At 64.8% G+C, this 52,532-nt stretch carries 46 protein-coding genes; 23 read left to right on the top strand and 23 right to left on the bottom strand.

Annotation, left to right across the window (positions count from 1 at the left end; all coding sequences use genetic code 11):
• The 4 genes from Q0687_RS02340 to Q0687_RS02325 all read left to right on the top strand — a co-directional run.
• Window positions 1-1,258 (top strand): NADH-quinone oxidoreductase subunit F (locus tag Q0687_RS02340; RefSeq protein WP_298871710.1); only part of this gene is annotated, 1,258 nt, incomplete at its 5' end.
• Between the two features lie 10 nt (window positions 1,259-1,268).
• The gene (fdhF, locus tag Q0687_RS02335) at window positions 1,269-4,142 is read left to right on the top strand and encodes a formate dehydrogenase subunit alpha (protein WP_298871707.1); all 2,874 of its coding nucleotides are present in this window, start codon (window positions 1,269-1,271) and stop codon (window positions 4,140-4,142) included.
• Between the two features lie 4 nt (window positions 4,143-4,146).
• On the top strand, window positions 4,147-4,980 hold the full coding sequence (fdhD, locus tag Q0687_RS02330) for a formate dehydrogenase accessory sulfurtransferase FdhD (protein WP_298871705.1): 834 nt from the start codon (window positions 4,147-4,149) through the stop codon (window positions 4,978-4,980).
• Window positions 4,964-5,203, top strand: a complete 240-nt coding sequence (locus Q0687_RS02325) for a formate dehydrogenase subunit delta (RefSeq protein WP_298871703.1) — start codon at window positions 4,964-4,966, stop codon at window positions 5,201-5,203. Before fdhD ends, Q0687_RS02325 begins: the two co-directional genes overlap by 17 nt.
• On the opposite strand, the gene Q0687_RS02320 is transcribed toward Q0687_RS02325, so the two are convergent.
• The 14 genes from Q0687_RS02320 to Q0687_RS02255 all read right to left on the bottom strand — a co-directional run bounded on the left by Q0687_RS02320 (window position 5,169) and on the right by Q0687_RS02255 (window position 22,498).
• Window positions 5,169-8,147, bottom strand: a complete 2,979-nt coding sequence (locus tag Q0687_RS02320) for a bifunctional [glutamine synthetase] adenylyltransferase/[glutamine synthetase]-adenylyl-L-tyrosine phosphorylase (protein ID WP_298871701.1) — start codon at window positions 8,145-8,147, stop codon at window positions 5,169-5,171. The two genes, Q0687_RS02325 and Q0687_RS02320, sit on opposite strands and share 35 nt — an antisense overlap.
• The gene (locus Q0687_RS02315) at window positions 8,144-9,604 is read right to left on the bottom strand and encodes an ATP-binding protein (protein ID WP_298871700.1); all 1,461 of its coding nucleotides are present in this window, start codon (window positions 9,602-9,604) and stop codon (window positions 8,144-8,146) included. Before Q0687_RS02315 ends, Q0687_RS02320 begins: the two co-directional genes overlap by 4 nt.
• Window positions 9,588-10,268, bottom strand: a complete 681-nt coding sequence (locus Q0687_RS02310) for a response regulator transcription factor (protein WP_298871699.1) — start codon at window positions 10,266-10,268, stop codon at window positions 9,588-9,590. The genes Q0687_RS02315 and Q0687_RS02310 overlap by 17 nt, the downstream gene beginning before the upstream one ends.
• A gap of 284 nt (window positions 10,269-10,552) precedes the next feature.
• Entirely contained in the window at window positions 10,553-12,133 is a 1,581-nt protein-coding gene (locus tag Q0687_RS02305) for a Do family serine endopeptidase (protein ID WP_298871698.1), read from the bottom strand.
• 208 nt (window positions 12,134-12,341) lie between these two features.
• A complete protein-coding gene (locus Q0687_RS02300; RefSeq protein ID WP_298871697.1) occupies window positions 12,342-13,685 on the bottom strand; it encodes a methyl-accepting chemotaxis protein in 1,344 nt (447 codons plus the stop codon).
• Window positions 13,686-13,794: 109 nt separating this feature from the next.
• Window positions 13,795-14,277, bottom strand: coding sequence for a cytochrome c-type biogenesis protein (locus tag Q0687_RS02295; RefSeq protein WP_298871696.1), 483 nt, complete (start codon window positions 14,275-14,277; stop codon window positions 13,795-13,797).
• Between the two features lie 3 nt (window positions 14,278-14,280).
• On the bottom strand, window positions 14,281-16,263 hold the full coding sequence (locus tag Q0687_RS02290) for a heme lyase CcmF/NrfE family subunit (protein WP_298871694.1): 1,983 nt from the start codon (window positions 16,261-16,263) through the stop codon (window positions 14,281-14,283).
• Window positions 16,260-16,751, bottom strand: coding sequence for a cytochrome c maturation protein CcmE (ccmE, locus tag Q0687_RS02285; RefSeq protein ID WP_298871693.1), 492 nt, complete (start codon window positions 16,749-16,751; stop codon window positions 16,260-16,262). The genes Q0687_RS02290 and ccmE overlap by 4 nt, the downstream gene beginning before the upstream one ends.
• Window positions 16,752-16,788: 37 nt before the next feature.
• Window positions 16,789-17,904 carry a c-type cytochrome biogenesis protein CcmI gene (gene ccmI, locus Q0687_RS02280; protein WP_298871691.1) on the bottom strand — a complete coding sequence of 372 codons (1,116 nt, stop codon included), beginning with the start codon at window positions 17,902-17,904 and terminating at the stop codon, window positions 16,789-16,791.
• A gap of 131 nt (window positions 17,905-18,035) precedes the next feature.
• Window positions 18,036-18,305, bottom strand: coding sequence for a hypothetical protein (locus Q0687_RS02275; protein WP_298871727.1), 270 nt, complete (start codon window positions 18,303-18,305; stop codon window positions 18,036-18,038).
• 99 nt (window positions 18,306-18,404) lie between these two features.
• Window positions 18,405-19,808, bottom strand: coding sequence for a hypothetical protein (locus tag Q0687_RS02270; RefSeq protein ID WP_298871688.1), 1,404 nt, complete (start codon window positions 19,806-19,808; stop codon window positions 18,405-18,407).
• Between the two features lie 148 nt (window positions 19,809-19,956).
• Window positions 19,957-21,333 (bottom strand): sensor histidine kinase, encoded by a 1,377-nt coding sequence (locus Q0687_RS02265; RefSeq protein WP_298871686.1) that lies wholly within the window; start codon window positions 21,331-21,333, stop codon window positions 19,957-19,959.
• A gap of 91 nt (window positions 21,334-21,424) precedes the next feature.
• Entirely contained in the window at window positions 21,425-22,099 is a 675-nt protein-coding gene (locus Q0687_RS02260) for a response regulator transcription factor (RefSeq protein ID WP_014496705.1), read from the bottom strand.
• A 243-nt stretch (window positions 22,100-22,342) separates the two neighbouring features.
• Window positions 22,343-22,498, bottom strand: a complete 156-nt coding sequence (locus Q0687_RS02255) for a hypothetical protein (protein WP_298871664.1) — start codon at window positions 22,496-22,498, stop codon at window positions 22,343-22,345.
• Window positions 22,499-22,734: 236 nt separating this feature from the next.
• Here Q0687_RS02255 and Q0687_RS02250 point away from each other — a divergent pair, with 236 nt between their 5' ends.
• The 7 genes from Q0687_RS02250 (at window position 22,735) to Q0687_RS02220 (ending at window position 28,963) form a co-directional block, all read left to right on the top strand.
• Window positions 22,735-23,736: a Ku protein gene (locus tag Q0687_RS02250; protein ID WP_298871661.1), complete on the top strand. Its 1,002-nt coding sequence runs from the start codon at window positions 22,735-22,737 to the stop codon at window positions 23,734-23,736.
• Window positions 23,737-23,794: 58 nt separating this feature from the next.
• Window positions 23,795-24,028, top strand: a complete 234-nt coding sequence (locus Q0687_RS02245) for a hypothetical protein (protein WP_298871659.1) — start codon at window positions 23,795-23,797, stop codon at window positions 24,026-24,028.
• Between the two features lie 189 nt (window positions 24,029-24,217).
• The gene (locus Q0687_RS02240; RefSeq protein ID WP_298871656.1) at window positions 24,218-24,397 is read left to right on the top strand and encodes a hypothetical protein; all 180 of its coding nucleotides are present in this window, start codon (window positions 24,218-24,220) and stop codon (window positions 24,395-24,397) included.
• Between the two features lie 184 nt (window positions 24,398-24,581).
• The gene (locus Q0687_RS02235; protein ID WP_128954967.1) at window positions 24,582-24,746 is read left to right on the top strand and encodes a Flp family type IVb pilin; all 165 of its coding nucleotides are present in this window, start codon (window positions 24,582-24,584) and stop codon (window positions 24,744-24,746) included.
• A 166-nt stretch (window positions 24,747-24,912) separates the two neighbouring features.
• Window positions 24,913-26,454 carry a thymidine phosphorylase family protein gene (locus Q0687_RS02230; RefSeq protein ID WP_298871725.1) on the top strand — a complete coding sequence of 514 codons (1,542 nt, stop codon included), beginning with the start codon at window positions 24,913-24,915 and terminating at the stop codon, window positions 26,452-26,454.
• Window positions 26,451-27,371: a ribose-phosphate pyrophosphokinase gene (locus tag Q0687_RS02225; RefSeq protein WP_298871643.1), complete on the top strand. Its 921-nt coding sequence runs from the start codon at window positions 26,451-26,453 to the stop codon at window positions 27,369-27,371. Before Q0687_RS02230 ends, Q0687_RS02225 begins: the two co-directional genes overlap by 4 nt.
• Window positions 27,368-28,963 (top strand): MBL fold metallo-hydrolase, encoded by a 1,596-nt coding sequence (locus Q0687_RS02220; RefSeq protein ID WP_298871641.1) that lies wholly within the window; start codon window positions 27,368-27,370, stop codon window positions 28,961-28,963. Before Q0687_RS02225 ends, Q0687_RS02220 begins: the two co-directional genes overlap by 4 nt.
• A gap of 86 nt (window positions 28,964-29,049) precedes the next feature.
• On the opposite strand, the gene Q0687_RS02215 is transcribed toward Q0687_RS02220, so the two are convergent.
• Window positions 29,050-31,578, bottom strand: a complete 2,529-nt coding sequence (locus tag Q0687_RS02215) for a cation-translocating P-type ATPase (protein WP_298871638.1) — start codon at window positions 31,576-31,578, stop codon at window positions 29,050-29,052.
• A 402-nt stretch (window positions 31,579-31,980) separates the two neighbouring features.
• On the opposite strand from Q0687_RS02215, the gene Q0687_RS35790 reads away from it, so the two are divergent.
• From Q0687_RS35790 to Q0687_RS02200, 3 genes are all read left to right on the top strand, one after another.
• Window positions 31,981-32,250, top strand: a complete 270-nt coding sequence (locus Q0687_RS35790) for a hypothetical protein (RefSeq protein WP_363323917.1) — start codon at window positions 31,981-31,983, stop codon at window positions 32,248-32,250.
• 69 nt (window positions 32,251-32,319) lie between these two features.
• On the top strand, window positions 32,320-34,014 hold the full coding sequence (locus tag Q0687_RS02205) for a thiamine pyrophosphate-requiring protein (RefSeq protein WP_298871718.1): 1,695 nt from the start codon (window positions 32,320-32,322) through the stop codon (window positions 34,012-34,014).
• Window positions 34,015-34,030: 16 nt separating this feature from the next.
• Window positions 34,031-35,719, top strand: a complete 1,689-nt coding sequence (locus tag Q0687_RS02200) for an alpha/beta-hydrolase family protein (RefSeq protein ID WP_298871636.1) — start codon at window positions 34,031-34,033, stop codon at window positions 35,717-35,719.
• A 6-nt stretch (window positions 35,720-35,725) separates the two neighbouring features.
• On the opposite strand, the gene Q0687_RS02195 is transcribed toward Q0687_RS02200, so the two are convergent.
• Together Q0687_RS02195 and Q0687_RS02190 are read right to left on the bottom strand one after the other, a co-directional pair.
• A complete protein-coding gene (locus Q0687_RS02195) occupies window positions 35,726-37,315 on the bottom strand; it encodes an MDR family MFS transporter (protein ID WP_298871634.1) in 1,590 nt (529 codons plus the stop codon).
• A gap of 172 nt (window positions 37,316-37,487) precedes the next feature.
• A complete protein-coding gene (locus Q0687_RS02190) occupies window positions 37,488-38,003 on the bottom strand; it encodes a YcgN family cysteine cluster protein (protein WP_298871631.1) in 516 nt (171 codons plus the stop codon).
• A 295-nt stretch (window positions 38,004-38,298) separates the two neighbouring features.
• On the opposite strand from Q0687_RS02190, the gene Q0687_RS02185 reads away from it, so the two are divergent.
• The 3 genes from Q0687_RS02185 to Q0687_RS02175 are packed head-to-tail and all read left to right on the top strand — an operon-like array spanning window position 38,299 to window position 41,762.
• Window positions 38,299-40,593, top strand: a complete 2,295-nt coding sequence (locus tag Q0687_RS02185) for a PBP1A family penicillin-binding protein (protein WP_298871628.1) — start codon at window positions 38,299-38,301, stop codon at window positions 40,591-40,593.
• A 9-nt stretch (window positions 40,594-40,602) separates the two neighbouring features.
• Complete coding sequence (locus Q0687_RS02180) at window positions 40,603-41,181, top strand: DUF1214 domain-containing protein (RefSeq protein ID WP_298871625.1); 579 nt, start codon at window positions 40,603-40,605, stop codon at window positions 41,179-41,181.
• Entirely contained in the window at window positions 41,178-41,762 is a 585-nt protein-coding gene (locus Q0687_RS02175) for a DUF1254 domain-containing protein (RefSeq protein ID WP_298871622.1), read from the top strand. Before Q0687_RS02180 ends, Q0687_RS02175 begins: the two co-directional genes overlap by 4 nt.
• A 296-nt stretch (window positions 41,763-42,058) precedes the next feature.
• On the opposite strand, the gene Q0687_RS02170 is transcribed toward Q0687_RS02175, so the two are convergent.
• The 4 genes from Q0687_RS02170 to Q0687_RS02155 are packed head-to-tail and all read right to left on the bottom strand — an operon-like array spanning window position 42,059 to window position 46,212.
• Complete coding sequence (locus Q0687_RS02170; RefSeq protein WP_298871716.1) at window positions 42,059-43,252, bottom strand: MFS transporter; 1,194 nt, start codon at window positions 43,250-43,252, stop codon at window positions 42,059-42,061.
• Window positions 43,253-43,307: 55 nt separating this feature from the next.
• Complete coding sequence (locus Q0687_RS02165) at window positions 43,308-44,483, bottom strand: MFS transporter (protein ID WP_298871713.1); 1,176 nt, start codon at window positions 44,481-44,483, stop codon at window positions 43,308-43,310.
• Complete coding sequence (locus Q0687_RS02160) at window positions 44,480-45,844, bottom strand: NAD(P)-binding domain-containing protein (RefSeq protein ID WP_298871620.1); 1,365 nt, start codon at window positions 45,842-45,844, stop codon at window positions 44,480-44,482. The genes Q0687_RS02165 and Q0687_RS02160 overlap by 4 nt, the downstream gene beginning before the upstream one ends.
• Window positions 45,845-45,894: 50 nt before the next feature.
• Window positions 45,895-46,212 carry a metalloregulator ArsR/SmtB family transcription factor gene (locus tag Q0687_RS02155; protein WP_298871619.1) on the bottom strand — a complete coding sequence of 106 codons (318 nt, stop codon included), beginning with the start codon at window positions 46,210-46,212 and terminating at the stop codon, window positions 45,895-45,897.
• A 119-nt stretch (window positions 46,213-46,331) separates the two neighbouring features.
• Between Q0687_RS02155 and Q0687_RS02150 the strand changes: the two genes are divergently transcribed.
• From Q0687_RS02150 to arsC, 4 genes are read left to right on the top strand one after another with little or no spacing between them, the layout of a single operon-like run.
• Entirely contained in the window at window positions 46,332-46,694 is a 363-nt protein-coding gene (locus Q0687_RS02150; protein WP_298871616.1) for a metalloregulator ArsR/SmtB family transcription factor, read from the top strand.
• Window positions 46,687-47,214 (top strand): arsenate reductase ArsC, encoded by a 528-nt coding sequence (locus Q0687_RS02145; protein WP_298871613.1) that lies wholly within the window; start codon window positions 46,687-46,689, stop codon window positions 47,212-47,214. Before Q0687_RS02150 ends, Q0687_RS02145 begins: the two co-directional genes overlap by 8 nt.
• A complete protein-coding gene (locus Q0687_RS02140) occupies window positions 47,214-47,915 on the top strand; it encodes an MIP/aquaporin family protein (protein ID WP_298871610.1) in 702 nt (233 codons plus the stop codon). Before Q0687_RS02145 ends, Q0687_RS02140 begins: the two co-directional genes overlap by 1 nt.
• On the top strand, window positions 47,912-48,313 hold the full coding sequence (arsC, locus tag Q0687_RS02135; RefSeq protein ID WP_298871608.1) for an arsenate reductase (glutaredoxin): 402 nt from the start codon (window positions 47,912-47,914) through the stop codon (window positions 48,311-48,313). Before Q0687_RS02140 ends, arsC begins: the two co-directional genes overlap by 4 nt.
• A gap of 48 nt (window positions 48,314-48,361) precedes the next feature.
• Here the strand turns inward: arsC and Q0687_RS02130 are convergent, their stop codons facing one another.
• Complete coding sequence (locus Q0687_RS02130) at window positions 48,362-49,414, bottom strand: alpha/beta hydrolase (RefSeq protein ID WP_298871606.1); 1,053 nt, start codon at window positions 49,412-49,414, stop codon at window positions 48,362-48,364.
• A gap of 225 nt (window positions 49,415-49,639) precedes the next feature.
• Here Q0687_RS02130 and Q0687_RS02125 point away from each other — a divergent pair, with 225 nt between their 5' ends.
• Window positions 49,640-50,104, top strand: coding sequence for a GNAT family N-acetyltransferase (locus Q0687_RS02125; protein WP_298871604.1), 465 nt, complete (start codon window positions 49,640-49,642; stop codon window positions 50,102-50,104).
• A gap of 153 nt (window positions 50,105-50,257) precedes the next feature.
• On the opposite strand, the gene Q0687_RS02120 is transcribed toward Q0687_RS02125, so the two are convergent.
• The gene (locus Q0687_RS02120; protein WP_298871601.1) at window positions 50,258-51,181 is read right to left on the bottom strand and encodes a LysR substrate-binding domain-containing protein; all 924 of its coding nucleotides are present in this window, start codon (window positions 51,179-51,181) and stop codon (window positions 50,258-50,260) included.
• A gap of 329 nt (window positions 51,182-51,510) precedes the next feature.
• Between Q0687_RS02120 and Q0687_RS02115 the strand changes: the two genes are divergently transcribed.
• Complete coding sequence (locus Q0687_RS02115) at window positions 51,511-52,329, top strand: alpha/beta hydrolase (RefSeq protein WP_298871598.1); 819 nt, start codon at window positions 51,511-51,513, stop codon at window positions 52,327-52,329.
• The last annotated feature ends 203 nt before the right edge of the window (window positions 52,330-52,532 follow it).

Raw genomic sequence — 52,532 nt, 5'->3', positions numbered from 1 at the left:
CCAGACCCGCCTCACCTTCGCCCGCTGCGGCGTGATTGATCCGCGCTCGCTCGAGGATTATCGCGCTCACGGCGGATACAAGGGCTTTGAGCGCGCACTTTCGCTCGGCCGCGACGCGATCCTCAATGAAGTCACCGCCTCAGGCCTGCGCGGCCGCGGCGGCGCCGGCTTCCCGACCGGCATCAAGTGGAAGACCGTCGCCCAGGCCATGGCCGATCGCAAATTCATCGTCTGCAACGCGGACGAAGGCGACAGCGGCACCTTCGCCGACCGCATGATCATGGAAGGCGATCCCTTCCTCGTCATCGAGGGCATGACCACAGCAGGCGTCACCGTCGGCGCCACCAAGGGCTACATCTACATCCGCAGCGAGTATCCGCACGCGGTCGAGGCAATGAACGCAGCCATCGTCGCCGCCCGGCGCGGCGGTTATCTCGGCGACAAGATCGGCGGCTCGACCCACAGCTTCGACATGGAAGTGCGCGTCGGCGCCGGCGCATATGTTTGCGGCGAAGAGACTTCGCTGCTGGAGAGCCTCGAAGGCCGTCGTGGCCTCGTGCGCGCCAAGCCGCCGCTGCCGGCGCATCACGGCCTGTTCGGCAAGCCGACCGTCATCAACAACGTGCTGTCGTTCGCCGCGATCCCCTTCATCCTCGCCGAAGGCGCCAAGGCCTATGCCGATTTCGGCATGGGCCGTTCGCGCGGCACGATGCCGATCCAGCTCGCCGGCAACATTCGCCAGGGCGGGCTGTTCGAGACCGCGTTCGGCGTGACGCTCGGCGAGCTCGTCGACGACATCGGCGGCGGCACATTCACCGGACGCCCGGTGCGCGCAGTGCAAGTCGGCGGCCCGCTCGGCGCCTACTTCCCCCGCGCCCTGTTCGACACGCCGTTCGACTACGAGGCCTTTGCCGCACGCGACGGCCTGATCGGCCATGGCGGCATCGTCGTGTTCGACGACAGCGTCGACATGCGCAAGCAGGCTCGTTTCGCCATGGAGTTCTGCGCCATCGAATCCTGCGGCAAGTGCACGCCCTGCCGCATCGGCTCGACCCGCGGCGTCGAGACCATCGAGAAGATCATCAACGGCGAGCGGGTCATCGAAAACCTCGCGCTCGTCGAAGACCTCTGCAACACCATGAAATTCGGCTCGCTCTGCGCACTCGGCGGCTTCACGCCCTACCCCGTGCTCAGCGCGCTGAAGCACTTCCGGGAAGACTTTGTGCCGGCCCCGACCACGCTTCAGGCCGCGGAATAGGAGAACGACAATGTCTCTGATCGAGGAAATCGACTACGGCACGCCGCGCTCCAAATCATCAACGATGGTCACTCTGACCATCGACGGCAATGAGGTCACGGTGCCCGAGGGCACCTCGATCATGCGCGCCGCGATGGATGCAGGCCACCAGATCCCGAAGCTTTGCGCGACCGACATGGTCGACGCATTCGGCTCCTGCCGGCTCTGCGTCGTCGAGATCGAGGGCCGCGCCGGCACGCCGGCCTCCTGCACCACGCCAGTCATGAACGGCCTCGTCGTCCATACCCAGAGCGAAAAGCTGAAGAAGCTGCGCAAGGGCGTGATGGAGCTCTACATCTCCGACCATCCGCTCGATTGCCTCACCTGCGGCGCCAATGGCGATTGCGAATTGCAGGACATGGCCGGCGCTGTCGGCTTGCGCGACGTGCGTTACGGCTATGAGGGCGAGAACCACGTCTTCGCCAAGTCCCATGGCGAGATCAACGCCGCCTGGATGCCGAAGGACGAATCCAACCCTTACTTCACTTACGATCCCTCCAAGTGCATCGTCTGCTCGCGCTGCGTCCGCGCCTGCGAGGAGGTGCAAGGCACCTTCGCGCTGACCATCTCCGGCCGCGGTTTCGACAGCCGCGTCTCGCCCGGCATGAGCGAGAGCTTCCTCGGCTCGGAGTGCGTCTCCTGCGGCGCCTGCGTGCAGGCCTGCCCGACCGCGACGCTGACGGAGAAATCCGTGATCGAGATCGGCCAGCCCGAGCATTCGGTCGTCACCACCTGCGCCTATTGCGGCGTCGGCTGCGCCTTCAAGGCCGAGATGCGCGGCGAGGAAGTCGTGCGCATGGTGCCGTACAAGGACGGCAAGGCCAACCGCGGCCATTCCTGCGTCAAGGGCCGCTTCGCCTGGGGCTACACCAACCACAAGGAACGCATCCTCAATCCGATGATCCGCGAGCGGATCGACGATCCCTGGAAGGAAGTCTCCTGGGACGAGGCGTTCTCCTTCGCTGCCGCCAAGATGCGCGGCATCCAGCAGAAGTACGGCCGCAATGCCATCGGCGGCATCACTTCGTCCCGCTGCACGAATGAAGAAACCTATCTGGTGCAGAAGCTGATCCGCGCCGGCTTCGGCAACAACAACGTCGACACCTGCGCCCGCGTCTGCCACTCCCCGACCGGCTATGGCCTGTCGCAGACTTTTGGCACCTCGGCCGGCACGCAGGACTTCGACTCGGTCGAGGATACCGACGTCGCCGTGATCATCGGCGCCAATCCCGCCTCCGCCCACCCGGTGTTCGCCTCGCGCCTGAAGAAGCGGCTGCGCCAGGGCGCCAAGCTGATCGTGATCGATCCACGCCGCACCGAGATGGTGGAATCGCCGCACGTCAAGGCGCTGCATTTGCCGCTGCTGCCCGGCACCAATGTCGCGGTCGTCACCGCGCTGGCGCATGTCATCGTCACCGAGGGTCTGGTCAACGAAGCCTTCGTGCGCGAGCGCTGCGACTGGGCCGAGTTCGAGGAATGGGCGGCCTTCGTCGCGCAAGCCAAGCACAGCCCGGAAGCCACTGCGATCCTGACCGGCGTCGATCCGAAGGATCTGCGTGAAGCGGCGCGCGTCTACGCCACCGGCGGCAATGGCGCGATCTATTACGGGCTCGGCGTCACCGAGCACAGCCAGGGCTCGACCACGGTAATCGCGATCGCGAACCTCGCGATGGCGACCGGAAACATCGGCCGTCCCGGCGTCGGCGTGAACCCGCTGCGCGGCCAGAACAACGTTCAAGGCTCCTGCGACATGGGCTCGTTCCCGCACGAGCTGCCCGGCTACCGCCATATCTCGGGCGACGCCGTGCGCGACCAGTTCGAGGCGCTGTGGAACGTCAAGCTCAACCCGGAGCCGGGCTTGCGCATTCCCAACATGTTCGACGCCGCGATCGAAGGCACGTTCATGGGCATCTACGTGCAGGGTGAGGACATCCTCCAGTCCGATCCCAACACCAAGCATGTGGTGGCGGCGCTGTCGGCGATGGAGTGCGTGATCGTCCACGACCTCTTCCTGAACGAGACCGCGAACTACGCCCACGTGTTCCTGCCCGGATCGAGCTTTCTCGAGAAGGACGGTACCTTCACCAACGCCGAGCGCCGCATCCAGCGCGTGCGCAAGGTGATGTCGCCGAAGAACGGCATGGCCGACTGGGAGGTCACCATCGGCCTTGCCAAGGCAATGGGCTTCGAGATGAACTATAGCCATCCGTCCGAAATCATGGACGAGATCGCGGCGCTGACTCCGACCTTCACCGGCGTCTCCTACGCCAAGCTCGACGAGCTCGGCTCGGTGCAGTGGCCCTGCAACGAGAAGGCGCCGGAGGGCACGCCGGTGATGCATATCGGCGGCTTCGTCCGCGGCAAGGGCAAGTTCATCGTCACCGAATATGTCGCGACCGACGAGCGCACCGGTCCCCGCTTCCCGCTGCTGCTCACTACGGGCCGCATTCTCAGCCAGTACAATGTCGGCGCGCAGACACGGCGCACCGAGAACGTGGTCTGGCACGCCGAGGACCTGCTGGAGATCCATCCGCACGATGCCGAGCAACGCGGCGTGCGCGACGGCGACTGGGTACGTCTGACGAGCCGCGCCGGCGAGACCACGCTGCGCGCGGAGATCACCGACCGCGTGTCGCCGGGCGTCGTCTACACCACCTTCCACCACCCGGACACCCAGGCCAACGTGATCACGACCGACTATTCGGACTGGGCCACCAACTGTCCGGAATACAAGGTCACGGCGGTGCAGATCTCGCCCTCGAACGGGCCCTCCGACTGGCAGAAATCCTACGACGAGCAGGCGCGGCACTCCCGCCGTATCGCGCCTGCCGAGGCCGCGGAGTAACCGCATGCATGTGCCGGTCCAGGCCATCGACCGCGAGATCTGGCGCGACGATGTCGCGTCGGAAGGGACACGGCTAATCCCGGAGGAGACGCCGCTGGCGCTGACCTATAATGGCGGCACCTATGCCGTCATGATGGGGACGCCGCAGAACCTCGAAGATTTCGCCGTCGGCTTCAGCCTGGACGAAGGCATCATCAAGTCGGTCGACGACATCAAGTCGCTCGAAATCGTCCGTCTCGACGACGGCATCGAGCTGCGTATGTGGCTCGCGTCAGAGGATGCCGCGCGCATCAGCGAGCGCCGCCGCCACATCGCCGGCCCGACCGGCTGCGGCATCTGCGGCATCGATTCCATCGCCGAGGCGATACGGCCCGCGGCGATCGTGCGGCAGGGTCAGCTCTTCACGCCGCAACAGATCATGTCGGCGATGCAGGCGATCGCGCCCCTGCAATCGATCAACATGCAGACCCGCGCGGTTCACGCAGCCGCCTTCTGGACGCCGCCGAATGGCATCGTGGCGCTGCGCGAGGATGTCGGCCGCCACAATGCGCTCGACAAGCTCGCAGGCGCGCTGGCCCGCAGCCGCACGGATGCAAGCGCCGGCCTGGTGCTGCTGACCAGCCGCGTCTCGGTCGAGATGGTGCAGAAGACGGCTGCGATCGGTGGGCCAGTGATGGTCGCGGTCTCCGCGCCGACCGCGCTTGCGGTCCGCACCGCGGAGGCTGCCGGTATCACGCTGATTGCAATTGCCCGCAACGACGGGTTTGAAGTGTTCACGCACCAGGGCCGTGTCGCGGCTCATTGTGGACAGGAGATCATCGATGTCGTCGCCTGCTGACCGCCTCGTCTACATGGCCAACCAGATCGGCATGTTCTTCAAGAGCCAGGGCCACGACAAGGCCGTGCCTGGCATTGCCGACCACATCAAGAAATTCTGGGATCCCCGGATGAAGCGCGCGATCTTCGCGCATCTCGATGCCGGCGGCGCGGGCTTGGAGCCGAACGTGCTCGAAGCCCTTACCTCGCTCAAGCAGACGGCTTCCCTTCCAGAAGCGCATTGAACACGCGCCGCACCTCGCTTTGCGTTTCCTTCACGCGCGCCTCGAGCGAGGAGAAATCCGGCGCATCGCCCGCGCGCGCCATCACGCGCTGCAGGTCCGTACCGGCGGTTTCCGGCTTGAAACGCTCGCTGACGCAGAGACGGAGAATTTGCGTCAAATCGTGATAGAGCCGCGCCGCGGCACGCAGGATTTCGGTTTCAGGTTGCCCGAGCACGCCAAGCCGACATGCATTCTCCAGCACCTGCACCGTGCTGACGTCGAGAATATCGGGCTTGTCGTGGGCGTGGACGAGCTGGAGATATTGCGCGATGAAATCGATGTCGACCATGCCGCCCGAGGCGTATTTCAGGTCCCAATGATCGGTCTCGCCCTTCTCCTGCGCAATCGCGCGGCGCATGTCGGCGACGTCATTGGCGATAATGACCGGATCGCGACGGCGGGTCAGGACTTCGCGGATGATCTGTTCGATCCGCGCGGTGAATTCCGGTGACGCCGACACCACGCGCGCGCGCGTCAATGCCATGTGCTCCCAGGTCCAGGCCTCATTGGCCTGGTAGTCGGCGAAGGAGATAAGGCTCGACGCCACGGGACCTGCGCGCCCCGAGGGCCGCAGCCGCATGTCGATCTCGTAGAGCACGCCGTAATTGGTGCGGGTCGTGAAGGCGCTGATCAGGCGCTGGGTGAGGCGGGCGAAATAATGCGCGCCCTGCAGTGATTTCTGGCCGTCGGAATCAGGATTGTCGCTGTCGAAATCGTAGAGCAGGATCAGATCGAGATCCGATGACGCCGTCATCTCGCGGCTGCCGAGCCGGCCCATCGCGATGATCGCGGTCTCCTGCCCCTTGATCCGGCCGTGCTGGGCGGCAAAGCGATCGGCGACGAGGCCGTGCACGGTATGAACGATGCCCTCGGCGACGTCGGCAAAGGCCGTACTGGCTTGCTGCGCCGAAACGGTGCCGGACAGGATGCGCGTGCCGATCAGGAACAGGCTCTCCTGTCCGAACAGGCGCAGCCGATCCAGAAATTCCTCGTAGGAGCCCGCATCCTGGACCGTGGTCGCAAGCCGTGCCGACAATTCCCGCCTGTCCGGCATCGCGCCGAAGAAACGCGGATCGATCAGACCGTCCATCAATTGCGGCTGCCGCGCCAGCATCTCGCCGAGCCGGGGCGCCGCGCCAAGCACCAGCGCCACGAGCGCGACGAGATCGCGGTTCTGGCTCAGCAGCGTGATCAGTCTGCCGCCGCGCTGGAGCGCCTGGAGGAAATGGTCGAATGCCACAACGGCGCGGTCCGGCTCCTCGGCGTGCGCCAATCCGTCGATCAGGGCCGGCACGAACTCGACGAAAGCGTTTCGCGTCGCCTCGACGCGGAACACGCGATAGTCCCCGGTGAGCCAGTCGCAGACGGTCTGGGCTACCGCAGCGGGCTTCTTGAAGCCGAGCGTCGTCAGATGCGCAAGCAGGCGCGGATCATCGGGACCGGCCCGATAGTCGATTGCCGGCAGGCTTGCCGTGCCGGTTGGATCATCGCCCTCGAACAGCTTTTCGTAGTGCCCCTGGACGATCGCGAGCTGGCGCAACAGGTCGCGCGCGAAGGCCTCACGGCTGTCATAACCGAAGAACCAGGCGAAGCGTTCGACTGCCCCCTTGTCCTCCGGCAGCGCATGGGTCTGCTCGTCGGCGATCATCTGGAGACGATGCTCCACCCGGCGCAGGAATTCATAGGCCGTGGTCAGCTCGTCCCGAGCCGCGGAGGTGATCCAGTTGCGGGCGGCGAGGATGTCGAGCGCGGCCAGCGTCGGCCGCACCCGCAGCTCCGGATGGCGACCGCCCGCGATCAGCTGCTGGGTCTGGGCGAAGAACTCGATCTCGCGGATGCCGCCGCGGCCGACCTTGACGTTGTGGCCCTCGACCGCAATCTCGCTCTGGCCGCGATAGGTCTGCATCTGCCGTTTCATGTCGTGCACGTCGGCAAGCGCAGCGAAGTCGAGGTGCTTGCGCCAGACGAAGGGCGCGATTTCGGCCAGCAGCGCCTCGCCCGCTCTGGGGTCGCCGGCACACGCCCGCGCCTTGATCATCGCGGCGCGCTCCCAGGTGCGCCCTTCCCGCTCGTAATAGTTCAGCGCGGCATCGCGCGAGATCGCCACCTGGGTCGAGGATGGATCCGGGCGCAGCCGCAGATCGACGCGGAACACGTAACCCTCATAGGTCCGCTGCTGGAGGATGCGCGCCATGCCCTGCGTCACCCGAACAAAGAACGGCTGCGGCTCTATGTCGGGCACAAGCGTCGTGGCATCGGGGTCGAAGAACACAATGAGATCGATGTCGCTGGAATAGTTCAGCTCGCCTGCACCCATCTTGCCCATGGCGAGCACGATCAGGCCGCAGCCGATCTCCGGCGCCTCGAGATCTGACGGCACGAGCTTGCCGCGTGCGGCTTCCTGTCGCAGCAAATACTGCAGTGCCGCCTGCACCGAGGACACTGCGAGATCGGTCAACGCCGCCGTGACCCGCATCACCGGCCAGACCCCGCCGATGTCGCACAGCGCGATCAGCAGTGCAGCCTCCGCCTTCATGCGGCGAAGCAGCCGCATCACCTCGGCCTCGTCCGGCGCTGCCAGCACCGCGCCCCTCGCCTCCGCGATCAGCGCGGCGAGATGCGCATCGGGCTCGCATTCGAGCAATCGGATCACGCGAACCGGATCGGCGCGCACCAGATCGAACAAATAAGGCGAGAATTCCGCGATGCCGGCAAGAACAGCCCGGGCAAAGGGATGGACCAGCAGCGCGTCCAAACGAGCTGATTGTGCCGGCTCGAGCTCGGCCAGCCAGCCTTCAAAACGGCGTTCGTCTGATGTGGAAGCGGCAATATGGGGAGCCTCCGCGAAGCGCGTGGCCAGGCTCTCACCATGCTTGTCCGCGTTTCCCGGCGCGGAGTTGATCATGCCACCTTCTGTGGCACATCCTGTATTGGCGGAGCAACCCTGTCGCCGGCACCCGCGCGCGCCGGCAGCACCAGCGTGGCGACGAGACCGGGATGGGCGTCGCCCAGCCGCAATTCGCCACCATGCAATGTGGCGACGGCGGAGGCGAGGCTGAGGCCAAGGCCGGAGCCCGGCATGGTGCGGCTCGCTTCCAGCCGCACGAAGCGCTCGACGACGTGCTTGCGATCGCCTTCCGGAATGCCGGGGCCGCGATCGGTGACGCTGAGCAGCACCTGATCGCCTTCGCGCTTCGCCTCGATCGTGATCTGACGCGCGTCCATGCTGACCACGGTTCCCGAGGCCACCGCGGCCGGCTTGCCGTATTTGATCGCATTCTCGACCAGATTGGCGAGCGCCTGGCTGATCAACTCGCGATTGCCGTGGAGGAGCGCTGCTTCCGTCTTGACCTTCAAGGTCATGCCGTCGTCCTCGGCGAGCGGCTCGTAAAGCTCGTGAATGCCGCCCGCGACATCGGCGGCATCGAAATCATCCATGTTGCCGCGCGCCTGACCGGACTCGGCGCGCGCGATCATCAGCAGCGCGTTGAAGGTGCGGATCAGCCCGTCGGATTCCTCGATGGTCCGCTCCAGCGCGGCACGATAGTCAGCCTCGCAGCCGGATTTCGCCAGCGCCTCCTCCGCGCGGTTGCGAAGTCGCGTCAGTGGCGTCTTGAGGTCGTGGGCAATGTTGTCGGAGACTTCCTTCAGCCCGGCCATGAGCGCCTCGATCCGCTCCAGCATCGCGTTGAGGTTCTCGGCGAGGCGGTCGAGCTCGTCGCCGCTGCGACCAACCGGCAGGCGCTCGCTGAGATCGCCGGTCATGATGCGATGCGCGGTGCCGCTCATCGCATCGATGCGCGTCAGGACCCTGCGCGCGACGAAGATGCCCCCGCCAAGGCCAAGCACCACGACGATCAGGATCGACCATTGCGCGGCCTTGGCGACGATGCCGAACAGGCGTCGGCGCTCGGCAAGGTCGCGGCCGACCAGGAGGCGGAAGCCGTTCTCGAGCTCCGTGACGCGCACCAGCGCGCGATGGTCGCGGTCGTCAGCGTCCTCGATGCGCCGGTAGGCGGTCTCCGACCAGCCGCGCGTCGCCATCACGCCCGGCGCCAGCGAGCCGACATTGCCGGCGATCGCCTGCCCGGTCGGCGTGGTCACGAGGTAAAGATTGGCGCCCGGTCGCAGCGCCCGATACTCGATGGTGCGCACGAGGTAGTAGAGCCCACGGCGGCCGTAGATCTCGTTGATCTCCGAGGTCTCGGCATTGACCGTCTGCGTGATCTCTTCATTGATCAGCCGCCGCGTATTCCAGGCGAAATAGCCGAGCAGCGAGGCCGCGAACATCGCAAACAGGAACAGGTAGGCCAGCGTCAGCCGGAACGCCGTGGTGCGGACGAGTTTACCGAATGCCGTCACGGATCATGTACCCAGCGCCGCGGATCGTGTGCAGCAGCGGCCGCTCAAAACCCTTGTCGATCTTGGAGCGCAGCCGCGAAATGTGCACGTCGATCACGTTGGTCTGCGGATCGAAATGATAATCCCAGACGTTCTCCAGCAGCATGGTGCGCGTCACCACCTGGCCGGCATGCTTCATGAGGTATTCGAGCAGGCGGAATTCGCGCGGCTGCAGCGTCAGCTCGTCCTTGCCGCGGGCGACGCGGTGGGAGAGCCGGTCGAGCTCGAGGTCGCCGACCCGGTAAAGCGTGTCCTCGGCAGGTCCGCCGCGGCGGCGCGACAGCACCTCGACGCGGGCGAGCAGCTCGGCGAAGGAATAGGGCTTTGGCAGATAGTCGTCGCCGCCGGCGCGCAGGCCCTTGATGCGGTCGTCGACCTGACCGAGTGCGGACAGGATCAGCACCGGCGTCGTGTCGCCTTTGTCGCGCAGCGAGCCGATCAGCGACAGCCCGTCGCGCTTGGGCAGCATGCGATCGACCACCAGCACGTCGTAATCGCCGTTCTCGGCCATGGCGAGGCCCTCCTCGCCGTCACCAGCGTGGTCTGCAATGTGTCCGACCTCGCGAAACGCCTTCACGAGATAGTCGGCGGATTCGCGGTCGTCTTCGATGATGAGGAGGCGCATCGTGCGTTCGGCGGCGGTCAAGGAGGTCAACCTTCTCTAAACATGGCGCGAGCGGCAATCGCATGCAAGCCGAGTGAGCGAGACCCGGGGTAGGCAAAAAGGCGGGCGGTGAAGCTGGGGGGACCTCACCGCCCTAGACCTTCCGACGGAGGGGGGCGTAATTCCACCGGAAGGTAGGCGTGGGGAGCAGGCATTGCGCTGCTCCCCGGAAGAGTGCCGACGGCGGGGGCGACTGATGCCGGCGACACCCTTCATGTCGTAAGCCTCCTGAGGCTCAGCCCTTGTCAGCCTTTGGCGATGGGCACTGCGACGAAGCGCGACTGGCCGCCGCTCTTCACGCGCATCAGGACGCTGTTCTTGTTGTCGGTCCGCGCCGCGGTGATGGCATCGCGGACATCGCCGGCGGTGCTCACGCTCTTGCCGCCGACTTCGAGAATCACGTCGCCTTCCTTGAAGCCGCGTTCGGCCGCGGCGCTCTTCGGATCGACTTCGGTGACCACGACGCCGTCCTTGCCGGCGCCGGCCACGGAATTGGCGGGCGCAACGGTCATGCCGAGCTTCGGCACGTCCGTGCCCTTGCTGGCGCTCTTGCCGCTGTCGTTATCGGTGTCGGCCTTGGCCTCGACCGTGTTCGGCAGCTGGCCGAGGGTGAGGTTCACGACCTTGTCCTGGCCCTTGTGCAGCACGTTGAGCTTCACCGCCGCGCCGGGCGCCATGCCGCCGATGGTGCGGGCGAGCTCGCGCGCATCCTTGACGGATTCGCCGTTGACCGACGTGATCACGTCGCCGGATTCGATGCCCGCCTTCGCGGCCGGACCATCCTTCTGCGGCTCCGCCACCAGCGCGCCTTCGGCCTTCTTCATGCCGAGGCTGTCGGCGATGTCGGAGGTGACGGGCTGGATCTGCACGCCGATCCAGCCGCGGCTGACCGAGCCCTTGTCCTTGAGCTGGGCTACGACGCTCTTCACCGTCGCGGCGGGAATGGAGAACGCGATGCCGACGCTGCCGCCGGACGGCGAGTAGATCGCGGTGTTGACGCCCATCACCTCGCCATTGGTGTCGAAAGCCGGACCGCCGGAATTGCCCTTGTTCACGGGCGCGTCGATCTGGATGAAATCGTCATAGGGGCCGTTGCCGATGTCGCGGCCGCTGGCCGAGACGATGCCCGCGGTGACGGTGCCGCCGAGACCGAAGGGATTGCCGACCGCGAGCACCCAGTCGCCGATCCGCGGCTTGCTGTCCGCGAGTTTGGCGAAGGAGAAATTCGAGCCGCCCTCGACCTTGATCAGAGCAAGATCGGTCCGCTGGTCGGTGCCGATCACCTTGGCGCTGTAGGTCTTGCCGTCGTCGGTGGTGACCTCGACCTTGTCGGCGCCGTCGACCACGTGGTTGTTGGTCACCGCATAGCCGTCGGCCGAGATGAAGAAGCCGGAGCCTTGGCCCTGCACGACGCGGCCACGACCACCGCCCTTCAGGCCGGGAATGCCATCCGGACCGCCGAAGCGGCGGAAGAAGCGCTCCATCGGCGAACCCGGCTGGAACGGCGACTGCGCATCATCGCCGTCGTCGTTGCTCGCGGTCTTCTCCTTGATGTTGACCTTGACCGAGATCACCGAGGGCTTCACGCGCTCGACAATGTCGGCAAAACCGATCGGACGATCGACCTTCTTGACCTCGTTGTTGACCTGCGCATGCGCCGGGCTCGAGAACAGGTCCGCGGGCGAGGTCGACGGGCTGAAGCCGTGGACGGCGATACCGAGACCGGCGACGACCGAGGCCATCAGCGCGATCCTGCGGGCGGACAACACCGAACGGCGGCGCTGCCGGAAGGAAGGAAGGTTCGTGAGATCGGGACGATCAGTCATGCAGGTCTCCAGGGCCTAGAAATCCATGTGGTGCCTGATAATGGCACCTTGCGGACCTGAACATGGGGACTTGCGCCTTACCGCGCGCTGGCTGGCGGGTTAAACTTTTGTAATAAAGTCCGTGCCTGCCTGCGGCAGTTTAGCGCAGACCGAAAATCATGATTTGACAGGAACTTAACCCGGTTCCGGAGACGACGCCGAAGCGCCCTCAACTCGCCCTGACGCTGACGATGAATTCGTCGACTTCGCGCTTCAGGGTCGCGGCCTGCTGCGACAGGCTGGCGGCGGAATCCCGCGCCTCGGCCGCCATCCGGCCGGTCTCGGCCGAGGTCGAGGTGATCTGGACGATGTGGTTGGAGACGTCGAGCGTGCCGCGCGCGGCGTCCTGGACGCTGCGGCTGATGTCCTGCGTGGCATTGCGCTGCTGGGACGTATCCACCTCGATGCCGGACATGATCGACGAGATCTCCGATAGCGTGTTCGAGATGGCATCGATCGCCCCGCGCGTCTCCGCGGTGATGCCCTGGATGCTGGCGACGTGCGAGGTGATCTCCTCGGTCGCCTTGCTGGTCTGGTCCGCAAGGCTCTTCACTTCGGAAGCCACCACGGCAAAGCCCTTGCCGGCTTCGCCTGCCCGCGCCGCCTCGATCGTGGCGTTGAGCGCGAGCAGATTGGTCTGTGAGGCGATCGCTTGCACGAGCTGCACGACCTCGCCGATCTTGTCGGCGGCATCCGACAGCGTGTGGATGGTGTCGCGGCTCTTCTCGGCCTGCGTGGCGGCACCTTCGGCGCGCTGGGTCGCGTCGGTGACACGGCGGCTGATCGTGCCGATCGAGGTCGTCATTTCTTCAGCGGAGCCCGCAACCGTCTGCACGCTGCCACTGGCCTGGCTCGCTGCACTGGCGACCGCGTTGGCCTTGGTGCTGGTGTCGTTGGCGGTGTGCGACAACGTCTCGGCGTTGCGCATGAGGTGCACGGCCGACGACGCCACGCTATCGACGACGCTGGCGACGAGCTCGTTGAAACTTCTGATGCGACCATCGAGATATTTCGATCGCTCGGCCTGGTGCTGGGCTTCATGCAGCTGCTGCTCGGTCAGACGCCGCCGCTCGAGACCGTTGGTCTTGAACACCTCCAGCGCGCCGGCGAGCAGCCCGATCTCGTTGGTGCCGCCGAGGCCCGGAACCAGTGTCTCGAACTTCTGGTCGGCAACCTCACGCATCGCATGCACGATCGCCGCGAGCGGGTTGAGGATGCCGTTTCGTACGGCGAACCATGTGGCGAGGCAGATCGCGACGGCGATGACTGCGATCATACCGCAGGCAACAAGGAACCAGGAGAACGCGGCTTGCGCTTGGTGATAGATCTGCATCGCGTGGTCGCGCGCAGGACCGCTCAGCGCGGCAAAGTCGGACGACAGGCCGGTGATCTCGTTGTTGAGGTAGAGCACCGCGACGAAGCCGGTGCCGCCGCCGATGCCCAACAGGAACAATAATGCAGCGACGACGGCGCCGACCAGAAAGCGGATCGTCAGATTGCTGTTCGTGAACATCGCTTGAGGACTCAAGATCTGGAATGGAATCTTCCGACAAGTTTCCAGACAAAGGTCAACAGAGCATGAAACGCGCTTCCCCCGACACCCTACGTATCACTACGTAGATTCAAGAGGATTTCGCGTCTTCGGACATCAACGCGGCGAGCCGGGCTTGTTCGTCCGGCGTCAGCGGCGGCGTCGGTACATCTGCACCGTCCTGCGCGCGACGGCGGTTTTGCCGCCACAGCGCGAAGCCGCCACCGGCGAGCAGCAGCGGCGCGAGCAGCCAGAGCAGCATGGTCTGCCGTTCGAACCGCGGCTTCAGCAGCACGAACTCGCCGTAGCGCGCGACCAGGAAATCGAGCACCTGTGAATTGCTGTCGCCGGCCGCGATCCGCTCCCGCACAAGCAGCCGCAGGTCGCGCGCGAGCGGTGCATCGGAATCGTCAATCGACTGGTTCTGACAGACCATGCAACGCAGCTCGCGCGACAATTCGCGCGCGCGGGCCTCTTTCACGGGATCCGCCATGATCTCGTCGGGCTGTACGGCGTGCACCGCAGGCGCTGCCAGCAGCATCAGCGCGACGAAAGCGGCCATCATCCGGCGCATCGATCACTCCGCCGGTTGCAGGCGCTGCTTGGCGCGCGCCGGCTTCGGCGCGCCGACGCGCAGGCGCCGATCGGACAGAGACAGCATGCCGCCAAACGCCATCAGCACCGGACCCCACCAGATCATCAGCACGAACGGCTTGTGATAGATGCGGACGGCGATGGCGCCGTCGGCGGTGACGTCACCCAGCGAGATGTAGAGCTGGCTCGCCCCGCGGGTCAAAAGCGCAGCCTCCGTGGTCGAAGAGCCGCGCGTCGTGAAGCTGCGCTTCGACGGCGTCATGACGCTGAGTGCTTCACCACCGTGGCTGACGTTGAACTGCGCGATCATCTCGCGGTAGTTCGGCCCCTGGCGCTCGAGCAGGCCGTCGAGCTTGAGCTCATAGCCGGCGACCTGGGCGACGTCGTTCGGTTTCATGGTCGCGATATATTCGCTGTTCCAGGTGGTCTCGCAGACGATCCCGATCAGCGCAACGCCGAGACCGGCATGCGCAAACGCGGTGCCCCAGGCCGAGCGCGGCAGGCCGCGGGCGCGATGAAATGTTGTCGCGAATGGCAGGCGAAACAGACCGGTTCGCTCGGCGATATCGGTCACGGCGCCGGCGATGACGAAGACGCCAAGCCCGATCGCCAGCGGCGCCAATGCGCTGCCACCACGCGTCCAGCCCCAGACAATGGCGACCACGACAAGACCGGCGACGCCCGCCGCCAGCAGGCGCTGGGTGACGCCGAGCAGATCGCCGCGCTTCCACGCCAGCATCGGCCCGAACGGCACCGCGAGCAGCAACAGCGCGAACAGCGGTGCGAAGGTGAGGTTGTAGAACGGCGCGCCCACGGACATCTTGAAATCGGCGAGCACTTCCATCGCCAGCGGATAGAGCGTGCCGAACAGCACGACCGCGCAGGCGACTGTGAGTAGCAGATTGTTCAGCACCAGCGCGCCCTCGCGCGAGATCGGCGCAAACAGGCCGCCCTGCTTCAACGAGGTCGCACGCCCGGCGAACAGCGACAGGCTGCCGCCGATGAACAGGCAGAGAATCAGCAGGATGAAGACGCCGCGGGTCGGATCGTTGGCAAAGGCGTGCACGGAGGTGATGACACCCGAGCGCACCAGGAAGGTGCCGAGCAGCGAGAGCGAGAAGGTCAGGATCGACAGCAGGATCGTCCAGACCTTCAGCGCATTGCGCTTCTCCATCACCAGCGCCGAGTGCAGCAGCGCGGTGCCGGCGAGCCACGGCATCAGCGAGGCATTCTCGACCGGGTCCCAGAACCACCAGCCGCCCCAGCCGAGCTCGTAATAGGCCCAGTAGGAGCCCATCGCGATGCCGAGCGTCAGGAAGATCCAGGCGACCAGCGTCCACGGCCGCACCCAGCGCGCCCAGGCCGCGTCGATCCGCCCCTCGAGCAGCGCCGCAATGGCGAAAGAGAATGAGATCGAGAAGCCGACATAGCCGAGATAGAGCATCGGCGGATGCACGGCGAGGCCAATATCCTGGAGCACCGGATTGAGGTCGCGCCCCTCGATCGGCGGATTGGCGATGCGCAGGAACGGATTCGAGGTGATCAGGATAAAGAGATAGAAGGCGCTCGCGATCCAGGCCTGCACGGCGAGCACATGGGCGCGCAGCGACAGCGGCAGGTTATTGCCGAAGGCCGCGACCAGCCCGCCAAACAAAGCGAGGATCGACACCCAGAGCAGCATCGAGCCTTCATGATTTCCCCACACGCCGGTGATCTTGTAGATCAGCGGCTTCATTGAGTGCGAGTTCTCGTAAACGTTGGCGACGGAGAAATCCGAGTTCACGTGCAGCGTCACAAGCGCAACGAACGAGGCACCGACGAACAGCAGCTGCGCGAGCGCAGTCGAGCGCGCCACGTTCATCAGCGCAGGATCGCGCAAGCGCGCGCCGATGACGGGCACGAAGGACTGGATCAATGCCAGCGCGAGCGCCAGCACCAGCGCGTAATGTCCGGCTTCCGCGATCACCGCACCGCTCCTTGCGAATTGCCCTGTGCCGTCGTCGCCGCCGGCTTTCCGGCGTAATCGTCCTTCCAATGCCCCTGCTTCTTCAAGGCATCGGCGACGTCCTTGGGCATGTAGGTCTCGTCGTGCTTCGCGAGCACGGTGTCGGCCTTGAACACGCCGTTCGCATCGAGCGCACCTTCGGCGACGACGCCCTGCCCTTCCCGGAACAGATCCGGCAAAATGCCCTTGTAGGCCACGGGCAGCTTGGCGCCGCCATCGGCAACCTCGAACGTCACGGCGAGATTGTCGCCGCGCTGGAGCGAGCCCGGCTGGACCAGGCCGCCAAGGCGAAAGCGCCTGCCGGGCTGGACATGCTTCTCGGCCACCATGGTCGGGGTCGAGAAGAACACGATGGAGTCGCGCAACGCATTGAGCACCAGCGCGGCCGCGAGCGCGAGCACGGCGAGCGAGCCGCCGATGATGGTCATACGTCGCTGCTTGCGCGTCATGGCGTATCCGTTCTCCGCTCGTCTCGCGCTGCGACAATCATCCGTCGAGCCCGAGATTCTTGAGGCCTTCATTGAGCTGGCGCAGCCGCTCGGCATCCTTGGCGACCGCCTGGCGGGCGTCGGTCGTGGCACCGAGCGCCTTGTCGCGATCGCCCATCACAAGATAGGCGCGCACCAGGCGCAGCCAACCCTCGACGTCGTCGCCATTCTGCTTGAGACGCGTGGCAAGACGCTCGACCATGCCGCGGATCATCGCATTGCGATCGCCGTCGTTCATCTCCTTGGATGCCGCGATGGTCTCGTCGGACAGCGCCGGCATCGTCACGCCGCCACCGCCGACCCGTGCCAGCGAGGTCTGCACCAGCGGCCGCCACGGCGCATCCGCCGGTGCCTTCGCCAGCAGTGCGCGCCAGATATTGGTCGCGTCATCCTTGCGCCCGTCCTGCTCGGCGGCGAGGCCGAGGAAATAGTTGGCCTTGGGATCGTCGGCGCTCAGCGCATGCGCGCGCTCGAACTCGACCTTGGCCTCCGCTGTCACCACGCCATTGGCAGCGGCCGTGATCGCCTCACCGAGATCGGCGCGACGCTCCGGGCTCTCGCCATTGTAGGTGATCGAATTGCGATAGGCGCGCACGGCCTCGTCGAAGCGGCCGAGTCGCTCCAGCACCGGCGCCAGCACGTTCCAGCCGCGGCCGTCGGTTGGATTTTTCTCCAGATGCTGCTGAACCTGCACGACGAGGTTCTCGAGCGACTGCGCCATGCCGGGCTCGGCGCCGCGCTGCCGCTGCGCCAGCGGGAAATCACGAAGCGCAGGCGAGCCGAGCGGGACATAGATCGCGGCCGCCACCAAGGGCAGGCCGACGAGCGCCAGAACGGATGCCGCACGGCGCCATTTCAGGCTGGAATTCGGCGCGAGTGCGGGCTCGCTACTATCAGCGGCGAGCAGCCTGCGGCTGATCTCGATGCGTGCGGCCTCGGCTTCCGGCGCGGCGATCAATCCGGCGGCAAGGTCACGCTCGATCTCGGCCAGCTGGTCCTTGTAGACCGCGACCTCGCTGCCTTGATTGTCAGGACGCCCGCCACGCCCGAGCGGCCAGAGCACGGCGAATATCGCCGCGACCGTCATCAGCGCGAACACGAACCATAGCGTCATCAGGCAAGCTTCCGGTGGCGCGCGAACCGCGCCTCTATGTGGCTTTACACCACGGCCGGATGATGCGGCAATTGACAATTGTCAATTCAGCGCGAGCGTCCGCGGTCCCGAAACGGTGAAAATCCAACAGCTTAGCCGATCTCGAAGTCCGCGCTCTGAGCGGCGTCCTCGCCGTGCCCGTTGAAGGCCCTGAGGAAGTATGTTCCCGGCTCGATGGCCTCAGGCAATCTGATCCGCAGCGCTCCGACGGGAACTGGCGATGCGACCCGGGTGACCGTGTCCGACAGTTGCCGACCGCTCGCCTTTTCGACGAGCACCACCTTCGCGCCGACCATCAGCCTCTGATATTTGGCGACAATAACGCGGTTCTCGATTTCAATGGAGCTGATAATGGGTTTCATGCGCCCACAAATAGAAAGTCCAAAACTTGCACGGCGACCGTAGGGCTCGCGGCCGGCACCGTCAACCACAAATTGTAGCTACGAAAAAATACGCCTGAATCAGCTTGCGCGCGTCGATTTGCGTTCGCCGGTCGCTGCGTTTTCCGCGGCGCGGCTCATCAGCGAGGCGTAATCGTCGCCGAACAGCACCTGGCAGAAGCGGATCGCGGCCTGCACCTGCTGCTGCCGGTAGGCGCGGACCTTGTGATCTGCGCCGCGCAGCGACTGCACCGCCTGCTCGGTCGAGCGTTCGACATATTGCTGGAGGTCGGAATAGGTGCGCAGCGTCACCTCGTTGATCGCGAGTTCGCTGGCATAGTTGCGACAGGTCGCGACGAAGTCGATCAGCGCCACGGTTTCCTCGACCTCGGTGGTGTCGATGCGTGCTCCGGGCGGAATGTCCTTTTCGGGACGCTGACGCAGAATACGGCGAACCCGGCCGGGAACGCTGTCGATCTCCGACTGCAGGGCATTGGAGATGTCGGCCCGGATCGAGGTCAGCTGCTTGCCCCAGGTGGAGTCGTTGCGCAGGTCGAGCTCGGTGCGCAGGCCGCGCACGCCGTCATGCAGCGTCTTCAGATTGTCGGCGACGGTCTCGAAATGGCCGCGCTTGATGTCCATGCGCAGATTGGCGGCAACGCGGGACAAATCGTGCAGCGCCATCGTGACGGCAACTCCATACGGGGTCGCCGCGACACGGATCTCGTCGTCGGACGCGGCGATCTTGATGGCGAGGCGAATGATCTGCCACGGCGCGGTCATGCGCTGGACCACCACGGACAGCGCAAAGGGCAGCATCTGCGGCGTCTGCAGCGCGGGAATGTTGAGCGCAGCAGTCACCGAGGCGATCTGGGGATCGCCGAACGCACGCAGGAAGCGCGGCAGCTTTTCATTGAGCGTGCCCAGGGCCTCGCGGACGGAGAGCACCGCCCCGATCGAATAGAGGTCTTCGATCACGTTGGGCGGGCCGACACGGGCAAGTGCACGCGACTTGTCGCCGCCGCCCGGCCCCGTCAGCTCGAAGATGGCGTCCGCGGCCACGGCCTGAAGCTTGAGCGTCAGCGCCTCGACCTGTCCTGAACTGTCTGTCGCCGGCATGCGCGCCAGCGCCGCCTCGAATTCGCTGATCTTGTCGGGGGCACCGTCGCGGCCGAGCCATTGCCAGATCGGATGCAGGGAGGAGCGGCGGATCTGGCCGACCCTGATTGGCGCGCCGGCTTCGACCAGGAACGGTTCCACGATCTGGAACAGCAGCCGTGACAGATCATCGGTTCGCGGCGGCGTGGCTTCGTCGGCTTCGACCTTGCGCACGATCTTGCGCAGCTGCTCGAGCACGAGGGTGGCGACAGCCGTGTCCTGACCGCGCTCGAGCGCACGCTCGAACTCCCGCATCAGCAGCGCTTGCGCCTGCGGCGGGAGCTGCGCGAGATATTCCCTCAGCCGCTCGATCGATGTCTGGCTCATGCGCCCGGGTAATGCACGGTAAAGTGGCGGACGTAGGATGCGTCCGCGCCGATCATAGGTTGGCGCGCCTTAAGAAGCCGTTGAGGAAGTCGCTCCGAAACCCCAGGGTTTCCACCGGAAGTCCAAATAATCGTGCCAAATCAGAGGATTAAATTCCCGGCAGCACCAGCTCGGCCCGCAGCCCCCCGATCGGGGCGCTGCCAAGCGAGAGGCTGCCGCCATAGAGCGCGGCAAGGTCGGTTACGATCGACAGACCGAGCCCGGAGCCCGGCTTCGACTCATCGAGCCGCTGGCCGCGCCGGGAGACCTGGGCCCGCTCGGCTTCGGACAGGCCGCGGCCGTCATCATCGACGATCAGCCGCAGCCTGGGGCCGGCGCCCGCCTCGGCCGGAGCTTCGACCAGGACCTCGATGAAGACGCGCGAGGCCGCCCATTTGCAGGCGTTGTCGACCAGATTGCCGACCATCTCCTCCAGATCCTGGCGCTCGCCGCGGAATTTCGCCGCCGGATCGGCCTTGGCCTCGACCACGATGCCGCGGCCGCGATGGATCTTCTCCATGGTCCGCCGCAGCGCTTCGATGGCGGGGGCGACCTCGGTCACGGTGCCGACGATCGAGACCCTCGCCGCGATGCGGGCCCGCTCCAGATGATGCGCAAGCTGGCTGCGCATCACGTCCGCCTGCTCCATCACCTTGGCCGCGAACGGATCGGCCGCGTGCGTTCCGGCTTCGTTGACGATCACGGACAGCGGCGTCTTGATCGCATGGGCGAGATTGCCGACATGGGTGCGGGCGCGCTCGACGATCTCCCTGTTGGCATCGATCAGCGCGTTGGTCTCGCGCGCGAGCGGCGCGATCTCGACCGGGAATTCGCCCTCGAGCCGCTCCGCCCGGCCCGAACGGATGTCGGCGATAGCCTCCGAGATGCGCTTGAGCGGTGCGAGACCGAAGCGAACCTGGAATACGGTGGTCAGCAGCAGCACGATGCCGAGTGCGGTGAAAGTGCCGCCGAGATAGTAGTCGAAGCTGCGGGTCTCGTCGAAGATCTCGGTGGAATCGCCGGCGACGCTGACGAGATATTTGCCGTCGGCGCCGAGATCGACCGGACGCTCGACCATGCGTAGATTCTGGCCCTCCGGCCCGTCGACATAAGCGAGGCGAATGCCGGCGGCCGTGAGCTCGACGCCCTGATCTTCCAGCTTCGGCAGCTTCTTGTCCCACAGCGAGCGCGAGGAGCGCACCTCCGGCTTCTCGGTGTCGGTGCGCGTGATCTGCCAGTACCAGCCGGACAGCGGCAGCTCGAACAGGGGCTCGCCGAGCGACTGGAACTGGCGATCCGGCGGCTCGTCGGGGGTGGCGACCTCGGCAATGAGTGTGCGCAGATAAAGGTTGAGACGGCGGTCGAAAGCCCGCTCGGTCGCATTCTTGTAGACCGACGACAGCACCACGCCTGTGATGGCGAGGATCACCACGAGCCAGGCGGTCGCCGACAGGAACAGTCGGTTGGCAAGCGAGCTGGCGGGCATCGGAATGATCCCGGTGGCGCGAGGTGGCAGGGCGTCGGCGGTCATTTCAGGACCAAGGCCCGTGTCGGGCCGCCCGTCAAGCCCACACCCCTCAGGCGCCGGGGGCCGGCGGCGGGGTCAGGAGATAGCCGAGGCCGCGGACGGTCTGGATGATGTCGACGTCGAGCTTCTTGCGGATGCGGCCGACAAAGACCTCAATCGTGTTGGAGTCGCGGTCAAAATCCTGGTCGTAGAGGTGCTCGACCAGCTCGGTGCGCGATACTACGCGGCCGGAATGGTGCATGAGGTAGGCCAGAAGCCGATATTCGTGCGAGGTCATCTTCACGGGATTGCCCGACACGCTGACCCGGCCGGTGCGGGTGTCGAGCGTGACAGGTCCGCAAGAGAGCTCGCTCTGGGCATGGCCGGTCGAACGGCGCAGCAGCGCGCGGATCCGCGCCAGCACCTCCTCCAGATGGAACGGTTTCGGCACGTAATCATCGGCGCCGGCATCGAAGCCCTGCACCTTGTCGCTCCAGCGGTCGCGCGCGGTGAGGATCAAAACCGGCATGGTGCGGCCGTTGCGGCGCCAGGCCTCCAGCACCGAGATGCCGTCCTTCTTGGGCAGGCCGATATCGAGCACCACGGCGTCGTATGGTTCGTTGTCGCCGAGATAATGCCCCTCTTCCCCGTCGAACGCGCGGTCGACGACGTAGCCGGCGTCCGTCAGCGCCTTGGTGAGCTGGCGATTGAGATCAGGGTCGTCCTCAACAACAAGCAGGCGCACGCTTCTCTCCAGAAATAGACCGCACGATCGATCGCCAGAGATGATCAATTCCGGCGTGAACTGAATATGAACACAGGGAACTGTGAGCGTTACTTTTTGGTCATATACGATGTGTTCGCGACGAATGCGACAGCGCCCGCCATGCTGCCGGACGAGCCGGCAGCATGGCGGGCGCAATGTGCCGCTGACCGCGGCTATTCGGAAGGTCCTCCCTTCCTGATTGATTTGCCCTTCAGCTCTCCGTCAGGTCCGGAAGAACACGAACCAGATAACGGCGAGGATTAGGATCGCGAGCCCGGTCGAAATGGCGAGCAGCGCGGCCACGGAGGGCCCGGGTTCGGCCTGGCGCGCCTCGGTGGCCGTTTCAACGATCTGATCGTGCTCTCGCGTGGCTGCCATGGTGACCTCAAATCTCCGGATGTCGCCTCCGATGACCGCGACCTCCTCGCGGCCCTGCGTCCCGAGCCAACGCCCGATCCGATTTGATGTTCCGGTTTTTAGAGCTGGATCGGCCCAAACCGCTGGGGTGAGCGACTGGTTAACGCAGTTGCAAGATTCCGAGACAAGGCGTGTATGATTCGCTGTTCCCCGATGGTATCCTCATAGGTCTGTCCCTGTTGCGTTTGGAGTAGCCCATGGCCCCCCGCGCCAATTGGAAGGGTTTTCTGCGTCTCTCGCTCGTGACCTGCCCGGTCGCGCTGTATCCGGCCACGTCGGATACCGAGAAGGTCTCGTTCAACCAGATCAATCGCAAGACCGGCCATCGGATCAAATATCTGAAGGTCGATGCCGAGACCGGTGACGAGGTGACCTCCGAGGACATCGTCAAGGGCTACAAGGTCGATACCGACACCTACATCGAGGTCACCAAGGACGAGCTCGACGATATCGCACTGGACTCGACCCACACGATCGATATCGATGAATTCGTGCCGAAGGCCGACATCGACAACCGCTACCTGATCCGCCCCTATTACCTCGTGCCCGACGGCAAGGTCGGCCACGACGCCTATGCGGTGATCCGTGAGACCATTCGCAGCATGGACAAGGTCGCGATCGGCCGCGTCGTCCTGACCAACCGCGAGCACATCATTGCGCTGGAGCCGCTCGAGAGCGGGCTGATGGGCACGCTGCTGCGCTACCCCTATGAGGTGCGCAGCGAGACCGAGTATTTCGACGACATCCAGGACGTGAAGCTGACCAAGGACATGCTCGACCTCGCCAAGCACATCGTCGAGAAGAAGTCTGGCGCGTTCGAGCCCGAACTGTTCGAAGATCATTACGAGACCGCGCTGATCGATCTCATCAACAAGAAGCGCGCCGGCACGCCGATCGCGGCCAAGTCCACGCCGAAGAGCGGCGGCAACGTCATCAATCTGATGGACGCGTTGAAAAAGAGCCTCGCGAACGAGAAGGAGGCGGCGCCCGCAGCGAAGGTCGCCAAAGACACCGCCAAGGAAACGGCAAAGGAAACGGCAAAGGCCAAGAAGCCGAAGAAGCGCGTCGAGGGCCAGCGCGAGATGCTGCTGCCGATCTCCGGCAAGGGCGGCAAGGACGCAGCGGCCAAGGAAGCCGCACCGAAGAAGGCCGACAAGCCGGTGCGCGCGACCACGACACGGACCAAGAAGGCCGGCTGACCGCATCACATCGACGGCCGCGCCGTGACGTCTTCCCTTTCCGATCGAGCGGCCTGACATGCCCTGGTCGACGCCGTTCGCCGATCCGATCGGGATGCGCGGCGGACGCAGCCTGCGCACGCTGCAGGAGGCCGCCGACTTCATCATGCGGCTGCCCGAGGACGAGCAGCAGGAGCCGCGCTGGCAGACTGCAATCGAGATGCTGATCAACGCGGCGGAGACCGGCGGCGGCTGGTTGCTATTCGCCCGCATCGGCATGCTGCGCGCGCTGAATGCAGACGGCAGGCGCTGACGCGCCGCCACCGGTATGCTTGCCGACCGGTTGACGAACAGCCTCAACAATCCCTTAAGCCGCCGGGTCATTTCTCGCGCGTGGCGCCAACTCGCCGCACCGGGTATTCCTACGGGATACGAAATTAACCGCTGATTGCCTTTGCGCACACCATGGTTCGCCATCGACTGAGCCAGGGTTCGCACCTCCGTGCCGCAGCAGGACGCCAGGAAGAACTACATCGGCCTCGTGAGTGACACGGCCGAGGAAGAACGCATCGCCGATACGGTGGTGCGGGCGCGGTCGCTTGTCATCAGCGATCTGTTCGGGCGCCTCGCCGCAGCGCTCGGACGCCCGCGCAAGGATGCGCCGGGACACACCGCCAGCTGAGGCTGGCTGCTTCCGCTCATTTGAAGTGGATAATGAAACCTTCGTTTAACGGCTGTTACGTTAAGACACGGCAGGCTGGCTCGGCCGGACCTGCAATTTGATGCGCGCAATGCGCCTCATCGATCGCTTTACCAGTTTGATAACGACGCGCGCCTACATTGGACCGGATGAACAGGAGTTGGCGATGATTGTGATCAGGTCGTTTCTTGCCGATGAGAAGGGTGCCACCGCGATCGAGTATGGCCTGATCGCCGCCGGTATCGCGCTCGCCATCGTCACAGTCGTGACCAACACGGGCAGCGTCCTCCTGAGCAACAAGTTCAACTCGATCAGCGCGGCCACGAAGTAACGCCACGCCTCATCCTCAAGTATCGTCATTGCTGGCCACCCGGTCGCGCAAGGCGCGGCCCCATTGGCTCGTAATAAGTAGCCGATCTCGCGGACCATGATCTGAGTCAAGCCCGTCGAGGCGACGGCAGTTAAGCATGACGGACCCAGCTTCCCGCGGTCCGATCATGAATTCCAATCCCCCACCCTCCCAGCTCAAGACATGCCGCGTCCATCTCGATACGGGCCGCGAGAACGTCGTGGTCGTTTCCAGGCGGTCGAAGGCGCTGCGGGCCGACATCTTTCGCGGCTTCAGTCGCGTCGAGCTGCGTCTCGACGACAAGACAATGCTCGCGACGCTGCTCATCACCGATGACGATGCCTTGGCAGCCCCGGACGAGATCGGCCTTTCCGAGCCCGCGTTCCATCGCTTCGGCAAGCCGGTCGGCACCCTGGTCACGGTCGCGCCGGCCGCGCCGCCGGAAAGCCTCGAGGCGGTGCGCGCCAAGATCCGGGGTCAAACGCTCGATAAGGCGGAGATCGGCGCGATCATCAACGACCTTGCCCATTTTCGTTATTCCGACATGGAGATCGCCGCCTTCCTGATCGGCTCGGCGAGCTTCATCACCACTGACGAACTTCTCGCGCTCACGGGCGCCATGGCCCAGGCCGGCACCCAGCTGGTGTGGCCCGACCCGATCGTTGTCGACAAGCACTGCGTCGGCGGCATTCCCGGCAACCGCACCTCGATGGTCGTGGTGCCGATCGTCGCCGCTCATGGCCTGCCGATCCCGAAGACCTCCTCGCGCGCCATCACCTCGCCGGCGGGAACGGCCGACACGATGGAGGTGCTGGCGCGGGTGAATGTCGGCGTCGAGGAAATGAAGTCGATTGTCTCCTCCTGCAACGGATGTCTGATCTGGGGCGGGCACGTGAACCTGTCGCCGGCCGACGACGTGCTGATCTCGGTCGAGCGCCCGCTCAGCCTGGACACGCGCGAGCAAATGGTCGCCTCGATCATGTCCAAGAAGATCGCGGCGGGCTCGACGCATCTGTTGATCGACATTCCGGTCGGGCCGACCGCGAAGGTCACCACCGCCATCGACGCGATGCGGCTGCGAAAGCTGTTCGAATTCGTCGGTGACCGGTTCGGCCGCTCGGTCGAGGTGATCACGACCGACGGCCGCCAGCCGATCGGCAACGGCATCGGCCCGGTGCTCGAGGCCAACGATGTGATGGCCGTGCTCAGCAACGAGGCGGATGCGCCGCACGATCTGCGCGAGAAGTCGCTACGCCTCGCCGCCCATCTCCTGGAATACGATCCGAAGCTGCGTGGCGGCGCCGGCTATGCCCGCGCGCGCGAACTGCTGGAGAGCGGCGCCGCGCTGAAGCAGATGCAGAAGATCATCGACGCCCAGGGCCCCTCGAAATGCAGCACCGAGCTCGGGCCCATCAGCTTCGACGTCAAGGCGGCACATGACGGCGTGGTGTCCACGATCGACTGCCTGCGACTGAACCGCCTCGCCCGCACCGCGGGTGCGCCGCTCGACAAGGGCGCCGGCATCCGCCTGTTCAAGAAGATCGGCGATCGCGTCGAACAGGGTGAGCCGCTCTATCGTGTCTACACGTTCGACGGACCCGAGCATGATCTGGCGGCCGCGGCCGCCCGGCAGGAGACCGGGTACGTCCTCAACGGTCATGAGGCCCTCCAGGGCAGGACGCAGTCGTGAGCACGATCGCGCTTCAGGCCCTGCCCTCCAGCACCGGACCGGCAAAGCGGCTTGCGGCGCGGCTTGGGCTTGCCTGCGACGAGATCGCCCTGCACCGCTTTCCGGACGGCGAACTGCGCGTCACGGTGGCGCCGGCGGCAGACACCACCATCCTGTTTGCCTCGCTCGACCAGCCCAATGACAAGCTGATCGCACTGCTGTTCGCCGCGGAGGCGCTGCGGCGCGATGGCGCCAGGCGCCTGGTGCTGGTCGCGCCCTACCTCTGCTACATGCGGCAGGACATCGCGTTTCATCCGGGCGAAGCTATTAGCCAGGGCGCCATGGGCCGGCTGCTCGCGACGCTGGTGGATCGCGTCGTCACGGTGGACGCTCACTTGCACCGCACGCCCGACATCAGCTCCGTATTTCCGGGCATCGAGGCGGAGAACCTGTCCGCGATGCCGGCGATCGCGGATGCCCTCGCAGCCGATGGCATCGATCCCGCGACGGTTGTGATCGGTCCCGACGCCGAGTCCGAGCCCTGGGTGAACGATCTCGCGGGCCGGCTGCGGCTGCAGCACACGGTGGCGCGCAAGACACGGCACGGCGATCGCTCCGTCGACATCGATTTTGCCGATCCGACGCTGCTATCGGGACGGCCGGCGCTGATGGTCGACGACATCGTGTCCTCGGGAGCCACCTTGATGGTCGCCGCGCGGGCGCTGCGCACGATCGGCGCGACGGCCATCGATGCGGTCGTAACGCACGCGCTGTTTCCGGCCGCGATGGTCAACGCATTCACCGAGGCCGGTATCCGGTCTGTTCGTTCGACCGACAGCGTGTCGCATCCGACCAATGCGATCGCGCTCGATGAGGTTCTCGCCGCCGCCTTGCGGTCCGAACTCGGCACGACACGTTCGCGGGAGACGACGAGATGAGCATCACTATTCGCTTCTGCGGGGCTGCCCGCACCGTGACCGGCTCCAGCTATCTGTTCCAGACCGCCGCTGGCGGCTTCCTGGTCGATTGCGGTCTGTTCCAGGGACAGAAGACGCTCAAGGAGCTCAACTACGGCGCCTTCCCGTTCCGCCCGGCCGATATCCGGACAGTGCTGCTCACACACGCCCATATCGACCACAGCGGCCTGCTTCCGAAGCTCGTGCGCGAAGGCTTTGCCGGACCGATCCTGGCGACGCGTGGCACGATCGACCTTTGCTCCTACATGCTGCCAGACGCCGGCAACATCCAGGAATCCGAAGTTGCGCAGCTCAACCGGCGTAACAAGGCCCGCGGCCGCAAGGAAGTCCAGCCGATCTACACACAGGCCGACGCGATCGCATCGCTCCAGGCGTTTCGCCCGGTCGACTACGAACACTGGATCGACGTGATCCCGGGCGTCCGCGCGCGCTACTGGAACGCCGGACATTTGCTCGGCTCCGCCTCGATCGAGTTCGAAATCACCGAGCAAGGCTCGCCGCGACCGCTTCGCGTGCTGCTCTCCGGCGATGTCGGGCCGGAGGCCAAGCTGCTGCAGCCCGATCCCGAAGCGCCTGTCGACCTCGACTATGTCATCGCCGAATCCACCTATGGCGATCGCGTGCGCGCCGCCACGACGCCTGTGCTCCGCCGGCAGCACCTCGCCGACGAGGTGCGCGAGGCCGCGGCGGCCGGAGGCGCATTGCTGATCCCCGCCTTCGCGGTCGAACGCACCCAGGAGCTGATCGTCGACCTCGTCGACCTGATGGAGCACGGCAAGATTCCGACCGCGCCGATCTTCCTCGATTCCCCGCTGGCGATCCGGGCCACCGAAGTATTCCGCCGCCACGCCGCGAGCCTCGACCCGAGCGTCGACGCCGACCGCCTGCTCAACTCGCCGCATCTCAAATTTACCGAGACCGCGGACGAGAGCAAGGCGATCATGCGGCTCAGCGGATTTCACATCATCATCGCGGCGAGCGGCATGTGCGATGCAGGACGCATCCGCCATCATCTGAAACGCTGGCTCTGGAACGAGCGCGCGACCGTGCTGCTCGCCGGCTTCCAGGCCAGCGGCACGCTCGGCCGCTTTCTGCAGAACGGCGCCAAGGCCGTCCGGATCCAGGGGGAAGAGATCCGGGTGGCGGCGCGGATTCGCACGATCGATGAATATTCGGGGCACGCCGACGGTGCCGGCATGGCTGGCTGGATCGCGGCACGCCGTCCCATTTCCCGCGGGCTGTTCCTGGTCCATGGCGAGGAAAGCGCCATCGCGGGCCTGGCCGAGCGCGTCGCCGAACGCATCATTCCGGCGGCGAAGGTCTACCAGCCGATGCTGGACGACATTTTTGAACTCGCTGCGACCGAACCGCGCGTGATCGACGCAGATCATCGCCGGCGGCTCGCGCCCGAAGCCGTGACTCGTCTCGACTGGCACAACGAGATGTCGGAGCTGGTGCTCGACATCAACGACAGGGTTGGCGCCGCTGCCGACGACCGCGCCCGCGGCGTGATCATCCGGAGATTGAGACGAGCGTTGCAGGAGAACGGATAGGCAGACGCTCGACGCGGTCGGAGCCGGGAGCTCCTTCCCTTGACCCAAGTCAATCCAGTGCCGCGGCGATTGCGCTGGCCGTGCCTTCAAGCCGCCGCTGAGGCCCGCACGAGACGACGCAACGGGTATTTCGATAGTTCCAGCACCACGAGGGAGACGAGTGCGACCACGGCCGTGACGGCGAGATCATCCGCATGCAGAGGACCGAAGCGGAACAGGTCCGCCGCGGCCGGCCACATCAGGCTCAGGGCAAGCATCGCCGTCACGAACATGACGATGATGACGAGCGTGCGGTTCGGCCGGGTAAAGGCTTCGACCAGCGACGTCGAGAACGAGCGGTTGACGAAGATCAGGCTCATGATCACCAGCACCAGCGAGAAGAACGTCAGCGCACGCACCTCGGTTGCCGGCATGCCGTATCGGTTTGCCGTCACCATCACGCCACCGGTGAGGGCCAGCGCAAGGCCCCCCTGCAGCGCCGACCAGACCAGCAGCGATCTTGGCAACAGCGGCTCGTTAGGCGAACGCGGCGGCCGCTGCATGACGTCGCTCTCCTCGGTCTCGGCCTCGAAGACAAGCGAGCAGACGGGATCGATGATCATCTCGAGAAACGCGATGTGAACCGGGCCGAACAACAGCGGCATCCCTGTGACCAGGGGCAATAGAGCAAGTCCGGCGATCGGAACGTGGACCGCGAGGATGAAGCTCATCGCCTTGCGCAGATTGTCGTAGATCCGGCGGCCGAGCCGGATCGCCTTCACGATCGAGCCGAAATCGTCGTCGAGCAGAACGATCGAGGATGCTTCGCGCGCCACGTCGGTGCCGCGACCGCCCATGGCGATGCCGATATGGGCCGCCTTCAGCGAGGGGGCGTCGTTGACGCCGTCGCCCGTCATCGCGACGATCTCGCCGGCCTCCTTGAGCGCATTGACGACGCGCAATTTCTGGGCCGGCGCTATTCGCGCGAAGACGGCGCGTCCCCGCGCCACGCCGGCGAGTTCGGCATCGGCCATGGCTTCGACCTCCGTTCCTGTCACGACACGTTCGGGATCGAGGCCGGCCCGCGTCGCGATCGCCGACGCGGTTGCGGGATAATCGCCTGTTATCATGACCACACGGATGCCTGCGGAGCGGCATTCGGCAATGGCGCCCGTGACCCCGGGCCGCAACGGATCGGCAAAGCCGGTCAAGCCGCAAAAGCGAAAAGGGAAGCCGTGTTGCGTCTCGGGAAGATCGGTCTCCGTCCAGTCGGCCCGCGCCACACCAAGCACACGCAGCCCTTCCCGCGCGAGCATATCGACGCGCGCCTGCAATTCGACCAGCTCTTCCGCGCTCATTCCGCAAAGCATGCCGATCGTCTCGGGTGCGCCCTTGGCCGCGACAACGCAGCCATCGCCACTTCCGCACCACACATTCGACATGGCGAGCAGGTCGGGACGCAGGCCATAGCGCTGCACGAGCCGACGGCCCGCGCTGGCGTCAGAGGCCAGCGAATGCAACGCCTTCTCCATGGGATCGAACGGCTCTCGGACGCAGGCCAGCACGCCGGTCTCGATCAATCGATTGAATGCGGGCGCCGTGCGGGCCGCTTCGTCCGGCGTAGATTGCGTTCCGTCAGGCAGCACCAGGCGCGCAACGGTCATGCGATTTTCCGTCAGCGTGCCGGTCTTGTCGGTGCAGAGCACGGTCGCGGCGCCCAGCGATTCAATCGCCGAAGCGCGCCGCGTCAACACACGCGCCTGGGAGATACGCCAGGCGCCCATGGCGAGGAACACGGTCAGGACAACAGGGAATTCCTCCGGGAGCATCGCCATGCCGAGCGCGATGCCGGCAAGCACGCCGTCCAGCCAGCCGCCGCGATAGAGCCCATAAAGAAGAATGGTCAACCCGATCACGAAGGCGCTGGCGACGGCGAATGTCGCCACCAGCCGCGTGGTCTGTTGTTGCAGGCGGGGCGCTTCCGTCGCCAGCGAATGCAGCGATTGTCCGATCTTGCCGATCTCGCTCAGGACGCCGGTCGAGGTCACTTCGGCCATCCCGCTGCCGCGAACCACCAGCGTGCCGGAGAACACGAATGGTTGGTCGTCGCCGCCGGCATGCGGCGCTATCGATGTTTCGGCTGAGGGTGAGGCCTGCTTTCTGACCGGAACCGATTCCCCCGTCAGCAGCGATTCATCCAGCAGGAGATCGATGCATCGAAGGACCGTAGCATCAGCTGCCACGCGATCCCCCTCCGAGAGCACGATCAGGTCGCCGCGAGCGACCTCGCGCCCGGGAATACGGAGGCGTTCGCCGTCGCGGATGACGAGTGCGCGCGGGCTGGTCAGATCGCGCAACGCGTCGAGAACGCGCTCCGTGCGCGCCTCCTGCACGACCGTGATGACGATCGAGATCGACGCGAACGCAAGAAGCAGCAAGGCCTCGCCAAGATCGCCCAGAACGAAGTAGATCAGGCCGCCCGCAAGCAGCAATAGCAGCATGGGCTCGCGCAGCACCTCGATGATGAGGCGCAGGATCGTCCGCCGGCCCGCGCGGGGCAGCTCGTTGAAGCCTTCGGCCTTCAGCCGGGCCTGCGCTTCGGATGCGGTCAGCCCCTGCATCGCCGACGATCTCATGGAGGTTCCTGGAAGCGTGATGAGCACGCGTCATCTCATCACCACCGTCATCATGCCATGCTGCAACCAGCTACCGGCTTGACGTGGGTCAAACGTTCCAGGCGACATAGCGACATCCCGCCTGCTCCCATTTCCGTCAACTTTGACGGCCATGTCACTGCTGATATTCTTCCCGGCGCGGCTCGATGAGCCCGACCTGTCAATCGTTGAAGCAAGGCTGTTTGAATGATGCTGACGAGACGCGTGTTGCTCCTGGCTATCGGCCTCATCTTGGTCGGCGCCTGGTCACAGCAGAGCGCGAGAGCACAGAATTCGGCGACGCCGCCGGTTTCGTTGGCTCCGCCCAACGCTTCGCCACCGCATGCAGGGGCCAAGAACGCCAAGCCCAGGAGGGAGCCGGCGATGGTCACCAACGATGGCCGCGCGCCGGGCGGAGAGCCTCCACTGCCGGTGATCGGCAGACCCGCGGCATTGCCGAACCCGGCCGCCGATTATGATGGCTTCAGTGCCGGCACCGACGATGACGCACCGAGCCAGGTGACGCCGCCGGTCAGGTCGCGCGCCGCGAAGGGCGCCAGTCGGGATGCTGATGGCCTCGATGCGCAGTCATCGATCGATCAGGAAGACGAAGCGTTGAAGCGCAAGCTGACGATTTGCAAGAACTGCAAATAGGATGGCCGGCATCTCGCTGCATGGCTGACCTACCGCGAACATCTCTCGCCGCACTTTACCGTCTCCCCGATTCCTGATCCTCTCTCCCCAACAGCCGGAGCAACCGGCCATGCCAGGGAGAGAGACGCCATGAAGCTCGGCACCGCCATTGCGGAAATCATGCGGCGCGAGGGGATCGAGATCCTCTGCGGTTATCCCGTCAACCATCTGATCGAGCACGCGGCCAAGGCCGAGATCCGTCCTGTGATGGTGCGCCAGGAGCGCGTCGGCGTGCACATGGCGGACGCGATCTCACGCGTCACCTCCGGGCGCACGATCGGAGCGTTCTGCATGCAGCACGGCCCCGGCGCCGAGAACGCGATGGGTGGCGTCGCGCAGTGCTTTGGCGAATCCGTTCCCGTGCTGGTGCTGCCGATGGGCTATCAGCGCCGGCTTGCGCATATCGAGCCGAACTTCAATTCCAGCGAGGCGATGAAGCCGTTCGCGAAATCGTCCGAGCCGATCATCCTGGCCGCCGAGGTCGCCAACATCTTCCGACGCGCCTTCACCAAATTGAAGAACGGCCGCGGCGGACCCGTCATCGTCGAAATTCCCTCCGACATGTGGAATGAGGAGGTGCCGGAGCCACTGAACTACACACCGGTGCTGCGCACCCGTTACGGCGCCGACCCCGTGCATGTGAGGGAAGCGGCTGCGCTGCTCACGGGCGCCAAGCGTCCGGTCATCTATGCCGGCCAGGGCGTGCATTATGCGCAGGCGTGGCCGCAATTGAAACGGCTGGCGGAACGGCTGGCCATTCCCGTCACCACCAGCCTGGGGGGCAAATCGTCATTCCCTGAGACGCATCCGCTCTCGCTTGGCTCCGGTGGCCTCGCCGTGCCGCGCGCGGTGCCAAAATTCCTTGGTGAGGCCGACGTCATCTTCGGGATCGGCTGCTCCTTCACCGAGACCAGCTTCGGCATCGCGATGCCGAAGGGCAAGACCATCATCCACTCCACACTCGATCCGAACCATCTCAACAAGGATGTGGAAGCCAAGATCGGCCTCGTCGGCGATGCCGGTCTCGTGCTCGATGCATTGCTGGAGGAGATCAGCAAGACCGTCACTGCCGACCGTGATGCGTCGGCGGTCGCGGCCGAGATCGCAGCCTCGCACAAAGAGTGGCTGGCGAAATGGATGCCGAAACTCACCAGCAACGACGCGCCGCTCAGTCCCTACCGCGTGCTGTGGGACCTGCAGCACACGGTCGATATCGACAACACCATCATCACTCATGATGCCGGCAGCCCGCGCGATCAGCTCTCGCCGTTCTGGAAGGCGGTGACGCCCCTCTCCTATCTCGGCTGGGGCAAGACCACGCAGCTCGGCTACGGCCTTGGGCTCGCGATGGGCGCTAAGCTCGCCAAGCCCGATAAGCTCTGCATCAACGTCTGGGGCGATGCGGCCATTGGTTTCACCGGCATGGACTTCGAGACCGCGGTGCGCGAGCGCATTCCGATCATGTCGATCCTGCTTAACAATTTCTCGATGGCGATCGAGCTGAAGGTGATGCCGATCTCGACCGAGAAGTATCGCTCGACCGACATTTCGGGCGACTATGCCGCAATGGCGCGCGCCTTCGGCGGCTATGGCGAACGCGTGACGAAGCCGGAGGACATCATCCCCGCGATCAAGCGCGGCATTCAGAAGACCAGGGAAGGCGTGCCGGTGCTGCTGGAGTTCATCACCAGCAAGGAGACCGAGGTGTCGCGGCCGGGGACGTGAGCCTACAGGGGCTTTGATGACAGTCGCGCGGTTCATTCGGCGGCAATTGCTCTCGCTGTCCGGCGTCGGCCTCATGCTAGGCGCGCTGTTCTTCGCAGCGGCGCTGACGCCGACGCTGATCCCGCGCAGCTATCTCACGCAGGGAACGCTGGCCGGCGGCTGCTTTGCGATCGGCTATTTCGCCGGCGTGCTGTGGCGCCGGCTGTGGCACTATCTCGAACTGCCCGAGCCATCGGCGCGCGCAAGATCCGTCGCGAATGCGCTTGTCGCGGCCGGCTGCCTGCTCGTCGTCATCGCCGCGCTCTGGCGGACGACCGCATGGCAGAACGCGGTCCGCAGCGTGATGAAGATGGCGCCGGTCGAGACCGCGCATCCGCTCAAGGTCTGCATCGTCGCCCTGATCACGTTCGCGGTACTGCTGTTGCTGGGGCGGCTGTTCGCGCTTTTGGCTGACGTCCTCGCTGCGGGCACGCGGCGCGCCATTCCGCGCAAGGTCGCCAACGTCATCGGCGTGATCGTCGCAGCCCTGCTGTTCTGGTCGATCGCGAGCAACGTCCTGATCCGCACCGCCTTCAACGCACTCGATTCCTCCTTCCGCGAACTCGACGTCCTGTTCGAGCCCGAGCGCCCGCAGCCGACCGCGGCCGACAAGACCGGAGGTCCGGCATCCCTGGTGAAGTGGAAGGAGCTCGGGCGCATGGGACGCCGGTTCATCGCCTCAGGTCCGACTGCAGCCGAGATCAGCGCGGTCACGGAGCATCCCGCGCGGGAGCCCGTGCGCGTCTATGTCGGCCTCGCGGCCCGCGACACGGCCCAGGCGCGCGCCAGGCTTGCGCTCGACGAGCTCAAGCGCCAGCACGGTTTTGAACGCAAGGTCCTGATCGTCATTACGCCGACCGGCACCGGCTGGATCGATCCGGCCGCGATGGATACGGTCGAATATCTCCACCATGGCGATGTCGCCAGCGTCGCGATGCAATATTCCTATCTCAACAGTCCGCTGTCGCTGCTGTTTCAGCCCGAATACGGCGCGGAAGCCGCGCGGGCCCTGTTCGCCGAAATCTACGGCTACTGGACGACACTGCCGAAGGACGTCAGGCCGAAGCTGTATCTGCATGGGCTGAGCCTCGGCGCCATGAACTCGGAGAAATCCGCAGAGCTGTTCGAGACGATCGGCGATCCCATCGCGGGCGCGCTGTGGAGCGGTGCGCCGTTCGAGAGCCGCATCTGGCGCTCGATCACCGACAACCGCAATCCGGGCTCGCCGGCCTGGCTGCCGGAATTCCGCGACAGCCGCTTCGTGCGTTTCATGAACCAGAACGGGTCGACCGTGCCGCCGGATACACCCTGGGGCGCGATGCGCGTCGTCTATCTGCAATATGCCAGCGATGCGATCACGTTCTTCGCCTACCGCGACGCCTATCGAGCCCCGGCCTGGATGAACGCGCCGCGTGGGCCTGACGTGTCACCGGAGCTGCGATGGTATCCAATCGTCACCATGCTGCAGCTCGCACTCGACATGGCGGTCGCAACCAATGCGCCGATGGGCTTTGGCCATGTCTACGCGCCCGAGCATTATGTCGATGCCTGGGTCGCGGTGACCGATGTCAATGATTGGTCGGCTGAGGCGCTGGCGCAGCTCAAGAACCGTCTTGCCGCCAAGGCACGACAGACGCCTGACAACGATCCTGATCGCGGCGGATAGAGCGCCCTACTCCGCCATCTCCACGGGTTGTGCCGTGGAAGGACCGGCCAGCGGCCGCTCCTCCATCATGATCAGGCAGAGCGAGGCGGTGGTCATCAGCGCGGTCGCAGCCGCGAAGACGTAGCGAAAGGCGTGCTGCATATCCTCGGCCGGAATCGCCGGGAGGCTGCCCGCACCGTGATGCTCGCCGGCCAGCGGAATGTCGGCGCCGAGCGCGATCAGCAGGATGGCGGCGAACGCTGCGACCGTGAACGAGGACATCAGCGAGCGGAAGAAGTTCATCGCGCCGGTGATGGTGCCGACCAGCGGACGGGCAACGGAGTTCTGCAGCGAAACCACGCAGACGGGAAACGTCGTGCCGAGGCCGAGCGCGAACGCGGCCATCAGCGTCAACAGGCCCCACAACGGCAAGGTCGTCAGCGTCAGGCCGAGCGCGCAGATCGCAGCCCAGGAGGTACCGACGATGGCGACGCGCTTGTAGTGCTTGGCGCGCGCCATGGTGCGACCGGCGACGGCGGCGCCTATCGTCGAGACCGCCGCGAGCGGAATCAGCGCAAGGCCGGCCTCGCTGGCGCTGAGATGATAGACCGACTCGTAATAGAGCGGGAGCTGCACGGTGAGGCCGGTGATGGCGCCGAGACCGCAGCCGCCCGCGGTCAGCGCGAAGGGCGCGACCGATCCGCTCAGCAATGGCAGCGGCAGGAACGGCTCGTCGGCGCGGCGCGCGTGCCAGACGAAGGTCAGCGCGAGCGCGACGGCGCCGCCCACCATCGCAACAATGGTCGGCGACAGCCACTTGTACCGCGTACCGCCCCAGGTCAACACCAGCATGAAGACGACCGCGGAGGCCATCAGCAGCACGCCGCCGAGCCAGTCGACCTTGCGCTTGCGATGGAACACCGGGATCTTCTTCATCTTCGGCAGCAGCAACGCGAGGGCTGCGGCGGCGAGCGGCAGGTTGATCCAGAAGATCATCGACCAGTGCAGATGCTCGGCGAAAACACCGCCGATGACAGGGCCGAGGATGCCGCCGACCATCCAGACGCTGGAGAAATAGGCCTGGTACTGCCCGCGTTCGCGCGGGGAGACGACGTCGGAGATGACGGTCTGCACGACCGGCATGATGCCGCCGCCGCCGAGCCCCTGAAGGCCGCGCGCGAGAATCAGCATCGGCATGCTCGGCGCGATCGCGCACAGGATCGAGCCGGCGATGAACAGGCTCAGCGAGACGATGATCATGGCCTTGCGGCCGTAGATGTCACTCAGCGTCCCGAACACGGGGGCGACCGCAGTCGAGGCGAGCAGATAGGCGGTGATGACCCACGAGAGGTTCGAGACATCCTGGAACTGGCGCCCGATGGTCGGCAGCGCAGTGGCAACGATGGTCTGGTCGAGGGCCGCCAGGAACATCGTCAGCATCAGGCTGATGACGATGGTGCGGACCTCGTCCTGTGACAGCGATGCCGGCGGCGAGATCGGGGGCGCGTCGCTAACGCTGATGACCTCGCCAGGAAGGCGGGTCAATTCCTCGGCGATGTCGTCGGGCAATGTCCTGATATCGGCAGCCTGGCTGCTCTGCCGTGTGAATTGGTTCATCTCGGGCTGTCGGATCGGGCGTGTTGCGGTGCAAAGCCGCGAAGGATTCGTTCTATGAACCCAATCTAAGCAGCAAACTTCTTCTCAGGCAGGCACCGCTGCGCATGGGTGCATCCCGCATCGCGGTCATCCCGAACAAGTGATGAGAGAGGCGGCCGATCAGTCCGGCTGATCAGTCCTTGGGGCGTCGCTTCAGGCGTGCCCGTTTCGGCACCTGCCCGGGCCATTGCACCAGATAGTGTTCAAGCTTGTCGTCGGGAATCTCTACCTCGGTGCCCGCGACCCGGCCGCGCACGGAGACGCCGGCCTCATGCACCGTATTGGGATCGCCTGAGATCAGCGGGTGCCACCAATAGAGATCGCGGCCCTGGGCAACGAGCCTGTAGCCGCAGCTCGGAGGCAGCCAGGGGAGGGTACGGACCTTTTCCGGCGTCATGACAACGCAGTCCGGCACGTAGTCGAAGCGATTCGTGTAGTCCTTGCAGCCGGCCGTGCAGGAATCGAGCATCTTGCAGCTGACGTCGGTGAAATAGATCTCGCCGGTATCCTCGTCTTCGAGCTTGTTCAGACAGCAGCGGCCGCAGCCATCGCAAAGGCTCTCCCATTCGGCCGTCGACATATCCTCCATCTTCTTGGTTTTCCAGAAGAATCCATCCTGGTCAGAAGGTGGTTTGCGAGCTGCGGTCATGCGCCTGATACTGATCCAATGAGCTGGGACGAGCGCCATCTAGGGCGCGCTTCTGTCAGACTGCAAGGAACGCCCCCGCAAGGCCCGTATTGAACCGGGGTTCAATTAGGCCTGTTGTTCAAAATTGCGAGCCTGACCATTGGTTTATAGGCCCCGCTCGGCTAGAAGAACAGCAAGTCCGCCTGAGGTGCGCGAAACGGGCGCCTTGGGTTTGCCGCAACAATCCCGCAAGACGTCTCGATGCCGCCCCGGCCGGGTGCTTGAACGCTTTCGAACCGAGCCTCAAGGGTTCTAGGTGGTCCAGAACACACCATCCAACTGGAAGAGTCGTCTCAGGAACTTCTTCCTGGACCTCGATGCACGCATCGACTCCTCGCTGTTCTCCTCGGCGAAGGGCATCCGCGAGCTCTACGAGCGCTACTCGACCTTCATGGACCGCTTCTATGTCGGGCGGTGGAAGCGCTGGGTGTTCATCGAGCCGCTGTCGGAAGCCGCAACCATCGGCCTCGGCGGCATGGTGCTGATGCTGATCCTCGCCATCCCCGCCTTCCGCGAGACCGCGGACGAGGACTGGCTGAAGAAATCCGACCTCGCGGTGACGTTCCTCGACCGCTACGGCAACCCGATCGGCAGCCGCGGCATCAAGCACAACGATTCGATCCCGCTGGAAGATTTCCCTGATGTCCTGATCAAGGCGACGCTCGCCACCGAAGACCGCCGCTTCTACGACCATTTCGGCATCGACATCGCCGGCACCGCGCGCGCTCTCGTCACCAACGCCCAGGCCGGCGGCGTCCGCCAGGGCGGCTCGTCGATCACGCAGCAGCTCGCCAAGAACCTGTTCCTGAGCAACGAGCGCACCATCGAGCGCAAGATCAACGAGGCGTTCCTCGCGGTCTGGCTGGAATGGCGCCTGACCAAGAACGAGATCCTCAAACTCTATCTCGACCGCGCATATATGGGCGGCGGCACTTTCGGCGTGGACGGTGCGGCCCATTTCTATTTCAACAAATCGGCGCGTGACGTGACCTTGGCGGAAGCGGCGATGCTCGCCGGCCTGTTCAAGGCGCCGACGAAATACGCCCCGCACATCAACCTGCCCGCCGCGCGTGCCCGCGCCAACGTCGTGCTCGACAATCTCGTCGATGCCGGCTTCATGACCGAGGGCCAGGTGTTCGGCGCCCGCCGCAACCCGGCCTTCGCGGTCGACCGCCGCGACGAGGCGTCGCCGAACTACTACCTCGACTACGCCTTCGACGAGATGCGCAAGCTGGTCGACACGTTCCCGAAATCCTACACCGAGCGCGTGTTCGTGGTGCGCCTCGCGATCGACACCAACGTGCAGAAGGCGGCGGAAGACGCCATCGAGAACCAGCTGCGCCAGTTCGGCCGCGACTATCACGCGACGCAGGCCGCGACCGTCGTCTCCGATCTCGACGGCGGCATCCGTGCCATGGTCGGCGGCCGCGATTACGGCGCGAGCCAGTTCAACCGCGCGGTCGACGCCTATCGCCAGCCCGGCTCGTCGTTCAAGCCTTATGTCTACACCACGGCGCTGCTGAACGGGTTCACGCCGAACTCGATCGTGGTCGACGGCCCGGTCTGCATCGGCAATTGGTGTCCGCAGAACTATGGCCATTCCTATTCCGGCCCGGTGACGCTGACGCAGGCGATCACGCGCTCGATCAACGTCGTGCCCGTCAAACTGTCGATCGCGATCGGCCAGAAGGAACAACCGAAGGCGCCGAACCCGGCCAAGATCGGCCGCGCCAAGATCGTCGAGGTCGCGCGCCGCTTCGGCATCAAGGCCCCCCTGCCCGATACGCCGTCGCTGCCGATCGGCTCCGACGAAGTCAGCGTGCTCGAGCACGCCGTGGCCTATGCAACCTTCCCGAACCGCGGCAAGGCGGTGACGCCGCATGCGGTGCTGGAGGTGCGCACCGGCGCCGGCGATCTGGTGTGGCGCTGGGATCGCGACGGCCCGAAGCCGAAGCAGGCCATCCCCGCGAATATCGCCGCCGACATGGCCGGCATGATGAGCCACGTCGTCAGCGAAGGCACCGCGCGCCGCGCCGCGCTCGACGGCATTCCGACCGCCGGCAAGACCGGCACGACGAATGCGTATCGCGACGCCTGGTTCGTCGGCTACACCGGCAATTTCACCTGCGCGGTCTGGTACGGCAATGACGACTACTCGCCGACCAACCGCATGACCGGCGGCTCGCTGCCGGCGCAGACCTGGCACGACATCATGGTCGCCGCGCATCAGGGCGTCGAGATCAGGGAAATTCCCGGCGTCGGCATGGGCCAGAAGCTGCCGCGCGAGAAGATCGCCAATGCGCAGGCCAATGCGGCCCCCAAGGTTCTGGAGACCAAGCCCGGTCCGCCGCCGGTGCTGACCAAGCGCGGCGCCGACATTCTGGTGCGGGTCGAGAAGCTGCTCGACGACGCCGCCAAGACCGCGAACAAATCGGCTGCCGACGACAGCGCGAAGCCGGCCAAGCCGACGTCGTCGACGAGCGCGCTTGCCTTCCCGCAGAATTATGCGGCGGAGGAGAACGCAAACGCGTCCACTCCGCGCAAGAACTGATCTGATCCCGTGCGGCTGCTCCTGATCACATTGACGGCCCTGCTGCTCGCGACCGTGGTCGGCGTCGGCGCCACCTGGATGACGACGACGCGCGGCACCGAAATCGGCGCGCTGACGATCGGCGCCTGGACCGCCCGCCCCCGCACCGGCACGTCGGACGTCGATCCCTATTCGCGCGCCACCATCGTGCGCAACGGCGAGCTGCCGATCGGCACCGGCGACGGTGTCGCCTTCACCGCAACGGCCGACGACAAGAAGAAGGCGCTCGACGGCCGCTGCGACGTCGTCGTGTCGGGCGTGACCCCGCCGGCGCGGTTCTGGACGCTGACGCTGTATGACCGCAAGGGGCATCTCGTCGCCAATTCGCTGCAGCGCTACGGCTTCACCAGCCAGGAGATCGTGCGCGCCTCCGACGGCACGTTCGAGATCCACATCGCCGCGCGCTCGCGCGCCGGCAACTGGCTGCCGACCGGCGGCATCGAGCGCTATGCGCTGATGTTCCGCCTCTACGACACCCCCGTCGGCGTTGCGACGCGCACCAAGCGCGACGCGCCGATGCCCAGCATCTCCACGGTGGGCTGCTCATGATCCGCCTGGCGTTCACCATTCTTGCCGGCGTGGTGCTGGGCCTCGTGGTCCATCTCGTCAGCGTGCTGGCGCTACCGCGGATCGCAACGCAGGACGCCTATTCGCGGCTGACGCCGATGACCAAGCTCAACGGAGTGACGCAGCTTCCTCTCGCCGATCCCAATACCTCGCCGATGCCGTTCATGGACCCGGCCTTCGCGCTGGCGATCTGCCGCTATGACCTTTCGGGCGGACCGATCAAGCTCACCGTGCCGGTGAGCCAGGCCTATACGTCGGTGTCGTTCTACACCCGCAACGAGATCGCCTATTACGCCATCAACGACCGCTCGGCCGGCAAGAAGGTGATCGAGCTCGACCTGATGACGGAAGCGCAGCACAACGCCCTGCCCGAGGACGAAGAGGTCACCGCGGCCGACCGCCTGATCATCGACTCCCCCAGCGCGACAGGCCTGATCGTGATGAAGGCGCTCGCCGCCGAGCCCGGCCTGATGCCGCAGGCGCAAGCGACGCTTGCCGCCGCGACCTGCGCGCCGCAGACCGAAGCGCCCGCCAAGGCCGAGGCACCGCGCGGCCGGCGCTGAGACCACCGAAAGCAAAGCGCGCGAAAACGACCCCATGCACAGTAGCGGGGCGTTGATGCGATTGGCAATTTCGACGCCGCACCCAAACAGGCTCTTCGGAGAGAGTCGGCGCATCCCCTGTCCGCCCCTATTTTCCGCTTTGACACGTCGGGCAAAACACTGGCAGAGTGGCATCATCGAAAATTCGTCAGCACCCGCGCAGATAAATCCGCCGCGGGTTTTTTCATGGCCGCAGGAAGCGTGCGAAAGCTGACTCGCATGCCGCCAGGTGCGCGAGGCCTCACACCGGCCCTGTCTCACTTCGGCCTTATGCCGAACGGGTGCACTTGGGCTTTGCTTCCGCGGGCCCAGAGCAGCGCCAATGGTCCGAGCAGGATTCCGGTCGCAAGAATGATGAAGACCAGTAGCCAGCCACGCGCACTCTGGGGTCCACCCGCAATGTCGAGCGCGACGCCCGTCCCCCAGGCACCGAGGGCTGAAAGCCCGAAGCCGACGGTGGAATGCAGAGCCAGCGTTGCGCCACGATGGTCGGAGACGGCCGCAGCGGACATGCCAGCCGTCAGCGCTCCGGAATCGGCCGGCACCGTGAGGCCATAGATCATCAGCATCAGCGCGAGCACCCATGCGGGAGCTGTCGCGTTGAGGCCGATGATGATCGCGACGCAGGCCGACGCGATCATCACGATTGTGATGGCGCGGTGTCGTCCGAATTTCAATGCGGCCTCGTTGCCTAGGATGCTGGCGGGCATCGAGATCACCGCAAAGCAGAAGCTCATCAACACCGGTGTCAACCACGAGGGCGCGCCTTGATGCGCAACGACGAACGTCCAGAAACCGACCAGCCAGGTGCGGATGCCGTAGAGCTCGAAACAATGCGCGCCGTAACCGAAGATGTAACCGAGCGCCTCGCGGTTCGAGAAAACCGGCGCGAAATCCAGGAGGCGCCCAGCTTTCGGAGTGGCCCGACGCCCCTCCATCAGAAGACATGCAACCACCATCGCAACGGGGCCGATGCCGGTGACGTAGAAGGCGATCCGCCAACCCCAGCGATCTGCGAGAAGTTGCGCAACGAGAAACGAAAGCCCGACGCCGACCGAAAAGCTCGACGTGTACAGCGTCACGGCACGCGAGGTGTCGCCGGCGGGCAGTCGGTCCGTCAGCGCCTTCAGCCCGGGCATGTAAGCGCCGGCAAATCCCAGGCCAGCAAGCGACCAGACGATCGTCCCCGACCAGAACCCTTGTGCGAAGATGCCAAAGGCTACGGTCGCAAGTCCGCTGACGATGGAGCCGCACAGCAGCACGATCCGCGCATCGATCCGATCGGTCAACGTCGTCAGCACCGGCACGGCGAGCATGTAGCCGAAAGCGTAGCCGCTCGCCATCAACCCGCCTCCGGCGGCGGAAAGTCCCCATTCCGGCATCAGATGCTGCGCGAGATTCGCTGATAGCGTCACGTGCGACAGCAGGTTGCCGACCTGGCCGATGCACATGACCGCGATCAGGGGCCGGCCGCTCAAGCTACGAATGCATACCTCCCATCTCGTCCTATGTTGCCGGATCCGCTCGAAGCAGCAGGAGCGCAGAGAAGGCGGAGATCGAGGCGACCGCGCTGATCCACAGTGCACTGGTGCCGAAATGCTCCACCATCATGCCCAATGCGAGCGGGGCGAAAGCCCCTGTCGCGCGGGCCGGCAGCGAGATCATACCGACGCGTCGGCCGAAACCCGTCGGCCCGAAAATCGCCAAGGGAAGCGTACCGCGCGCAATGGTGATGATGCCGTTGCCCGCGCCATACAATACCGAGAAGGCCGGTGCGAGGAACGAGCCGCCCGCGACCAGCGCAACGATACCGATCGGGTTCATGAGCGTGGCCAGCCTTGCAGAAAGAAGCGGATGAAATCCGCCGAGCCATCCCGCCTCCAGGATGCGGGCGGCGACTTGAGCAGGGCCAACCAATGTTCCCGCGAACAGGGCCTGTGCGGGCGTCGCGCCAAATGCAACCAGCATCGTCGGCAAGATCGCCGACACGCCGGAGCTGACGAAACTCGTCGCAGCGAACATGTAGGCCAGCACCACCATTGAGAAAGCTTCGCTCTGGCGTTCGGATTGCCGGCTGGCCCCCGTGCCCGCTCGCGACTCCTGGTCCAATGGAGCTGCGCGCGGCAGCGAAAGATTGAGTGGCAACGCAAGCCCGATATGGATCGCCGCCCACACCTGGCAGGCGACGCGCCAGCCATATTCCGACGCGAGCCAAGTTGTGAGTGGCCAGCCGACGGTGCTGGCAAAACCCGCTATCAGCGTGATGCCGGTGATGGTTCGTCGCGCATCGGCACCATAGATGCGTGCAAGCGTTGCGAAGGCCGCTTCGTAGAGGCCCATTCCCATGCCAATCCCCAGCAATATCCAGGCTGTGATCAGCAGCGCCATGCCGTGGGTTACAGACAGTAGGAGCAAGCCCGCAACAAAGACGAGGTTCGAGACGGCAAGCAGGCTGCGCCCTCCGAACGTATCGATAGCGTGCCCAACGCGGGGACCGAGCAATCCTGAGATGACGAGCGCGCCGGACAGCGCGCCAAACACGTAAGTCGGCGCGAGACCGAGATCGCGCGCGATCGGCGCAGCCAGGATGGCGGGGAGATAGTAGCTCGACGCCCATGCAATGGTCTGCGCGGTGCCGAGTGCAATGACGACCGCCAGCGAGCCGGCAGGGACCTGCTTCATGAGCAACCACACCCCGCACGGCTTGCCTTCTTCGCCGTTTCGTCGGCGGCGCAGCAGGCGGAGGCCTCTTCCTTTGGCGGCCCACCGCAGCATCCCGCTGCGGCCTCAGACTCGACGCCGCCGCGCGTGCACACGCCGGTTTCCGGCAGCACGAGCTCGACCCGTGTCGCGGCTTCCTTGTCGCCTGCGATCTCGGCAACGATCGAGCGCACCTGCTCGTATCCGGTCATCATCAGGAAGGTCGGCGCGCGGCCGTAGGATTTCATGCCGGCGAGATAAAAGCCCGGCTCGTCATGCGCGAGCTCGCGGGCACCATGGGGACGGACCGTCCCGCAACTATGCTCGTTGGGATCGATCAGCGGCGCGAGTGCGACGGGCGCCTCGATCGCCGGATCGAGCCGAAGCCGCAGCTCGGACAGGAATGACAGATCGGGACGGAAGCCAGTGGAGACGACAAATTCATCTGCAACCACGCTGCGCACACCGCAGGAGGCGCCTGCCGATATCCTGAGGCCGTCCTCGGAGTCCGAGAGGTGCGTGACGCCAAATCCGGTCTCCACCTTGATCTTCCCGGCCGCCACCAGCGCGGCGAAAGCAGAACCAAGCTCTCCACGCGCGGCAAGCTTGTCATTGCGGCCGCCGCCGAAAGCCTTTGCGGGATCGGCGCCGCGCAAGAGCCAGATGGCTTGCGTGCCCGGGACTTCCTGGGCGAGCTGCGCAAGATCGATCAACGTGCCCACCGCGGAATGGCCGGCGCCGAGCACGGCAACAATCTTGCCAGCATATCTGGCGCGATCGGCGCCCCGCACATCAGGCATGCCATAGGCGATGCGGTCTGCGCACGCGCGTTCGCCGATCGCGGCCAAGCCGTTGCTGCCAGCGGGATTGGGCGAGAACCAGGTGCCCGACACGTCGATGACCGCGTCGGCGCGCAGCACTTCGGGGCCTCTGCCGTTCTGATAGCGGATTTCGAAGGGCGCCTGCGCCCTGCCCTTCGTCTTCGCCTTGTCCAAGCCGGCGCGGCTGATGGCCGTGACGCGACTGGAGGTGCGGATCGCCTCGCACAGCGGCGTGCGCGTCGCGAGCGGACCGAGATACCGATCGATCAATTCGCCGCCGGTCGGATAGGATTGAGGATCCGGCGAATTCCATCCGGTCGGCGCGAGCAGGCGCGCTGCTGCCTTGTCGACATTGTATTCCCATGGCGAGAAGAGCTGAACGTGCTGCCATTGGCGAACAGCATGCGCGGCTTCCGGACCTACTTCGAGCACGATCGGCGACATGCCGCGTTCGAGCACATATGCCGCGGCCGCGAGGCCGACCGGGCCTGCCCCGATGATAGCCACCCTCTTTTGTTTCATTCGGCTTCTCCGATCATTCTAGAACTATCGAATTATTGCAGCCAAGAAAGTCAAGCCGCCGTTTGCGTATCCTTGCATCCGACTTCGTCGGCACAGCACTCCGCCGCCAGGAAATCAACGAGCCCTCGCATCGCATCGAAATTGGCATGACAAACCAGCGTCGTGGATTCCCTGACCTGACTGACCAGCCCAACCGAGACCAAGGTTTTGATGTGATGGGACAGCGTCGATGCCGGGATCTTGAGCTTTTCCTGCAGGCGGCCGACAGGCATGCCCGGATGACCTGCCCGAACCAGGGACCGGTAGATCTGGAGCCGTGTCCGATTTCCCAAGGCTTCGAGGCGTGCCGCTGCATCGTCGATCTTCATGACGGCACGATGCGCCTCCTCACGGCGGCTGTCAAACCATATTTCTAGAATGTTCGAAATAGACACCGACTTCCGATTCCGGATTGACCCACCCGTTATATTTCCATAAATCTGGATATATGGAAACTGAAGAAGCCGTCCTGGCACTCGCCGCCCTCTCCCAATCAACTCGTCTGGAGGCATTTCGGACGTTGGTCAAACACGAGCCTGACGGGCTTGCGGCCGGCGACCTGGCCCGCCTGCTGGAAGTCCCGCCCAATACGCTCTCCGCGCATCTGTCGATCCTGACGCGTGCGCGCCTCGTGACCTCCGAGCGGCGCAGCCGTTCGATCGTCTACCGCTCCAACCTCGCAGAATTTCGCGACGTCGCGCTTTTCCTGCTCCGGGATTGCTGCGGCGGACGGCCCGAAGTTTGCGAGCCTGTCGTTCAAACCCTGCAATCATGTTGTTCGCCCAAGCGAAAGGAGCGAAGCCGTGTCTGATCACGTGTACAACGTCTTGTTCCTGTGTACCGGCAATTCGGCGCGATCGGTTCTTGCCGAGTCGATCCTTCGCAAGGACGGCGCCGGCCGCTTTCGGTCGTTCTCCGCCGGGAGCACGCCGAAAGGCGCGGTGCATCCCTTGGCGTTGCGCACGCTGGAGACCATGGACTATCCGACCGACGGAATGCGCTCGAAAAGCTGGCTGGAGTTCGCCGCCCCTGACGCGCCGGTGATGGATTTCGTCTTCACCGTTTGCGACAACGCCGCAGGTGAAGCCTGTCCGATCTGGCCGGGCCAGCCGATGACGGCGCATTGGGGCATCGAAGATCCCGCCGCCGCGGAGGGCTCGGAACTGGAGAGGCAAGCGGCGTTCGTCACGGCGTTCCGCTATCTCAAGAACCGGATCGATACCTTCGTGAACCTCCCATTGAGGAGCATCGACAAGCTCTCGCTCGGCACGAGGCTGCGCGAGATCGGCCGCTCCGATGGCACGACACATCCCGCCCCGAAGGCCGGCTGATGGATACCTTCGATCTTTCCCGGCGCCTCGCCGCCGAAGCACTTGGCACCGGCATTCTCGTCGCCACCGTGGTCGGCTCCGGCATCATGGCGGAGACGCTGACCAAGGACGTTGCGCTTGCGCTCCTCTGCAACACCTTGCCGACCGGCGCCATCCTCGTGGTCCTCATCACGGTGCTCGGCCCGATCTCCGGCGCACATTTCAACCCTGCGGTGACGCTTGTTTTCACCGGCAAGCGCGAGCTGCCGGTGAACGAAGCCGCGCTCTATGTGATCGCGCAGATCGCTGGCGGCATCGCCGGCACGATGGCCGCGCACCTGATGTTCGGCCTACCCCTGCTCGATCTATCGATGAAGGTTCGGACCGGTGGACCACAATGGTTCGCTGAAGCGGTCGCCGCCTTTGGGCTGGTCGCAACGATCCTGGCCGGCATCCGGTTTCAGCGGACAGCCGTGCCCTGGCTGGTCGGCCTCTACATCACCGCCGCCTACTGGTTCACGGCCTCCACGTCATTTGCCAACCCCGCCGTCGCCATCGCGCGGTCACTGACGAACACCTTTGCCGGCATTCGGCCTGTGGACCTGCCCGGCTTCATCCTTGCGGAGCTCTGCGGAGCATTCGCCGGCATGCTCATGATGAACTGGCTGCTCGGCCCATCGAAGGCGCGCGGCCCTGTCCCTGTCGCGGAGACGACAAGATGAGCGTCACGATCTATCACAACCCGGACTGCGGCACGTCGCGCAACACCTTGGCGATGATCCGGCAGAGCGGCGTCGAGCCCACCGTCATTGAATACCTGAAAACGCCGCCCTCGCGCGAAACGCTCAAGCAACTGATTGCAGCGATGGACATCCCGGTGCGCGCCCTCCTGCGCGAGAAGGGCACGCCCTACAAGGACCTTGGCCTCGCCGATCCCAAATGGACCGATGACGAACTGATCGACCGGATGCTCGCGCATCCCATTCTGATCAACCGTCCAATCGTGGTGACGCCGAAAGGCGCGCGACTGTGCCGGCCCTCGGAGGCGGTCATCGATCTGCTGGATAACCCGGTCGGCCGGTTCGTGAAGGAAGACGGAGAGGTGATCGAAGCGCGATAAGCTCACGGCCGCTCAGCCGTTGTCAGTTCGACAAGCCGGGAGCCGTGCCTATGGCAGCACCTGCTCCGATCTCGCGATATCGAAGCCTTTTCCTTTCAGCCAATCGCGAATGACCTGGATCAGTTCGACCTTTCGCTCCAGCGGCAGCCAATGTCCGGCGGGCAGACTTGCTTCAGCAAGATCCGTGCACGCTGCTCGCATCGGATCGCCCTGGCGATTTCCGCTGATGGTGCAGATCTGATCGAAGGCGCCGTTGACGAAAAGAACCGGTTGCGACAGGCGGCCGCCATTTGGGGCTCTGCGAGCGTAGGCAAGATTGGCGCCGTCGTTCAGGTACCACGCGCATGAGGGGCGGAAGCCGTGCTCCTTGAAGGCCTGCACCAGCGCGTCGAAGTCGGCGGGCGGCCAGATAGCGGGGTTGGGGTCGGTCGGCGGTGCCCGATGCGCGGCGCCAAAGCGCCCTCCGTTGCGCGTGACCATGGCATGCGGGGCAACCTTCCCCAAGCCGGCGGGGTCGCCGCTCCGAAAGATTGTCGCCAGAGATGCTGCCGGGTCTGCATTCAAGTCGGCGACCGCCGTCTCGAAATGCGTCGTGTAGTATCGGTAGTAATCCCATTGTCCATCCGGATACTGCTCGGTTGGATAAATCGTCCGGTCGACGAGAGGGATGAGCGTGCGCAGAGCGTGCCCCGCAGGCTGATAAGCCAACGAGGTCAACACCACGCCACGGCTGCGGTCGGGATGATGAGCAGCCAGTTCCGCGGCCACGACGACACCCCAGTCGTGACTGACCCAGATCGCAGGCTTGCCTCCAAGGTGATCATGGAGCTCCGTCATGTCGGCGACCACCTCCTCGATGGCGTAGGCCTCGATTGCCGGCGGCGCGGAAGAGCCGCCGAAGCCGCGCAGATCCGGAGCGACGCAATGCCAACCGTCGGCCGCAAACGCATCCATCTGAGCCCGCCACATCAAGCCAAGGCTCGGCCAGCCGTGAAGAAAGATCATCAACGGTCCGCCGACCGGCCCGCACTCGATGTAGTGCGTTGACTGGCGCGGGGTCGTCAAAGTCCGCGAAACCAGCGTCGAAGAGGTCGCGCTCATGGACCAATACTCCATCGAAGGCAAATCGTTCGTGGACTGCATTCGTCGCGTTGAAACCAGGCGACAACGCCAAAGGCAGTCGGAGGTTCACCTCCTCCGGCCATTCCGCTTTGACACGTCGGGCAAAACACTGGCATGATGGCATCGTCGAAAGTCACAGCACCGTGCGGAAGACTGCGCCGCGACTGCCATGCTCCAGCAAAAAGCCCAACCGGAGCCAGCGACTTGCCATACCTCCTGAGGTCTCCCGTAGTCGAAGAGCTACCTGCGCTTTCAGCACTCTGCTTCCGGTCGAAGGCCGTATGGGGTTACGACAAGGACTTCATGGAGGCGTGTCGTCGTGAACTCTTTATTGATCCGCACGAATTGAGATCAACCGCGATTGCGGTTGCCGAAGATCAGGGAACAATCGTTGGGGTCGCGCAGGTCAAGGTGGTCGGAAACCAAGCCGACTTGCTCAAACTGTTCGTTGAACCGACCGCGCTGCGAGGAGGCATCGGCAAGGCTCTCTTTGCTTGGGCGACCGCCATGGCGACACGTATGGGAGCCGATCACCTTGTTATCGAGGCCGACCCGGATGCCGCATCGTTCTACAGACGGATGGGCGCAGAAGATTGCGGCCTTGCGCAGTCTGGCTCAATTGCCGGAAGATTGCTTCCGAAACTCGTGAAAGACCTGCAAGGGGCTTGAGCTCAACCGCCCGCTTCTGGCTCTCTACTGCCTTTCGTTCCCACCTCATGGATACCATCAGCCAAGTCGGCTGTTGGCCCTTGCCCGAAGAATGCGGCGTCGATCGTCGCGTCGGCTGTCGGCGACCGTACAGCGGACGCCTGGTACCGCCGGCTACGGAGCTTCAACGTATCGGATGATGCTCTGGTTCTGGACGTTCGCGACCAATTCATCCGTGCGGGACAAAAGCCGACGCAGCAAGGGCGACGAATTTGCCGGATTGTATCCCAAGGCCAAATCGACCGTTGGCGTGCCGCCCTCGAGCGCTCTGGCGACGACGTTCGGCGCAAGCATGTTCTGCGCATAGAGCGGGACGAGGCTAATTCCGCCCGTGGAGGCCACGAGCGACATGGCCGATGATATATTTTCACCCTCATACTTCGCCTTGAGGGTAATGCCGACCCGGGATGCGTAGTTCTGTATGACATCCTGCAAGACCGGCGATGTTCTTGCCGAGCTGACGTAGATCTCGCGGGCGAGATCCTGCGGACGAATCTTCTTCCGTGACGCCAGGCGGTGTTCGGCCGGCAGCACGGCAATCAAGGGCTCCTTCGCCAATATCTTGAAGACGACGCCCTCGTTGTCCTTCTCCGGACGAAGGAAAGCGATGTCCAATTTTCCTCGCAACAGCGCGAGCGCCAATTCTGGTGACGACTGCGTGCTGAGCGTGACTTCGACATCGGGGGCTTCCTCGCGGAGGATGCGCAGCAGCTGGGGGAGCCACATCACCTCCAGCCCGACGAGAAAGCCCATCGAGAGTACGGGCCTTTGCGGTTGCGCCGTCTGCCGGGCCCCTTCCGTTGCGGCCTCGACCTGCAGCAACGCCAGCCGCGCATGATCGAGAAACACGCGTCCGGCGGCGGTCAGCGCCACGCCGCGCGCCTGGCGCTCCAATAGCTGAACGCCGACTTCGGCTTCCAGATCGCGAATTTGCCGGCTCAGCGACGGCTGGGAGGTGTTCAGTCGCCGCTCGGCGGCGTTCAGCAGGCTGCCTTCTTCAGCGACGGCAACGAAATAGCGCAGGTGCCGGAGCTCCATGATCCCTCTTATATCTCCCAGGCATAGCTTGAAGCCTACAAGGTCTTGGTCAGGAGCCAAAGAGGGATTTACCGTTTCGCAGTCTTCAACCAAGAAAAGGACAACGAACAATGCTTTGCCGAAGCCTCGTATCGTCTTCAGCAAAGTGATCCCAGCACTCCAGGCCGATAGGCACGGCGTGATCGCAATTCAGTACGGCCTCAACAATTCTGCAGCGAGGCGCGGCCGCTGAACATCGTGTCTTTTGGAAAGCCAGGAGCCGCGATCTATGGCCTGATCAGCTTGGGCTCGTTTGCCTTTCCTATCAATAAATTTCAATGGAGCTCTCGATGCCCACGATCACGACGACAGACGGCGTAAACATCTTCTACAAGGATTGGGGATCAGGTCAGCCAATCGTTTTCAGCCACGGTTGGCCCCTGACAGCGGACGACTGGGATGTCCAAATGACATTCTTCCTTCGCCACGGCTATCGCGTGATCGCCCATGACCGGCGCGGCCACGGCCGGTCCGACCAGCCCGGCACCGGCAACGACATGGACCACTGGGTTGCCGACCTCGCGGCCCTGACTGAACACCTCAACTTGCGCGACGCGATCCACATCGGCCACTCTACAGGTGGCGGCGAGGTGGCTCGCTATGTCGCTCGCCACCAGGAGCGCGTCGCGAAGGCGGCGCTGGTCGCTTCACTGACGCCGAACATGTACCGGAGCGAGGAAAACCCGTCCGGTCAACCGCCGGAGTGGTTCGAAGCTATCCGAGCAGGCATGTTGGGCAACCGGTCGGAATTCTACCGTTTCGTCCCTGAGAATCCGTTCTACGGGTACAATCGCGATGGGGCCAAGCCTTCGGAGGCAATCATTGCGAACTGGTGGCGCCAAGGCATGGCCGGTGGTGCTCTCGCTCACTACGCGACTGTCGACTCCTGGCTCGAAGATTATACCGAAGACCTCAAGAAGATCACCGTGCCGGTGCTGGTGATGCATGGCGAGGCTGATCAAGTTGTCCCGTTCGCAAGTTCAGTGCCGCGTGCGGTCAACCTGCTCAAGAACGGGTCGCTGAAGACGTATCCCGGCTATCCCCATGGCATGCTCACGACCCATGCGGATGTCCTCAACCCCGATCTGCTCTCGTTCATCAGGTCTTGACGACATCTCTCATCCATCATCGTTTGCCGCACGAAGGAGATGCCGTTTGCAAGGCGGCCTCTCCTTCCAGTTCAGGAGACGGTATGCGACAGCCGCTTGTGGCCCTCAGCCGAACAAGGCTCAGGCCATTACGACGTCGGCTATCGACGGGATTCCGTTGCAAAACTCCTTGAGCCTCGATGGCGGGCGGTGGTTTCAAGTCT

This window comes from uncultured Bradyrhizobium sp. (genome assembly GCF_936928535.1).
Taxonomy (GTDB): domain Bacteria; phylum Pseudomonadota; class Alphaproteobacteria; order Rhizobiales; family Xanthobacteraceae; genus Bradyrhizobium.
The sequence above is the reverse complement of the archived record's forward strand: the minus strand, read 5'-3'. Positions and strand labels throughout refer to the sequence as shown.

Excerpts from the sequence above, each read along its gene's own strand:
- Q0687_RS02230 (WP_298871725.1), top strand. The coding sequence starts at position 24,913 with ATGAATTCCAATCCCCCACCCTCCCAGCTCAAGACATGCCGCGTCCAT.
- Q0687_RS02195 (WP_298871634.1), bottom strand. The coding sequence starts at position 37,315 with ATGAACCAATTCACACGGCAGAGCAGCCAGGCTGCCGATATCAGGACA.
- Q0687_RS02255 (WP_298871664.1), bottom strand. The coding sequence starts at position 22,498 with ATGGCAGCCACGCGAGAGCACGATCAGATCGTTGAAACGGCCACCGAG.
- Q0687_RS02200 (WP_298871636.1), top strand. The coding sequence starts at position 34,031 with ATGACAGTCGCGCGGTTCATTCGGCGGCAATTGCTCTCGCTGTCCGGC.
- Q0687_RS02155 (WP_298871619.1), bottom strand. The coding sequence starts at position 46,212 with ATGAAGATCGACGATGCAGCGGCACGCCTCGAAGCCTTGGGAAATCGG.
- fdhF (WP_298871707.1), top strand. The coding sequence starts at position 1,269 with ATGTCTCTGATCGAGGAAATCGACTACGGCACGCCGCGCTCCAAATCA.
- ccmE (WP_298871693.1), bottom strand. The coding sequence starts at position 16,751 with ATGACGCGCAAGCAGCGACGTATGACCATCATCGGCGGCTCGCTCGCC.
- Q0687_RS02320 (WP_298871701.1), bottom strand. The coding sequence starts at position 8,147 with ATGATCAACTCCGCGCCGGGAAACGCGGACAAGCATGGTGAGAGCCTG.
- Q0687_RS02235 (WP_128954967.1), top strand. The coding sequence starts at position 24,582 with ATGATTGTGATCAGGTCGTTTCTTGCCGATGAGAAGGGTGCCACCGCG.
- Q0687_RS02140 (WP_298871610.1), top strand. The coding sequence starts at position 47,214 with ATGGATACCTTCGATCTTTCCCGGCGCCTCGCCGCCGAAGCACTTGGC.
- Q0687_RS02170 (WP_298871716.1), bottom strand. The coding sequence starts at position 43,252 with ATGTGCATCGGCCAGGTCGGCAACCTGCTGTCGCACGTGACGCTATCA.
- Q0687_RS02115 (WP_298871598.1), top strand. The coding sequence starts at position 51,511 with ATGCCCACGATCACGACGACAGACGGCGTAAACATCTTCTACAAGGAT.
- Q0687_RS02190 (WP_298871631.1), bottom strand. The coding sequence starts at position 38,003 with ATGACCGCAGCTCGCAAACCACCTTCTGACCAGGATGGATTCTTCTGG.
- Q0687_RS02275 (WP_298871727.1), bottom strand. The coding sequence starts at position 18,305 with ATGAAACCCATTATCAGCTCCATTGAAATCGAGAACCGCGTTATTGTC.
- Q0687_RS02245 (WP_298871659.1), top strand. The coding sequence starts at position 23,795 with ATGCCCTGGTCGACGCCGTTCGCCGATCCGATCGGGATGCGCGGCGGA.
- ccmI (WP_298871691.1), bottom strand. The coding sequence starts at position 17,904 with ATGACGCTATGGTTCGTGTTCGCGCTGATGACGGTCGCGGCGATATTC.
- Q0687_RS02150 (WP_298871616.1), top strand. The coding sequence starts at position 46,332 with ATGGAAACTGAAGAAGCCGTCCTGGCACTCGCCGCCCTCTCCCAATCA.
- Q0687_RS02295 (WP_298871696.1), bottom strand. The coding sequence starts at position 14,277 with ATGCGCCGGATGATGGCCGCTTTCGTCGCGCTGATGCTGCTGGCAGCG.
- Q0687_RS02300 (WP_298871697.1), bottom strand. The coding sequence starts at position 13,685 with ATGTTCACGAACAGCAATCTGACGATCCGCTTTCTGGTCGGCGCCGTC.
- Q0687_RS02220 (WP_298871641.1), top strand. The coding sequence starts at position 27,368 with ATGAGCATCACTATTCGCTTCTGCGGGGCTGCCCGCACCGTGACCGGC.
- fdhD (WP_298871705.1), top strand. The coding sequence starts at position 4,147 with ATGCATGTGCCGGTCCAGGCCATCGACCGCGAGATCTGGCGCGACGAT.
- Q0687_RS35790 (WP_363323917.1), top strand. The coding sequence starts at position 31,981 with ATGGTCACCAACGATGGCCGCGCGCCGGGCGGAGAGCCTCCACTGCCG.
- Q0687_RS02120 (WP_298871601.1), bottom strand. The coding sequence starts at position 51,181 with ATGGAGCTCCGGCACCTGCGCTATTTCGTTGCCGTCGCTGAAGAAGGC.
- Q0687_RS02160 (WP_298871620.1), bottom strand. The coding sequence starts at position 45,844 with ATGAAACAAAAGAGGGTGGCTATCATCGGGGCAGGCCCGGTCGGCCTC.
- arsC (WP_298871608.1), top strand. The coding sequence starts at position 47,912 with ATGAGCGTCACGATCTATCACAACCCGGACTGCGGCACGTCGCGCAAC.
- Q0687_RS02215 (WP_298871638.1), bottom strand. The coding sequence starts at position 31,578 with ATGAGATCGTCGGCGATGCAGGGGCTGACCGCATCCGAAGCGCAGGCC.
- Q0687_RS02175 (WP_298871622.1), top strand. The coding sequence starts at position 41,178 with ATGATCCGCCTGGCGTTCACCATTCTTGCCGGCGTGGTGCTGGGCCTC.
- Q0687_RS02270 (WP_298871688.1), bottom strand. The coding sequence starts at position 19,808 with ATGAGCCAGACATCGATCGAGCGGCTGAGGGAATATCTCGCGCAGCTC.
- Q0687_RS02305 (WP_298871698.1), bottom strand. The coding sequence starts at position 12,133 with ATGACTGATCGTCCCGATCTCACGAACCTTCCTTCCTTCCGGCAGCGC.
- Q0687_RS02130 (WP_298871606.1), bottom strand. The coding sequence starts at position 49,414 with ATGAGCGCGACCTCTTCGACGCTGGTTTCGCGGACTTTGACGACCCCG.
- Q0687_RS02165 (WP_298871713.1), bottom strand. The coding sequence starts at position 44,483 with ATGAAGCAGGTCCCTGCCGGCTCGCTGGCGGTCGTCATTGCACTCGGC.
- Q0687_RS02265 (WP_298871686.1), bottom strand. The coding sequence starts at position 21,333 with ATGCCCGCCAGCTCGCTTGCCAACCGACTGTTCCTGTCGGCGACCGCC.
- Q0687_RS02250 (WP_298871661.1), top strand. The coding sequence starts at position 22,735 with ATGGCCCCCCGCGCCAATTGGAAGGGTTTTCTGCGTCTCTCGCTCGTG.
- Q0687_RS02310 (WP_298871699.1), bottom strand. The coding sequence starts at position 10,268 with ATGCGCCTCCTCATCATCGAAGACGACCGCGAATCCGCCGACTATCTC.
- Q0687_RS02325 (WP_298871703.1), top strand. The coding sequence starts at position 4,964 with ATGTCGTCGCCTGCTGACCGCCTCGTCTACATGGCCAACCAGATCGGC.